This window comes from Sphingomonas sp. PL20 (assembly GCF_017875905.1).
GTDB classification, from domain to species: Bacteria; Pseudomonadota; Alphaproteobacteria; order Sphingomonadales; family Sphingomonadaceae; genus Sphingomonas; species Sphingomonas echinoides.
On sequence record NZ_JAGINH010000002.1, the window covers coordinates 3,682,941 to 3,738,737 of the forward strand.

The 55,797-nt window shown below is 65.4% G+C and carries 57 protein-coding genes (2 of these 57 running past the window's edge); 24 read left to right on the forward strand and 33 right to left on the reverse strand.

Going from position 1 to position 55,797, the window contains the following annotated elements; all coding sequences use genetic code 11:
• Window positions 1-1,521, forward strand: partial view of a RelA/SpoT family protein gene (locus tag H4W01_RS17275; RefSeq protein WP_010405268.1) — the 3' portion only. It extends 570 nt beyond the left edge of the window; only the last 1,521 of its 2,091 coding nucleotides appear in the window; its start codon lies off the left edge, out of view; its stop codon occupies window positions 1,519-1,521.
• Window positions 1,522-1,581: 60 nt separating this feature from the next.
• Entirely contained in the window at window positions 1,582-2,673 is a 1,092-nt protein-coding gene (locus H4W01_RS17280; protein ID WP_050810909.1) for a glycosyltransferase family 2 protein, read from the forward strand.
• Between the two features lie 156 nt (window positions 2,674-2,829).
• Here H4W01_RS17280 and H4W01_RS17285 read toward each other — a convergent pair whose 3' ends face one another.
• Both H4W01_RS17285 and H4W01_RS17290 read right to left on the reverse strand, forming a co-directional pair.
• On the reverse strand, window positions 2,830-3,558 hold the full coding sequence (locus tag H4W01_RS17285) for a class I SAM-dependent methyltransferase (RefSeq protein WP_209612630.1): 729 nt from the start codon (window positions 3,556-3,558) through the stop codon (window positions 2,830-2,832).
• A gap of 17 nt (window positions 3,559-3,575) precedes the next feature.
• Window positions 3,576-4,004: a GtrA family protein gene (locus H4W01_RS17290; protein WP_010405271.1), complete on the reverse strand. Its 429-nt coding sequence runs from the start codon at window positions 4,002-4,004 to the stop codon at window positions 3,576-3,578.
• Window positions 4,005-4,066: 62 nt separating this feature from the next.
• Here H4W01_RS17290 and H4W01_RS17295 point away from each other — a divergent pair, with 62 nt between their 5' ends.
• A complete protein-coding gene (locus tag H4W01_RS17295) occupies window positions 4,067-5,842 on the forward strand; it encodes an AcrB/AcrD/AcrF family protein (protein WP_209612631.1) in 1,776 nt (591 codons plus the stop codon).
• Window positions 5,843-5,891: 49 nt separating this feature from the next.
• On the opposite strand, the gene H4W01_RS17300 is transcribed toward H4W01_RS17295, so the two are convergent.
• The 6 genes from H4W01_RS17300 to H4W01_RS17325 form a co-directional block, all read right to left on the reverse strand.
• Window positions 5,892-6,509, reverse strand: coding sequence for a MarC family protein (locus H4W01_RS17300; RefSeq protein WP_209612632.1), 618 nt, complete (start codon window positions 6,507-6,509; stop codon window positions 5,892-5,894).
• Window positions 6,506-7,195, reverse strand: coding sequence for a hypothetical protein (locus H4W01_RS17305; RefSeq protein WP_209612633.1), 690 nt, complete (start codon window positions 7,193-7,195; stop codon window positions 6,506-6,508). Before H4W01_RS17305 ends, H4W01_RS17300 begins: the two co-directional genes overlap by 4 nt.
• The gene (folD, locus tag H4W01_RS17310; RefSeq protein WP_209612634.1) at window positions 7,192-8,064 is read right to left on the reverse strand and encodes a bifunctional methylenetetrahydrofolate dehydrogenase/methenyltetrahydrofolate cyclohydrolase FolD; all 873 of its coding nucleotides are present in this window, start codon (window positions 8,062-8,064) and stop codon (window positions 7,192-7,194) included. Before folD ends, H4W01_RS17305 begins: the two co-directional genes overlap by 4 nt.
• A 30-nt stretch (window positions 8,065-8,094) precedes the next feature.
• On the reverse strand, window positions 8,095-8,397 hold the full coding sequence (locus tag H4W01_RS17315) for a YggT family protein (protein ID WP_010405278.1): 303 nt from the start codon (window positions 8,395-8,397) through the stop codon (window positions 8,095-8,097).
• A gap of 75 nt (window positions 8,398-8,472) precedes the next feature.
• Complete coding sequence (argB, locus tag H4W01_RS17320) at window positions 8,473-9,372, reverse strand: acetylglutamate kinase (RefSeq protein WP_209612635.1); 900 nt, start codon at window positions 9,370-9,372, stop codon at window positions 8,473-8,475.
• A 127-nt stretch (window positions 9,373-9,499) separates the two neighbouring features.
• A complete protein-coding gene (locus H4W01_RS17325; RefSeq protein ID WP_209612636.1) occupies window positions 9,500-10,150 on the reverse strand; it encodes a queuosine precursor transporter in 651 nt (216 codons plus the stop codon).
• Between the two features lie 149 nt (window positions 10,151-10,299).
• Here H4W01_RS17325 and H4W01_RS17330 point away from each other — a divergent pair, with 149 nt between their 5' ends.
• Entirely contained in the window at window positions 10,300-11,565 is a 1,266-nt protein-coding gene (locus tag H4W01_RS17330; protein ID WP_209612637.1) for a NupC/NupG family nucleoside CNT transporter, read from the forward strand.
• A 255-nt stretch (window positions 11,566-11,820) separates the two neighbouring features.
• Here H4W01_RS17330 and H4W01_RS17335 read toward each other — a convergent pair whose 3' ends face one another.
• From H4W01_RS17335 to H4W01_RS17370, 8 genes are all read right to left on the reverse strand, one after another.
• A complete protein-coding gene (locus H4W01_RS17335; protein ID WP_209612638.1) occupies window positions 11,821-12,564 on the reverse strand; it encodes a sigma-70 family RNA polymerase sigma factor in 744 nt (247 codons plus the stop codon).
• Window positions 12,561-14,612 (reverse strand): flagellar biosynthesis protein FlhA, encoded by a 2,052-nt coding sequence (flhA, locus tag H4W01_RS17340; protein WP_209613428.1) that lies wholly within the window; start codon window positions 14,610-14,612, stop codon window positions 12,561-12,563. Before flhA ends, H4W01_RS17335 begins: the two co-directional genes overlap by 4 nt.
• Before the next feature lie 48 nt (window positions 14,613-14,660).
• Window positions 14,661-15,566 (reverse strand): lytic transglycosylase domain-containing protein, encoded by a 906-nt coding sequence (locus tag H4W01_RS17345; protein WP_209612639.1) that lies wholly within the window; start codon window positions 15,564-15,566, stop codon window positions 14,661-14,663.
• A 99-nt stretch (window positions 15,567-15,665) separates the two neighbouring features.
• The gene (locus H4W01_RS17350) at window positions 15,666-16,022 is read right to left on the reverse strand and encodes a flagellar protein FlgN (RefSeq protein ID WP_010405286.1); all 357 of its coding nucleotides are present in this window, start codon (window positions 16,020-16,022) and stop codon (window positions 15,666-15,668) included.
• Window positions 16,019-16,306: a flagellar biosynthesis anti-sigma factor FlgM gene (locus H4W01_RS17355; protein ID WP_010405287.1), complete on the reverse strand. Its 288-nt coding sequence runs from the start codon at window positions 16,304-16,306 to the stop codon at window positions 16,019-16,021. Before H4W01_RS17355 ends, H4W01_RS17350 begins: the two co-directional genes overlap by 4 nt.
• Window positions 16,307-16,405: 99 nt before the next feature.
• Window positions 16,406-16,945, reverse strand: coding sequence for a flagella basal body P-ring formation protein FlgA (locus H4W01_RS17360; protein ID WP_010405289.1), 540 nt, complete (start codon window positions 16,943-16,945; stop codon window positions 16,406-16,408).
• Window positions 16,946-16,993: 48 nt separating this feature from the next.
• Window positions 16,994-17,545 (reverse strand): flagellar motor protein MotB, encoded by a 552-nt coding sequence (locus tag H4W01_RS17365; protein ID WP_334685325.1) that lies wholly within the window; start codon window positions 17,543-17,545, stop codon window positions 16,994-16,996.
• Window positions 17,542-18,195, reverse strand: a complete 654-nt coding sequence (locus H4W01_RS17370; protein ID WP_209612640.1) for a motility protein A — start codon at window positions 18,193-18,195, stop codon at window positions 17,542-17,544. The genes H4W01_RS17365 and H4W01_RS17370 overlap by 4 nt, the downstream gene beginning before the upstream one ends.
• 235 nt (window positions 18,196-18,430) lie before the next feature.
• On the opposite strand from H4W01_RS17370, the gene flgB reads away from it, so the two are divergent.
• The 15 genes from flgB to H4W01_RS17445 all read left to right on the forward strand — a co-directional run bounded on the left by flgB (window position 18,431) and on the right by H4W01_RS17445 (window position 31,931).
• Entirely contained in the window at window positions 18,431-18,787 is a 357-nt protein-coding gene (gene flgB, locus H4W01_RS17375) for a flagellar basal body rod protein FlgB (protein WP_010405293.1), read from the forward strand.
• 2 nt (window positions 18,788-18,789) lie between these two features.
• Window positions 18,790-19,200: a flagellar basal body rod protein FlgC gene (gene flgC / locus H4W01_RS17380; protein WP_010405294.1), complete on the forward strand. Its 411-nt coding sequence runs from the start codon at window positions 18,790-18,792 to the stop codon at window positions 19,198-19,200.
• 3 nt (window positions 19,201-19,203) lie between these two features.
• Window positions 19,204-19,890 carry a flagellar hook assembly protein FlgD gene (locus tag H4W01_RS17385; RefSeq protein WP_209612641.1) on the forward strand — a complete coding sequence of 229 codons (687 nt, stop codon included), beginning with the start codon at window positions 19,204-19,206 and terminating at the stop codon, window positions 19,888-19,890.
• A 33-nt stretch (window positions 19,891-19,923) separates the two neighbouring features.
• Window positions 19,924-21,171 carry a flagellar hook protein FlgE gene (locus H4W01_RS17390; protein ID WP_010405296.1) on the forward strand — a complete coding sequence of 416 codons (1,248 nt, stop codon included), beginning with the start codon at window positions 19,924-19,926 and terminating at the stop codon, window positions 21,169-21,171.
• Between the two features lie 23 nt (window positions 21,172-21,194).
• Complete coding sequence (gene flgF / locus H4W01_RS17395) at window positions 21,195-21,938, forward strand: flagellar basal-body rod protein FlgF (RefSeq protein WP_010405297.1); 744 nt, start codon at window positions 21,195-21,197, stop codon at window positions 21,936-21,938.
• Window positions 21,939-21,950: 12 nt separating this feature from the next.
• Entirely contained in the window at window positions 21,951-22,739 is a 789-nt protein-coding gene (gene flgG, locus H4W01_RS17400; RefSeq protein ID WP_209612642.1) for a flagellar basal-body rod protein FlgG, read from the forward strand.
• 11 nt (window positions 22,740-22,750) lie between these two features.
• On the forward strand, window positions 22,751-23,434 hold the full coding sequence (locus H4W01_RS17405; RefSeq protein ID WP_209612643.1) for a flagellar basal body L-ring protein FlgH: 684 nt from the start codon (window positions 22,751-22,753) through the stop codon (window positions 23,432-23,434).
• Window positions 23,435-23,583: 149 nt separating this feature from the next.
• Complete coding sequence (locus tag H4W01_RS17410; protein ID WP_154651304.1) at window positions 23,584-24,657, forward strand: flagellar basal body P-ring protein FlgI; 1,074 nt, start codon at window positions 23,584-23,586, stop codon at window positions 24,655-24,657.
• Window positions 24,654-24,998 carry a rod-binding protein gene (locus H4W01_RS17415; RefSeq protein ID WP_126846709.1) on the forward strand — a complete coding sequence of 115 codons (345 nt, stop codon included), beginning with the start codon at window positions 24,654-24,656 and terminating at the stop codon, window positions 24,996-24,998. Before H4W01_RS17410 ends, H4W01_RS17415 begins: the two co-directional genes overlap by 4 nt.
• Complete coding sequence (gene flgK, locus H4W01_RS17420) at window positions 24,995-26,341, forward strand: flagellar hook-associated protein FlgK (RefSeq protein ID WP_209612644.1); 1,347 nt, start codon at window positions 24,995-24,997, stop codon at window positions 26,339-26,341. Before H4W01_RS17415 ends, flgK begins: the two co-directional genes overlap by 4 nt.
• A gap of 8 nt (window positions 26,342-26,349) precedes the next feature.
• Window positions 26,350-27,270, forward strand: a complete 921-nt coding sequence (gene flgL / locus H4W01_RS17425) for a flagellar hook-associated protein FlgL (protein ID WP_209612645.1) — start codon at window positions 26,350-26,352, stop codon at window positions 27,268-27,270.
• 128 nt (window positions 27,271-27,398) lie between these two features.
• Window positions 27,399-28,262, forward strand: coding sequence for a flagellar motor stator protein MotA (motA, locus tag H4W01_RS17430; RefSeq protein WP_010405307.1), 864 nt, complete (start codon window positions 27,399-27,401; stop codon window positions 28,260-28,262).
• Window positions 28,263-28,488: 226 nt separating this feature from the next.
• Window positions 28,489-29,397 (forward strand): flagellar motor protein MotB, encoded by a 909-nt coding sequence (locus H4W01_RS17435; protein WP_209612646.1) that lies wholly within the window; start codon window positions 28,489-28,491, stop codon window positions 29,395-29,397.
• Window positions 29,398-29,438: 41 nt separating this feature from the next.
• A complete protein-coding gene (locus H4W01_RS17440) occupies window positions 29,439-30,788 on the forward strand; it encodes a glycosyltransferase (RefSeq protein WP_209612647.1) in 1,350 nt (449 codons plus the stop codon).
• A 9-nt stretch (window positions 30,789-30,797) separates the two neighbouring features.
• Window positions 30,798-31,931 (forward strand): GNAT family N-acetyltransferase, encoded by a 1,134-nt coding sequence (locus H4W01_RS17445; RefSeq protein WP_209612648.1) that lies wholly within the window; start codon window positions 30,798-30,800, stop codon window positions 31,929-31,931.
• On the opposite strand, the gene H4W01_RS17450 is transcribed toward H4W01_RS17445, so the two are convergent.
• From H4W01_RS17450 to H4W01_RS17475, 6 genes are read right to left on the reverse strand one after another with little or no spacing between them, the layout of a single operon-like run.
• Window positions 31,928-33,544: a hypothetical protein gene (locus H4W01_RS17450; protein ID WP_010405318.1), complete on the reverse strand. Its 1,617-nt coding sequence runs from the start codon at window positions 33,542-33,544 to the stop codon at window positions 31,928-31,930. The two genes, H4W01_RS17445 and H4W01_RS17450, sit on opposite strands and share 4 nt — an antisense overlap.
• A gap of 9 nt (window positions 33,545-33,553) precedes the next feature.
• Complete coding sequence (locus H4W01_RS17455) at window positions 33,554-35,308, reverse strand: hypothetical protein (protein ID WP_209612649.1); 1,755 nt, start codon at window positions 35,306-35,308, stop codon at window positions 33,554-33,556.
• 46 nt (window positions 35,309-35,354) lie between these two features.
• Complete coding sequence (locus tag H4W01_RS17460; RefSeq protein WP_209612650.1) at window positions 35,355-36,572, reverse strand: argininosuccinate synthase; 1,218 nt, start codon at window positions 36,570-36,572, stop codon at window positions 35,355-35,357.
• Between the two features lie 60 nt (window positions 36,573-36,632).
• A complete protein-coding gene (locus H4W01_RS17465) occupies window positions 36,633-37,859 on the reverse strand; it encodes a class I SAM-dependent methyltransferase (RefSeq protein WP_209612651.1) in 1,227 nt (408 codons plus the stop codon).
• Window positions 37,860-37,877: 18 nt separating this feature from the next.
• Window positions 37,878-38,639, reverse strand: coding sequence for a molybdopterin-dependent oxidoreductase (locus tag H4W01_RS17470; RefSeq protein WP_209612652.1), 762 nt, complete (start codon window positions 38,637-38,639; stop codon window positions 37,878-37,880).
• The gene (locus tag H4W01_RS17475) at window positions 38,636-39,394 is read right to left on the reverse strand and encodes a cytochrome b/b6 domain-containing protein (protein WP_209612653.1); all 759 of its coding nucleotides are present in this window, start codon (window positions 39,392-39,394) and stop codon (window positions 38,636-38,638) included. The genes H4W01_RS17470 and H4W01_RS17475 overlap by 4 nt, the downstream gene beginning before the upstream one ends.
• A 96-nt stretch (window positions 39,395-39,490) precedes the next feature.
• On the opposite strand from H4W01_RS17475, the gene H4W01_RS17480 reads away from it, so the two are divergent.
• The gene (locus H4W01_RS17480) at window positions 39,491-40,120 is read left to right on the forward strand and encodes a flavin reductase family protein (RefSeq protein ID WP_209612654.1); all 630 of its coding nucleotides are present in this window, start codon (window positions 39,491-39,493) and stop codon (window positions 40,118-40,120) included.
• A gap of 6 nt (window positions 40,121-40,126) precedes the next feature.
• Here H4W01_RS17480 and H4W01_RS17485 read toward each other — a convergent pair whose 3' ends face one another.
• The 6 genes from H4W01_RS17485 to gluQRS all read right to left on the reverse strand — a co-directional run bounded on the left by H4W01_RS17485 (window position 40,127) and on the right by gluQRS (window position 45,076).
• Window positions 40,127-40,996, reverse strand: a complete 870-nt coding sequence (locus H4W01_RS17485) for a 3-hydroxyacyl-CoA dehydrogenase NAD-binding domain-containing protein (protein ID WP_209612655.1) — start codon at window positions 40,994-40,996, stop codon at window positions 40,127-40,129.
• Window positions 40,997-41,064: 68 nt separating this feature from the next.
• On the reverse strand, window positions 41,065-42,042 hold the full coding sequence (gene egtD, locus H4W01_RS17490) for an L-histidine N(alpha)-methyltransferase (protein WP_209612656.1): 978 nt from the start codon (window positions 42,040-42,042) through the stop codon (window positions 41,065-41,067).
• A 1-nt stretch (window position 42,043) separates the two neighbouring features.
• Entirely contained in the window at window positions 42,044-43,303 is a 1,260-nt protein-coding gene (gene egtB, locus H4W01_RS17495) for an ergothioneine biosynthesis protein EgtB (RefSeq protein WP_209612657.1), read from the reverse strand.
• A gap of 34 nt (window positions 43,304-43,337) precedes the next feature.
• Complete coding sequence (locus tag H4W01_RS17500; RefSeq protein ID WP_209612658.1) at window positions 43,338-43,931, reverse strand: cob(I)yrinic acid a,c-diamide adenosyltransferase; 594 nt, start codon at window positions 43,929-43,931, stop codon at window positions 43,338-43,340.
• 38 nt (window positions 43,932-43,969) lie between these two features.
• Window positions 43,970-44,212: a twin transmembrane helix small protein gene (locus tag H4W01_RS17505; RefSeq protein WP_010405338.1), complete on the reverse strand. Its 243-nt coding sequence runs from the start codon at window positions 44,210-44,212 to the stop codon at window positions 43,970-43,972.
• Window positions 44,213-44,221: 9 nt separating this feature from the next.
• Window positions 44,222-45,076 (reverse strand): tRNA glutamyl-Q(34) synthetase GluQRS, encoded by an 855-nt coding sequence (gluQRS, locus tag H4W01_RS17510; RefSeq protein ID WP_209613430.1) that lies wholly within the window; start codon window positions 45,074-45,076, stop codon window positions 44,222-44,224.
• Between the two features lie 150 nt (window positions 45,077-45,226).
• Between gluQRS and H4W01_RS17515 the strand changes: the two genes are divergently transcribed.
• The 4 genes from H4W01_RS17515 to ppc all read left to right on the forward strand — a co-directional run bounded on the left by H4W01_RS17515 (window position 45,227) and on the right by ppc (window position 50,067).
• Window positions 45,227-45,793, forward strand: a complete 567-nt coding sequence (locus tag H4W01_RS17515; RefSeq protein ID WP_010405344.1) for an HNH endonuclease — start codon at window positions 45,227-45,229, stop codon at window positions 45,791-45,793.
• Between the two features lie 115 nt (window positions 45,794-45,908).
• Window positions 45,909-46,454: a hypothetical protein gene (locus H4W01_RS17520; RefSeq protein WP_209612659.1), complete on the forward strand. Its 546-nt coding sequence runs from the start codon at window positions 45,909-45,911 to the stop codon at window positions 46,452-46,454.
• A gap of 21 nt (window positions 46,455-46,475) precedes the next feature.
• Window positions 46,476-47,312, forward strand: coding sequence for a hypothetical protein (locus H4W01_RS17525; RefSeq protein WP_209612660.1), 837 nt, complete (start codon window positions 46,476-46,478; stop codon window positions 47,310-47,312).
• A gap of 55 nt (window positions 47,313-47,367) precedes the next feature.
• A complete protein-coding gene (gene ppc, locus H4W01_RS17530; protein WP_209612661.1) occupies window positions 47,368-50,067 on the forward strand; it encodes a phosphoenolpyruvate carboxylase in 2,700 nt (899 codons plus the stop codon).
• Between the two features lie 193 nt (window positions 50,068-50,260).
• Here the strand turns inward: ppc and H4W01_RS17535 are convergent, their stop codons facing one another.
• From H4W01_RS17535 to H4W01_RS17555, 5 genes are all read right to left on the reverse strand, one after another.
• Window positions 50,261-51,040 (reverse strand): DUF4349 domain-containing protein, encoded by a 780-nt coding sequence (locus H4W01_RS17535; RefSeq protein ID WP_209612662.1) that lies wholly within the window; start codon window positions 51,038-51,040, stop codon window positions 50,261-50,263.
• Window positions 51,041-51,178: 138 nt separating this feature from the next.
• Window positions 51,179-51,760, reverse strand: a complete 582-nt coding sequence (locus H4W01_RS17540) for a YbhB/YbcL family Raf kinase inhibitor-like protein (RefSeq protein ID WP_209612663.1) — start codon at window positions 51,758-51,760, stop codon at window positions 51,179-51,181.
• A gap of 105 nt (window positions 51,761-51,865) precedes the next feature.
• A complete protein-coding gene (locus H4W01_RS17545) occupies window positions 51,866-52,441 on the reverse strand; it encodes a DedA family protein (RefSeq protein WP_209612664.1) in 576 nt (191 codons plus the stop codon).
• Window positions 52,442-52,568: 127 nt separating this feature from the next.
• Window positions 52,569-54,644, reverse strand: coding sequence for a S9 family peptidase (locus H4W01_RS17550; protein ID WP_209612665.1), 2,076 nt, complete (start codon window positions 54,642-54,644; stop codon window positions 52,569-52,571).
• A gap of 53 nt (window positions 54,645-54,697) precedes the next feature.
• Window positions 54,698-55,797 carry the 3' portion of a methyl-accepting chemotaxis protein gene (locus H4W01_RS17555; RefSeq protein ID WP_209612666.1) on the reverse strand. The gene runs 715 nt beyond the window's last position, so the window shows 1,100 of its 1,815 coding nt (coding positions 716-1,815); the start codon falls outside the window, past its right edge; the stop codon is at window positions 54,698-54,700.

Sequence of the window (55,797 nt, forward strand, 5' to 3'; positions counted from 1 at the left end):
CTCGAACCCGAAGCCTATGAATCGATCACCAAGCGCCTCGCCCAGTTAAAAGAAGGCGGCGGCGACCGCATCGCCAAGATCGGCTCGGGCCTAAAACTACTGCTGTCGCGCGCCGGGATCGAGGCGGAAATTTCAGGTCGCGAAAAGCATCCCTATTCGATCTGGAAAAAGATGGCCGAACGCCATATCAGCTTCGAACAATTGAGCGACATCATGGCGTTCCGCGCGATCGTGCCGAGCGAGGAAGCGTGTTACGCGGCGCTGGGCGTGATCCATCGCCGCTGGCCGATGGTGCCGGGGCGTTTCAAGGATTATATCTCGACCCCCAAGCGCAACGGCTATCGCTCGCTGCACACCAGCGTGATCCACGCCGACAATACCCGCGTCGAGATCCAGATCCGTACACACGGCATGCACGAAGAGGCCGAACTCGGCCTCGCCGCGCACTGGGCCTATAAGCAGGACAAGGTCCGGCCCGACGCACAGGTCAGCTGGATTCGCGATCTGGTCGAAATCCTCGACAATGCCGAGAGCCCTGAGGAGCTGCTCGAACATACCAAGATGGCGATGTACCAGGATCGCATCTTCGCCTTCACCCCAAAGGGCGAATTGCACCAATTGCCCAAAGGCGCGTCGCCGATCGACTTTGCCTACGCCGTCCATACCGATCTCGGCGATCAGGCGGTCGGGGCCAAGATCAACGGCCGCGTCGTGCCGCTGCGCACGACGATCGAAAATGGCGATCAGGTGCAGATCCTGCGGTCCAAGGCGCAGGAGCCGCAAGCCAATTGGCTGAACTTCGCGATCACCGGCAAGGCGCGCGCCGCGATCCGGCGGCATTTGCGCCACAAGGAACGCGTCGAGACGCAAGCGCTTGGCCGCAAGATGTATGACGAGCTCGTCTCGCGCCTGCCCGCCCCGCTCGCCGGCAATGCGCAAGCGATGGCGATGCAGCGGCTGAAGGTCGCGGACGAAGCCGCCTTGCTCGAAGCGATCGCGCGCCGTCGCTTGCCCGATGCGGCGGTGATGGAGGCGCTGATGCCGGGCTCGGCCGGTGCCGATGCGTTGCGCGACTTGCCGCCGCAATCGAGCGCGATCTCGATTCGCGGGCTGACCGCCGGGGTCGCCTTCGATCTCGCCGAGTGCTGCCATCCGGTGCCGGGCGACCGCATCGTCGGCTTGCGCCGCCCCGATGCGGGGATTGAGGTGCACACGATCGATTGCCCGATCCTCGCCGCCGCCGACGATGCCGATTGGGTCGATCTGTCATGGGGCGACAAGACCGAAGGCGCGACCGGGCGCATCTCGGTCGAGGTCAAGAACGAACCCGGCGCGCTCGGCACGATCGCGACGATCATCGGTGCGCAAAAGGCTAATATCGTCAATTTGCGGCTCGACAATCGCGACACCGGTTTTCACACCAACACGATCGATGTGGAAGTGCATGATGTCCACCATCTGATGCACGTCATCGGGGCGCTGCGCGCGGCGGATGCGGTCAACAGCGTGGTGCGGGTCTGATCTTGCCCCGCCGCGCAACTTCTCCATGACGGCGCCGTGACGACACGCTATTCAGCGCACATGTCGCGTCCCATATCCCCCCCAGCGTTATCCGTTGTCATTCCCTGTTATAACGAAGCCGCGTGCCTTGCCGTGCTGCACGCGCGCGTCACCGCCGCCGCGCGCGCTGCGGTCGGGGATGATTACGAAATCCTGTTCATCAACGACGGTTCCCGCGACGATAGCTGGGGCGAGATGCAGCGCCTTGCCGCCGATGACCCACGGCTGGTCGTCATCAACCTGTCGCGCAACCACGGCCACCAGCTTGCACTCACCGCCGGGCTCGATCTGTGCTCGGGCGCGCAGATCCTGATCATCGACGCCGATTTGCAGGACCCGCCCGAATTGCTGAGCGACATGCGCGCCGCGATGGCCGCGCAGGGGGCCGATGTAGTTTATGCCGTGCGCCGCAAGCGCGAGGGCGAGACACTGTTCAAGAAAGCCACCGCCGCCGCTTTCTATCGCTTGCTCGACCGCGTCACCGACACCGCCATCCCGCTCGACACCGGCGATTTCCGCTTGATGAGCAGGCGCGCGCTCGATGCGTTTCTCTCGATGCCCGAACAGGCGCGCTTCATTCGCGGCATGGTCGCCTGGGTCGGCTTCAAGCAGATTCCCTTCCCCTATGACCGGGCCGAGCGCCTGGCCGGGGAAACCAATTATCCGCTGGGCAAGATGATCCGCCTCGCGCTCGATGCGGTCACCGGTTTTTCAACCGCGCCCTTGCGCTTCGCCAGCCATTTGGGGCTTGCGCTGACGGCGGCGTCGCTGCTGCTGTTCCTCTATATCGCGGTCGGCTTTTTCAGCGGCAGCGCAGTTGCCGGCTGGACTTCGACGATGCTGGTCGTCGTGCTGCTCGGCGCGTTCCAGATGTTCGTGCTGGGGATGATCGGCGAATATATCGGGCGGCTCTATGTCGAATCCAAGCGCCGCCCACTCTATCTGGTCGCCGATGTGGTCGGGCCGATCCAGGGCCGCGCGACGCTCGGCTATCGCGCGGAAGCCGAGACCCAACCCGTTCGCCCTGAGCTTGTCGAAGGGCACCTTGCCACTCAGACACCTGATCAAGGTGCGAGCAGTGCTTCGACAGGCTCAGCACGAACGGAAATCTAAGCCTCGCGCGATCTCGGCACGGCTATGGAGCCGAAGCCAGCCCCAAAGCCTCCCCGTTCGCCCTGAGCCTGTCGAAGGGCACCCCTCCACGCAAGCGAACGCTCACAGCGCATCAGGGCTTGAGCACGCTCCGAACGATGGAAAGGATCCGCCGCGCTATTTCGGGGACGCGAGCGTCACGATCGACACGCCCGGCGATAGCGGCACCCGGCCAACCAGGTGACGCTCAAGCCGGAAGATCGCCTCGAACAGCGCGTTGACCGGCCCGGGCGGCGGCGAATCGTCGCTATCGTCCTTGCCGCGAATCCGCCCGGCGACACGCGACGCCACCGCCAGCGGGAACAGCAGCGAATTGAACCAGCGCAAGCCGTTATGCTTCAGCCCCGCTTTGCCGATCGCCGCGGCCAGCGTCGCCTTGGAATAGCGGCGGTGGTGGTGGTTGACGACATCGTGCGCGCTCCACAGCCATTGATGCGCGGGCACCGCGATCAGGATCTTGCCGCCGGGCTTGAGGCACTCGCCCATCGCCTTCAACGCCGCGACATCGTCTTCGATATGCTCGACGACATCGAGCACCGCGATCAGATCATACGCGCCGCGCTCGACCCCGGTCAGCTCAGGCAAAGGGGCCGCGCCAACGGGCTTGCCCAGCCGTTCACTGGCAATCGCGCGCGCGGCGGGATCGATCTCGATCGCCTCGACACTGCCGAAAGCGCTCAGCATCGGCAGATTGTGGCCGGTGCCGCAGCCAATCTCCAGGATCCGCGCATCGGCGGGCAAATGCCCTTCGCGCGCCAGATAGTCGGCCAGGATGTCGCGCCGCGCGCGATACCACCAATGCGTCGAATCATGCGCCGCCATGCGGTCGTAAACGATTCTATCCAAGGTTGACGCATCCCATCTTATTTGAACACCAGATAGCGGTTGAGCACGAAGGTCATCCCCGTCGCCAGCACGATCGCGGGCAGCAGCGGCACCCAGCCGGGATAGCCGAGCTTGGCGGTGCCGATCCAGGTGATGAGCGCGTTCAGCGCCATCCCCGATGCTTGCACCAGCACGAACTGCACTTGCTGCGCCGCCCCCCGCGCGCCCGTGCCATGCCCTTTGAAGCTCCAGCGGCTGTGCAGGAAAAATCCCGCCGTCACCGCCACCGCAAATGCGAACGGCACGGCATAGACCGCATGCTGCCGCTCGAACACATACAGCGTCAGCGGCAGATACACCGCCGAATAGAGCACCGTCGACAGTCCGCCGGCGATGCCGAACCGCAGCATCTGGCCGAACAGCGGGTTCGACCGCCAGCGATCGACGTGTTGGAGGAGTGTCGTCACGTTTGCTTGCCCTTTACGCGAGCCGCAGTAGAGCGCGATCTCGGTCTAGGAAAGCGGTTTGGATGACGGGTGGTTCGCTGATGCGCAGTGTGGAGCGGGATTGGGTCCGCCTGAGCCTGATCGCCTGGCTTTGTATCGCCATCTATTTCGTGCACGATCGCTGGGTTGGTATCCATTATCTGCAGCTTGGCGACACCGACGACAATATGCGGCTGATGCAGGTGCGCGCCTGGCTGGGCGGGCAAGGCTGGTACGACCTGCGCCAATATCGGCTGAACCCGCCCAGCGGCTATGACATTCACTGGACGCGCATCGTCGATCTGCCGATCGCCACGCTGATCGTTCTGCTGCGCCCGTTCGTCGGCGCGCGCGAGGCCGAGATGCTCGCTTGCGGCATTGCCCCGCTGCTGCCGCTCAGCATCGCCATCCTCGGCCTGGGTGCGACCGTCCGGCGACTGGTCAGCCCCTATGCCTGGCCGCTCGCCATCGCCCTGCTGCTATGCTGTTCGGCGACGCTGTTGATGTACATGCCCGAGCGCATCGATCATCACGGCTGGCAGCTCGCTATGCTCAGCCTGACCGTGGCGGGCCTGTCCGACCCCAAGGGCGTACGCGGCGGCGCGATCGTCGGCTTGGCGAGCGCAGTGTCGCTGGCGATCGGGCTCGAAATGCTGCCTTATGCCGCGATTGCCGGCGCGATCCTGGCGCTGCGCTGGATCTGGGACCGTGCCGAGGCCCAGCGCCTGTCAATCTATGCTTTGTGCCTGGGGGCGGGGAGCGGCCTGGGCTATGCGCTGTTCGCTTCTTACGGCAACGCCGTCCCGCGCTGCGACGCGCTGACGCCAGTGTGGCTGAGCGTGATGGTGATGGCGGGCGCGCTGCTGTTCGCGCTGGCCTGGGTCAATCCCGCCAATCGCTGGGTGCGGCTTGCGCTCGCCATCGCGGCGGGCGCGGTGATCGTGATCGGCTTCGCGTTGGTCTTCCCGCAATGCCTCGGCCGCCCCGAACAGGCGTCGCCCGAATTGCAGAAGAACTGGCTCAACATGATCCGCGAGGCGCGGCCGATCTACGTCCACCCGTTCCGCGTCGCCTTCCCGGTCGCGATCATGCCGGTGGTCGGCGTGATCGGCGCGATCGTGGCAACATGGCGCGCGCGCGGCACTGCGCTCGGCGCGGCGTGGGCGACGGTCTTGCTGTTCGTCACCGGGGCCGCCTTGCTGCTGTTGTGGCAAGCGCGCGCGGGACCGGCTGCGCAAATGCTGGCAGTGCCCGGCGCGGTGGCGCTGGCATGGCTGTTAATCCCCTATCTGCAAGCCCAGCGCTCTCCGCTGGTGCGCGTGCTTGGGACGGTGGCGGTGATCCTGCTGGTTGGCTCGGGCCTGTTCGCCGGGCTCGCTTTTCGCTTCCTGCCGATCGACCGACCGACCAAGCGCGTCCAGATCATCGATCGCGCCAGCGGTTCGTGCCCGACAATGACGGCGCTCAGCCCGCTCAACCGTTATCCGGCGCAAACGATCTTCAGCTTCGTCGATCTGGGGCCGCGCATCATCACCATCACCCATCACAATGCGGTGGCGGGGCCGTATCATCGCAACGGCGATGCGATCCTGGATGTGCAGCACGCCTTTTCCGGCACGCCCGAGAATTTCCGCGCCATCGCCAAGCGCCACGGCGCGAGCCTGCTGCTGATTTGCCCGAACATGGCCGAATCGACGATCTACCGCGTGCGCGCACCCGGCGGGTTCTACGACCAGCTCGCGCACCGCAAGACCTTCGACTGGCTCGAACCGCTGCCGCTGCCCGCAAAATCGCCGCTGCGCCTCTGGCAGATCAAATAGCGCAAAGCGCAGCCTTTCCGCCTTCAGAAAAAGCTGACCTGCGGTCGGCTTAGCCGAGGCTGATCTTTACCCCGTCGATCACGAACTGCACCGCGAGTGCTGCCAGCAGCACGCCGAGCAGCCGCGTAATCACCGCTTCGATCTTGGCCCCCAGCACGCGCATGATCGGCCCCGCCGCGAGCAAGGCGACCAGCGTCAGCAGCAGGATCGTCGCCAGCGCACCGAGCACGACGAGCGAGCGTTCGATCCCCTCATTGCGGCCCATCAGCAGCATGACCGAGGCGATCGACCCCGGCCCGGCGATCATCGGCATCGCCATCGGGAAGATCGACACGTCTTCATGCGGCTCGGCGGCGATCTTGGCGGCGCGGTCCTCGCGCCGTTCGGTGCGCTTTTCGAACACCATTTCCAGCGCGATCAGGAACAGCATGATCCCGCCCGCGATGCGAAAGCTCGCCAGGCTGATCCCCAGCCCATGCAGCAACGCTTCGCCGAACAACGCGAACACCAGCAAAATGCCCGCCGCGACCAGCACCGCGCGCAACGCCATCGCGCGCGCATGCACCGGCGTCGCCCCCGCCGTCAGCCCGGCATAGATCGGCGCGCACCCGGGCGGATCGATCACCACGAAAAAGGTGATGAGCGAGGAGATGTAGAGTTCGATCATTTGGGCGCAGCAATCTTGTCGTCGACTACCGCTTTCCAGCGCTTGCCGGTCCATATCGCAGCCCAGAACCGGCGCGATCCGTCCTGTGCTGTCTCCCACATCCAACCAAGGGTACGATCAGATGCACGACCGCCGCCAGCATTGTCCGATGAAGGAATTGGGTCTTGAGTCGGTGTTCCCGCGCAGGACCCAACCTCCGACTGGATGATCCGAGGCTTATCGCGCCCGACCTTCAAATCATCCCCACCATCGACGATCCACTTCCAGCCGCCATCCGGCTGGCGCTGCCACACGGTGGAAAAATAACCGACCGACCCGTCGGGCCGCTTCCACCCGCCGGTGTTGACCGCGAGCGACCCATCGCACGACACATAGCTTGCGGTCGGCCACCAACTGATCGCCTTGGCCGGGTCCGCGCGGTCCTTCAGCCAGCTTTGCGCGTTGACCGGCTGCGGCACGAACATCGTCGCATCGGCGGCGGCCCATTTGCGGAACGCGGTCCATTGCCCGAGCGTCTGCGCATCGGCGGCAAAGGCGCGTTCTGCGTCGAGGGCCGACCCAAGCTCCGTTCGCCCTGAGCCTGTCGAAGGGCTCCTCTCCGCGCGCGCGGCGGCAGGGGCTTCGACAGGCTCAGCCCGAACGGAGTTTGGGGAAGCGGCCGCCGCCAGCAGCAACGCTGCGATCACAAATCACCCTCGCCGACCACGCCTTCACGCCGCTCGGCCGAGAGCAGCGCGTTGCGCAGCAAACACGCGATCGTCATCGGGCCGACGCCGCCCGGCACCGGCGTCACCGCGCCCGCGACGCTCATCGCGCCCGCGAAATCGACATCGCCGACCAGCCCTGCCTCGGTGCGGTTGATGCCGACATCGATCACCGTCGCGCCGGGTTTTAGCCATTCGCCCTTGATCATTTCGGGCCGCCCGACTGCCGCCACGACGATGTCGGCGCGCTTGATCACGCTCGACAGGTCGCGCGTACGCGAATGCGCGACCGTGACGGTGCAGCTTTCCGCGATCAGCAATTGCGCCATCGGCTTGCCGACGATGTTGGAGCGCCCGATCACCACCGCATCGAGCCCGGCGAGATCGCCCAGCACATCCTTCAGCAGCATCACGCAGCCAAAGGGCGTGCACGGCACGAACCCCGGCAACCCCGTCGCCAGACGCCCGGCATTGACCGGATGGAAACCGTCGACATCCTTGTCGGGGTCGATCCGGGTCAGGACGGTGCGTTCGTCAATATGCCCCGGCAGCGGCAATTGCACCAGGATGCCGTCGATCGCGGGATCGGCGTTGAGCGCATCGACCAGATCGAGCAGCGCGTCTTGCGGCACATCCGCGGGCAGGCGATGCTCGACGCTGACCATCCCGGCCTCGCGCGTCGCGCGCCCCTTGTTGCGGACGTACACCGCCGAGGCCGGATCTTCGCCGACCAGCACCACCGCCAACCCCGGCGCGCGCCCGGCCTGGCCCACGAACGCCGCAACCCGCTCGGTAATGCGCGCGCGCAAGCCCGCCGCAAAGGCTTTTCCATCAATCAACGCGGCGGTCATGCCAGGAACTTTCAGTTTGGAACGGGCAGTTTAGAGCGGGGCTCCGAGGAGCAGATGCGCATCGAGATTGACCAGGACGATGCTGATCAGCCGCAGGATCAGAAGCACGGCGAACGGTGCCAGATCGAGCGCACCGAAATCGGGCAGCACGCGGCGCAGCGGGCGGTAGAGCGGGTCGGTGCCGCGATTGAGCCCGGTGTAAATCGCCCGAACGAACTCGTTATAGGTGTTGATCACGTTGAACGACACCAGCAGCGACAGGATGACCTGCACCAGCACGATCAGCGTCACCGCGTCGATCAGGACCTGCAAGAGTTGGATGATCGTATGCAAAAAGCGTCTCCGACGTTGGTGATGCCATTCTAGCGCGATCGCGCCGATGCGACCACCCCTGGCGACGAACGGCGCTTAGCGCCGCACCAGCGTGCCCGCCCCGCGCCGGGTGAAGATTTCCAGCAGCATCGCATGCGGCACACGCCCGTCGAGGATGACGGCGGCGTCCACCCCGCGCTCGACCGCATGGACGCAGGTTTCGAGCTTGGGGATCATGCCGCCCTTGATCGTGCCATCGGCGCGGAGTGCCGCGACGCCCGCCGGATCAAGATCGGTGACCAGTTCGCCCGTCTTGTCGAGCACGCCGACAACATCGGTCAGCATGAACAGGCGCTCCGCACCCAAGGCCGCCGCGATCGCGCCCGCCATCGTATCGGCGTTGATATTATAGGTGTGCCCGTCCGCCCCGATCGCGATCGGCGCGACCACCGGGATGATCCCGGCCTGCGACAGCGTATCGATGATCCGCCGGTCGACCCCGACCGGTTCGCCAACAAAGCCCAGATCGACATGGCGTTCGATCCCCTGCAGCCGGTCCGGCGTGTCGCGCCCGACCTTGGCGGCGGTGACAAAGCCACCATCCTTCCCCGAAATGCCGACCGCGCGGCCGCCCGCCTGGCCGATCCAGCCGACGATTTCCTTGTTGATCGATCCTGCCAGCACCATTTCGGCAATCTGCGCGGTCTCGGCATCGGTCACGCGCAGGCCATCGACGAAGCGCGATTCGACCCCAAGCCGCTTGAGCATCGCGCCGATCTGCGGGCCGCCGCCATGCACCACCACCGGGTTGATGCCGACCGCCTTCATCAGCACCACATCCTCGGCGAAATCGCGCGCGAGTTCGGGGTCGCCCATCGCATGGCCGCCATATTTCACGACAAAGGTCTTGCCAGCGTAACGCTGCATATAGGGCAGCGCCTCGACCAGGATTTCAGCCTTGGCGAGCAATTCGGGGGCGGGGGAATGATCGGTCATGCCAAACCTTCTTCTCCCCTCCCGCGAGGCGGAAGGGGTCGGTGGAGGGTCGCTCGGGGCGCGCGTGGCGCTCCATGCCCTCCCGACGCCAGCGGCGCAACCGCGCGCATGGCGCGGGCAGCGAATCTCAGCGGTCGAGCCGCTTGCCCAAGGCGACGAAGCCGGTGATCAGGAACGGCACCAGCACGATCGACAGCACCACCTTGGTCAGCATCTGCCCCGCCATCAGCTCGACGATCGGGCGTTCGCCATAAAAGGAGATCGAGATGAACAGCACGGTGTCGACGATCTGGCTGACGACGCTCGCCACCATGCCGCGGAACCACACCAGCCGCCCGCGCCCTTCCTGCGCCTTCAACTTGTCGAAGATGAAGACGTTGAGCGTCTGCGACGTGCCATAGGAGATGAACCCCGCCACCATCATGCGCAGCCCCTGCCCGACGACGATCGGAAAGGCGGCGACGGCGGGCGGGTACATGCCGGAATCATTGGGCAGCGCCAGCACCAGCTGGATCAGCAGCGCCGACACGATCAGCGGCACGAACCCGAAGCGCACCAGCGCGGTCGCGGTCCTCTGCCCGTGCAGTTCGGCCACCGCGCTCGACAGCACCACCAGGATCAGAAAGCCGAAAATCCCCGCCTCGACCGCAAGCGGCCCCAGCGCGACCTGTTTGACGCCGAGCACGCCCGCCATGCAGACCATGCCGCCGTACAGGATCGAGAAAACGAAAAGCGAGCGGGGAATGCCGCCAACCGCGGTGGGAGCAGGGGTGTTCATCGCACCAACGCTAGCCGGTTTCGCGCCCACGTCAAAGCAGGTGCCGCGCGACAGGCCGCCGCAAACCCCTATCGCTCGCCAAACCCGCGTGTATGGTGGACCGCCGTGCGCGCCGATTTCGGCGGCTTGGGCGTTTTTGCGGGGGACATGTGGGTACTTTTCCGATCGGCATTGTGGGCATCCTCGTCATTCTGGGGCTGGCCTTCCTGCTGTCGACCAACAAGCGTGCGATCCGGCTGCGCGTCGTCGGGGCGGCGTTCGCGCTGCAAGTGACGATCGCCTTCATCGTGCTGCGCAGCGACATCGGCCGCCGCGCGATCGAGGGCATGTCGCGCGGCGTCTGGGCGCTGCTCGGCTATGCCAAGGCCGGCACCATGACGATTTTCGGCGGTCTCGCCAGCGATCCCACCTTCGGCAGCGCCTTCGTCTTTTCGGCGCTGCCGGTCATCATCTTCTTCGCGGCCTTGGTCTCGATCCTCTATCACCTCGGCATCATGCAGTTCGTCATCCGCTGGGTCGGCGGCGCGATCGAAAAGGTGATCGGCGTGTCCAAGGTCGAGGCGTTGTGCGCGGCTGCCAACATCTTTGTCGGCCAGAGCGAATCGCCGCTGGTGATCCGCCCCTATCTCGCCAGCCTCACCCCGCCGCAATTGTTCGCGGTGATGACGGTCGGCATGTCGGGCGTCGCGGGCACGATCCTGCTCGCTTACGCGACCTTCCTCGGCCAGGGCGCGCTGCCCTATCTGCTCGCCGCCTCGTTCATGTCGGCGCCGGGTGGGCTGCTGATGGCCAAGATCATCATGCCCGACGTGTCGCACACCCCCGTTGGCGAATTGCCGCTGGGCGACGATCCCGAAGAAGCCGTGCTCCACGTTGCCGAACAGGCGCTGGAGGAAGAACGCGCCGCCAACCTGATCATGGCGGCGGCCAACGGCGCGCAGACCGGCGTGCGCATCGCGGTCGCGGTCGGCGCGATGGTGCTGGCGTTCGTCGGGCTGGTCGCGCTCGCCAACGGGATGCTCGGCGGCATTGGCGGCTGGTTCGGCTATCCCGACCTCAGCTTCCAGGGCATTCTGGGCTTCGTCTTCGCGCCGGTCATGTACCTGCTCGACATTCCGTGGAACGAAGCGCGCGTCGCCGGGCAATTGTTCGGGCAGAAGATCGTGCTCAACGAATTCGTCGCCTTTATCGATCTCGGCAAGATGAAGGACCTGTCGCCGCACACCACTGCGGTGGTGACCTTTGCGCTGTGCGGCTTCGCCAATTTCTCCTCGATCGCGATCCAGATGGCCTCGACCGGCAGCCTTGCCCCCAATCAGCGCCCGATGATCGCCAAGCTCGGCCTGCGCGCGCTGGCGGCGGGGAGTCTCGCGAATTTGATGTCGGCGGCTTTGGCGGGGTTGCTGCTGGGCTGAGGGGATCGCGGGGGGCTTGTCTCACGCGAAGGCGCGAAGCCGCGACGAAGAGAGAGGAATTGGTTCGCGCAGAGGCGCGGAGGACGCGGAGAACGCGCGCCCGGTATCAATCGGGAGACCGCATACGGAGCGAATTTGGACGCACAGGGGGCGGCTCCACGCCCCTGCTTCTCTGCGTCCTCCGCGCCTCTGCGCGAACAAACCTTCTTCTCTTCGCGCCTTCGCGCCTTCACGTGAAGAAGGGCTAGGTCGCGCTCAGCGCCGCAGCATCGCCTTTTTCAGCTTGGCGTGCGCCGAGGCCTTGATCTGGCACACCCGCGCCGCACCAACGCCGATCACCTGGCCGATCTCTTCAAGGTTCATTTCCTCGACATAATAAAGCTGCACCACCAGCATCTCGCGCTCGGGCAAGCTGGCGATTGCCGCGATCAGCGTGTCGCGTTCCTCGCCTTCGGACAGTTGCGCGAAGGCGTCGGGCTCGTCGCTCGCGAACCACGGCCCCTCGTCCGAATAGACATCCTCGATCGGCTCGAACCGCACCGGCTGCGCATTGGCATAGTCCAGCCGCAGCTTGTCCGGGGTCACGCCCAGCCGGGCGGCGACCTGCGCTTCCTCGGGCGCGCGGCCGAGTTCGGTGGTGAGCGCGGCGACCGTCTCGGCATAGAGGCGCTTGCGCTGCATCGCGCCGCGCGTGATCGTGGCACTGCGCCGGAGCGCATCGATCATCGATCCGCGCACGCGCGTGACCAGATATTGCTCGAACGTCACTTGCCCGCGTTCCTCAAAGGCGCTGGCCGCCTCCACCAAGGCGACAAGCCCGATCTGCACCAGATCCTCAATCTCGATCGCGGACGACATGCTGCCATGCACGTGCCACGCGATCCGCCGCACCAGCGGCAAGTGCTTCTTGGCCAGCAGCGACAGGTCGGGCGCGCCGGAGCGGCGATAGACCAGCGGCATCGCCTCGGTGAAGGTCGCGAAATCGGGCTGCGCGGTCATGCGGGCAGAGCTCCAGGGGCACCGATCACGGCGACGACTTCGACCGATTTGTCCTCGGGGACTTCGAAGAAGCTCATCACCGGAATGTCGGGCAGACAGGTCTTGACGAGTTTGCGGATCGCCACGCGGATCGCGGGCTGGACGACGAGCGCGAATGGCTTGGCCTCGTCGACAAAGGGTTGCGCGGCGCGTTGCAGCGCATCGACGATGCGGCGGCCGAGATCGGGCTCGATCGTGTGGCGCCGCGACGGATCGGACCGCACCGCCTGGCCGAGCAGGCCTTCGAGCCCGCCCTCCAGCGTCATCACGCGCAACGGCTCGCGCACGCCGCACAATTTGCCGATGATCAGCCCACCGAGATCGGGGCGGATCGCCTCGATGATCTCCTCGGCATCGAGCGTCTTCTGCGCGGCAACCGCGATCGCGGCGGCAATCCGGCGGAATTCCTTGAGCGGGATGTTCTCGGCCAGCAACCCGCGCAGCACTTGCGTCAGCGTCGTCAGCGGCAACGGATTGGGCGACAGCGACGCCACGAGGTTGGCGGCGCGCTCCTTCAGCCCGTCGAGCAGCGCCTGCACTTCGTCGGGGCCGAGCAGCTCGGCGGCATGCACGCCCAATTGATGGTTGAGATGCGTCGCCATGACGGTGCCCGGATCGACCACGAGATAACCCGCGCCGGTCGCCGCATCGGCATCGCCCGGCGCGATCCACACCGCGTCGAGCCCGAAGGTCGGGTCCTTGGCGCGCTTGCCCATCAGGCCACCAACCGCTTGCCCCGTGTCGAGCGCCAGCATTTCCTCGGGCGACACGCTGTCCTCGCCGACGACCACGCCGCCGACGATGATCCGGTAAGCATAAGGCGACAAATTGATGTCGTCGCGCACGCGCACTTGCGGGATGACGAAGCCCATTTCCTTGGAAAGCTGCCGCCGCACCCCGGTGATCCGCCCCATCAGCGGCGCACCGCGACGCTCATCGACCAGCGGCACCAGGCCGTACCCGATGTCGAGATTGACCTGCATCGTGTCGGCGACTTCGTCCCAGCCGATCTTGGAATGGTCGACCGGCTCGGCGGGCGCGGTTTCCACAGGGGCCGGGCGGTTGGCGGCCTGGCGCATCTTCCACGCGGCAAAGCCAGCCAGCGCGGCGGCGGGCAGGATGACGAGATGCGGCATCCCCGGCATCATCCCCAGCAAAGCCAGGATGATCGCGACCGGCGTCCACGTCCGCGCCGAGCCAAACTGGCTGCCAATCTGGCCCGCCAGATCCATGCTGGAGGTCACGCGCGTCACGATCGCCGCCGCCGCGATCGACAGCATCAGCGAGGGTATCTGCGCGACCAGCGCGTCGCCGATCGCCAGCAGCACATAATTGTGCGCCGCCGCCGAGATGGTCATGCCGTGGCTGACTGGCCCCAGGATCAGGCCGCCGATGATGTTGGCCGCCAGGATCAGCAGGCCCGCAACGGCGTCGCCCTTCACGAATTTGGACGAACCGTCCATCGAGCCGTAGAAATCGGCCTCGGTCGCCACTTCGACGCGGCGCAATTTGGCTTCTTCGGGAGTGATGAGGCCGGCATTCAAATCGGCGTCGATCGCCATCTGCTTGCCGGGCAAGGCATCGAGCGTGAAGCGCGCCGACACTTCGGACACGCGCCCCGCGCCCTTGGTCACCACGATCATGTTGATGATCACCAGGATCGCAAAGACGAACAGGCCGACGACATAATCGCCGCCGATCAGGAAGGTGCCGAACGCCTCGATCACATGGCCCGCGGCGCTCTCGCCCTCATGCCCATGCACCAGCACCACGCGCGTCGAGGCGACGTTGAGGCTCAAGCGGAACAACGTCGCGAACAGCAACACCGTTGGGAAGGCCGAGAAATCGAGCGGCTTCTGCGCGTTGAGCGACACCATCAGCACGGCGAGGCTGATCGTGATGTTCATGATGAAGAACACGTCGAGCAGCGCCGACGGGATCGGCACCACCATCAGCACGACCAGCAGCAGAATCGCCACCGGCAAAGCGGCGGGACGCAACAGCGGCAACACGCCACCAGATTTCAGGGCACCCGACTTCAACGCAATCGCCACCACTTACGCTCCCATCTGCGCGAGCATCATGTAGGCCAGCCGGGCATTGGCCGGGGTCGGGCGCAGCAGACTGGCGCTTTCGACACGGGTGCCATTGCCGCTGGCGGATCCACTCAGCCGGTCGAGCGTCGATTGCGCCCACACGGCCGCATCGGCGGTCGAGGTTTCGTCATTGCCGGGAATGACATCCGCCCCCCAGCTCCCGAGCCGCGTTGCCGCGAGCCCCGACGTCGCCGCAACCGGCGCGCTGGCCCCGGCGGCGCTCTGGTCGAGCTTGGCCGAGAAGCGGCTGTAAATGTCGGCGAGCGAGCGCGGCTCGCCATTGGCGGCAAAGAAGACGCTGCGATTGGCATGGGCGGCGGCGGGGAACATCGCCGCGCCGCTCTTGTCGGGGGAGGTCTGCAAAGCGGTCAGAAACGACCGTGCGCCGCCAAGACCCAGGAAGTGCGCCATATAAAGATCGGTGCCGGTCGCCGTCCGCCCGGTCGCGCTTTCCAGCGCGCTCTTGTTGTCGCTGGCATGTTCGGCGGCCATCATCGAGGCGGTGGCGGGATCGTTGCGCAGCGCCAGGATCGCGCGGCGCGTCGCCGGATCAGCAACGGTCGCACGACCGGTCGACGTAACGGTGATCGCATCGGCGGCCCAGCCAAGCCCGTGTTCCGCGCCATGCGCCTTGACCACACGCAGCCAGCTTTGGTCGACGAATTGATACAGGCCGGTCGCGCTCGACGTCCCCGCTTTGGCATCGGCACGCAGGCCGCTTTCCAATTTGGCCTGGCCCAGCAGATAATTGAAATCGATGCCAGTCGACTGGCTGGCATTGGCGATCGCCGTACGAATCGCCCCGCCGCCGAGGCTTTTCACCTCGCTGGCGGCACCGTTCAAAAGGGAGAGTGGATTGAAAGGCATCGGTCCCCGGCTGCGTCGCGGCTATTCGAGCGAATAGTCAGGCGAACATAAGCAAGAGCCGTGCCAGTTATCCTTAATGAGGCGTAACCCGCGTGTGGGTCAGGCGTAGGCCGCGATTCCCATGCCGGGGCGATACACCGTCCCCGGGGCGGAGCCGACCGCCACACCGGCAGACCCGGTCAAGGTTTGCAGGCGGCGGCGAACATTTGCCGCCATCAGGTTGACGTAGATGCGGCAGGTCTCGTTCAGGCGATGCGCCTCATCGGCAAGGGCGCGCAATTCCGGGCTGGCGGGCCCAGTGCCGAATGCCGCAATCGCTTCGATCGCGCCGAGCTTTTCCTGGGTTGCCGCCTCAAGTGCAAGCACGTCATTGGTCTTGAGCGCGGCAATCTCTGCATGGAGCGATTCGATGACGCGGATCAGCGCATCCCGCCGCGAGGAACCGGGAGAGGTCATTTCTTCGGGCTCCAATAGAGTTTCAGGGCGAGCATCCGATCGGCAATGGTTTCGGGGAAGAGCGGATAACTGCCGTCGCGCACGGCCTGGCGCACCTGTTCCACCCGCTTGCTTTCGACCGGGGCCTGCTTCCCAAAGTCAAAAGCGAGCGCGGACAGCTCCAATTGCTTGGCCGCCGCCTCGCTCGGCTGCGCTGCCGCCTTTGCGGTTTGCGCAGATGCTGCCACCGGCACGACCAGACGGTCTTGGGTCGTGACAGCCTTTGCTCCGATCGGTTCCACCATTGCCTGCACCTTTGCGGTTTCCGCTGACATGATGGAAGAACGACCGATCGCGACGGACCTTAAGAAATTATTCTATCCATCGGCAGAGGCGGTGCCGACTCATTCGGTCCAACCGGGCAGTGTGGCGCGGCCATTGGCGATCGCGACCGCCTGGATCGGCGCGCGCGCGCTGTCGATCTTCACCAGAAAGCGCCCTCCGGCGACCGCATCGCCCGCTGCAATCCCTTCCCGGGTGATCGAAAAGCCCGGCGATCCGGCGCTGATCGTCACCGGATCGCCGCGCTTGATAACATAGACCGGCCGAAGCGGGGCCACTTCCGACGGCGTGATAACCAGCGGAGCCGCGCCCTTTGGCGCGACCACTGGGGTGCGGATCGGCACGAACAGCCGCCATTGCGGCCCGGTGCAGGTCACCACCACCGCGTCATGCGTCTCCGATCGCCACGCCATCGACACCATCGGGCAGGCCGCCAGCTTCAGACGGCTGTCGACCGGGGTCCGCGCGCCCCCCTCCTCGCCGATCGCCTTGCCCGCAAAGGCGGCAACCGCGCGATCGAGCGTGGCGGTATCCTGAAAGGCTGGTGCCGCAGCCGCCGGGCTGGCCACCGCGATCAAGACCAAGGGGAGATGACGCAACATCGCATTATCCTCTGCAAAAGCGGCAAAGCGCGGTTGCCGGGCGGCACATCATTGCCGCCCTCCCGCATAGCCGGTGGAAACGGTGACACTGCGCTGCCCCGGGCGGGCGGCAGCGACGATGGTGATACGGTTGGCGGGAACCGCATGCGCCAGCAGCAGCGCGCTTGCCACTGCGCGCGCGCGGTCCGCAGCGAGCACGGCACCACTGCCGGTCACAGGATCAACGTCGCCCGGAGAGCCGTCGACCGCACCGGCAACCCGCAACAGCACCCGATCGTCACGGGTCGCATCGCGGGCCCAGCCGATCAACGCATCGGGAGCGATGGGCAGCGCCGCCGAGCCCAGCGCAAAGCCGCGCATCGCGCCCGCCGACACCGCCATCGGCTCAGGTGTCGGGATTGCCGAAGGAGCCCCCACATCCCGCACGCCAAAACCCGCGCGCAGCCCGCGCGCGAGTGCGGCGCGGTCCAACTGCTGGCTTGCCTGCAACAACACGAAGAATCCGACCAGCAGCAACGCCAGATCGGCAAGCGTCATCAGCCAGATCGGCCGCGTGGGCGCGAGGTCGGGAAGATCATCCTCGAGCGCGAGCGACATCATGCCACCTCCGCCATCACCGCGCGCGGGGCCTCGCGCGCGGCCAAGGCGATCAGCGGCGCATCGAGCCGCAAACGCTCCACCGCCTCATCCCGCGCGTGGCGGCGCAAGCGTGCCGCAATCGGCGCAAAGACCAGATTGGCCAGCACCGCGCCATAGAGCGTGGCGAGCAAAGCAACCGCCATCGCCGCCCCGATCGCACTGGGATCGCGCATTTTAACGAACATGCCGACCAGGCCGATGAGCGTGCCGATCATCCCCATCGCAGGGGCGGTGTCGGCCGCCCCGGCCCACAATTCGGCGGCCGCCACGGCCCGTTCGCTCCGCGCGCGGCGGCGCTGGCGGAGCAGATCCGCCACCTCCTCCGGCGCGCCGCCATCGACGATCAGCGCGACTGCGGCGGCGACATCGGCATCGGCGATGACCGAACGATCCAGCGCCATGACGCCGTGGCGGCGAGCGATCCGGCCGAAGGCGACGATCTGGTCGAGCAGCCCGTCCGCAACAAAATGCCGCCGCCCCAAGGTCCGCAAGCCCGCAACGCCATTCGCCAGATCGCGCGCGGGGGTGCGCAGGATCATCGCGGCAAGCGTGCCGCCGCCAACGATCGCGAAAGCGATGGGATCAAGGAACGGGGCGAGCAAGGCTATCATCCGCCTCGACACTGCAAGGCGCGGGCCAGATTGCCCGGGATTGACGACACGCCGAGCGATACGAACCGTCCACGCCGTCTCCGCCCGCACCGGAGGCAAAACCGGCAACCGCATTGCCGCCAGGCGGCAAGCCCTTGCCGGTCACGCGTGCCGCAGGCCCTTTTCTGCCGCTCCAGCGCATTTGGCACGCCCTTTGCTGATACCCCGTTGCGCAATCCGGCGCAGGAGACGGGCAATGCCCAACGAAGGCCTTTTCGGAGTTCATGGTGCCGCACTCGAAGTGCGCTCGCAGCGCATGGGTGTGCTCGCCTCGAACATCGCGAATGCCTCCACGCCGGGCTTCAAAGCGCAGGACGTGGATTTCCACACCGCGCTTGCGGCGGTGGAAAATGCGACCAACACCGGCGGCGACGTCAGCATCAAGGGCGCGCTGCAATATCGCGTGCCGTCGCAGCCGTCGCTCGATGGCAATACCGTCGAACTGTCGACCGAACAGACCGCCTTTGCCGAAAACGCCGTCGCCTATCAGACGACCTTGTCCTTCCTCAACGGGCGCATCGGGCAAATCACCCGCGCGTTGAAAGGCGAATAAGCATGGCCGATCAGCCGCTCACCATTTTCCAGGTCGCCGGGCGCGCCATGTCGGCGCAGCTGGTGCGGATGAACACCACCGCGTCGAACCTGGCCAATGCCGGGTCCGTCGCGACCAGCGCCGACACCGCCTATCGCACGATCAAGCCGGTGTTCCGCACGCAGTTCGACAAGGCGACCGGGCTCGCCACCGTCAATGTCGAAAGCATCGTCCAGGCCGGCGAAACCCCAAACAAGCGCTACGATCCGTCGCATCCGCTCGCCGACAAAGACGGCAATGTGTGGGAATCGGCGGTCGATGAAACGCGCGAGCTGGTCGACATGATGGAGACCGCGCGCAGCTACCAGAACAATGTCGAGGTCATGCAGACCGCGAAATCGCTGATCCTCGATACCCTCAAGATGGGACGTTAAACCATGGCTTCGACCTTCGATTCCACGCTGAACAGCCTCGGCATAAACTCCACCACCGCCAACACGACCAGTTCGGCGGTGGCCAAAAGCTCGCAGTCGCTCGGCACGTCGGACTTCCTCAAGCTGATGACCGCCCAGCTCCAGAATCAGGACCCCTTCGCGCCGGTCGACAACAATCAGATGGTCGCCCAGCTCGCGCAGATCACCAGCACATCGGGCATCAGCGACATCAACACCACGCTGAAGGCCATTCAGGACAAGCTCGGCTCGACCTCTTCCAGCGACGCGCTTTCCTATGTCGGGAAGACCGTGCTGACCGAAGGCTCGACCGCTTATGGTCGCACCTCGGGCGGCCTGGCCGGCGCGGCGGAGCTCGATGCCGATGCGACCGACGTCACCGTCTCGATCCGGGATGCCAATGGCCAGACACTCAAGACGCTGTCGCTCGGCGCGCAAAAGGCCGGCACCGTATCCTATGACTGGGATGGCAAGACCGCGAGCGGTGCCGACGCCGGCACCGGCCCGTTCACCGTGTCGGTCGCCGCCGCCGCGAACGGCACCAGCGTCACCAGTCGCAACCTCGTCTGGGCCCCCGTCGCGGCGGTATCGATGCCCAGCTCAGGCACCCCTGTCCTCACCGTGCCCGGCGTCGGGCAAGTCCCCATCACTGCCGTCCGCCAGGTCGGCTGATCCCCTCATCCCCATTGTCCAAGGAGCACCGCAATGTCTTTCTACACCTCGCTCAGCGGCCTGCAGGCGGCCCAGACCGAACTCTCGGCCGTTTCGCACAACCTCGCCAACGTTTCGACCAACGGCTTCAAGAAGAGCCGCACCGATTTCGCCGACGTGATCGCATCGAGCATCTCGACGGATCCGACCAAGATCGTCGGCTCGGGCGTGGTGGTGAAGGCCAACAAGCAGCAGTTCACCGAAGGCAACCTCAAGACCACGGGTGCCGCGCTCGATCTCACCGTCGCCGGTGATGGCTTCTTCGCGGTGAAGACCAGCGGCCTCAACACCAGCACCGCTTATACCCGCAACGGCGCCTTCCAGATCGATCCGACCACGCACAACATCGTCGACGCGCAAGGATCGACTTTGCTCGGCTATCCGGTCGATGCCAAGGGCAACGTGACCGCAAGCGGTGCCGATGGCCTGGTGCCGATCAACCTGCCGCAGACCAGCGGAACCCCGGCACCGACCGGCAATGTCGCGCTGAAGGTCAACCTCTACGCGGCCGCGTCGATCCCGACGACCACCTTCGATCCGGCCAACGCGTCCAGCTACAACAGTTCGACGACGTCGACGATCTATGACTCGTCGGGCAAAGCGAGCACGCTGACCAATTACTATGTCCACACCGGCACCGACGCGTGGACCGTCCACAGCTTTGTCGGCGACAAGGAACTCAGCGTTGGCGGCTCGACCGCCGGTACTCCGGTGACGTTCGATGCAAGCGGCAAGATCACCGCGCCGACCACGCCGGTATCCTATGATGCCTTCACGCCGACCACGGGTGGCGTTTCGCAGACGCTGAAGTTCGATCTCGCCGGATCGACCCAGAATTCCACCGCTTTCTCGGTCAATGCGCGCAGCTCCGACGGTTCGTCGGTCGGCGATCTGTCCGGCGTTACCGTCAATTCCGAGGGCATGGTCACCGCGACCTATTCCAATGGCGATACCACCGCGCTCGGCAAGGTCGCGCTCGCCAACTTCTCGAACCCCGCAGGCCTGCGCCAGGATGGCGACAGCTATTGGTCGGCCAGCGGTGTGTCCGGCCAGGCGTCGCTTGGCTCGGCGAAGGAAAACGGGTTCGGCTCGCTGCTTTCGGGCACGCTCGAAGGGTCGAACGTCGATATCACCGAGGAACTGGTCGCCCTGATTGCAGCACAGCGCAATTTCCAGGCGAACTCCAAGGCGCTCGATACCAGCAACCAGATCACGCAGACGATCGTCAACCTGCGCGCCTGACAGGAGCCTAATCGGAGCATAGCATGGACAAGCTGGTCTATACGGCGGCCTCGGGCCTCAAGGCGCATCTCGCGTCGCAGGCGGCGATTGCCAACAATATGGCGAACGCGTCAACGACCGGCTTTCGCGCCGATCGCGTCGTGTTCGACCGGCTGTCGCTGCAAGGCTCCGATTTCGACACCCGCACCCCGGCCTCGGCCGAAGTGGTCGATGCCGATCGCAAGCCCGGCGCGATCCAGCAGACCGGGCGGTCGCTCGACATCGCAATCACCGGCGAAAGCTGGCTCGCGGTGCAAGCGACCGACGGGAGCGAAGCCTATACCCGCCGCGGCGATTTGCAGGTTGCGCCATCGGGCGTGCTGCAGACCGGTGACGGCTTCCCGGTGATCGGGTCGGGGGGCCCGATCACCGTCCCTCCGGCACAGAGCATTTCGATCTCCGAGGATGGCAAGCTGTCGATCGTCCCGCTGGGCGGCGACGCCCGCAACCCGCAAGTGATCGACACGCTGAAGCTCGCCAGCCCGAAGGGGTCGGAAACCGTGAAGGGCACCGACAACCTGCTCCACGTCAAGGGCGGCGGCGTGCTGCCGAGCGACCTGGACGCCAAGGTCGAGACCGGTGCGCTCGAAGGGTCCAACGTCAACATGACGCAAGCGCTGGTCGATATGATCGAGAATCAGCGCAGCTACGAAGTCCAGGCCAATTTGATGAAATCGGCCAAGGACATGGATGAAAGCTCCGCATCTGTGATGCGGCTGCCGTCTTGAAGGGAATAGACCATGGGTAGTGCAGCCATGCAAATCGCGCGGACTGGGATCGATGCCCAGGACATGCGCATGCGCGTCATCTCGAACAACCTCGCGAACGTCAACACGACCGCCTATAAGAAGGATCGCGCGGCGTTCGAGACGCTGGCATACCAGACCGTTACCGCGCCCGGCGCGCCGAGCACCGCCGAATCCAAATATGCCACCGGGCTGAACCTCGGCACCGGCGTACGGGTACAGGGAACCGCGCGGATCGACACGCAAGGGTCGTTCCAGCAGACCAATGGCAGCCTCGACCTCGCGCTCGATGGCGACGGCTATTTCCAGGTGCAGATGCCGGGCGGTACGCTTGGCTACACCCGCGCCGGCAATTTCTCGCGCTCGCCCGAAGGCCTGCTCGTCACCAGCGAGGGCTATCAAGTGCAGCCCGGCATCACCATTCCCGAAAATGCCAGCGGCATCACCATCGGGACTGATGGCACCGTCTCGGCGATCGTGTCGGGCCAGACCGGCTCGACCCAGCTCGGCCAGATCCAGGTGGCCAGCTTCCCCAATGCGGGCGGGCTGCTCAACAAGGGCGACAATTACCTGATCGAAACCTCGGCCAGCGGTGCCGCCAATCTCGGCGTGGCCGGGCAGGATGGGCGCGGCAACATTCGCCAGGGGCAACTCGAAGGCTCCAACGTCAACGTCGTGGAGGAGCTGGTCGACATGATCGAGACGCAGCGCGCCTATGAGGTCAATTCAAAAATGATCTCGGCGACCGACGAAATGCTCAAATATGTTAACCAAAATATCTGATGGTTAATCCGATGAAACCATCCGCCCTCCGAATCGGCCTGATCGTCGCCGTCGTGCTGGCCCCCAGCGCCGCCAACGCGAATCTGTTCGGCAAGAAGAAGCCGCCGGTCGATTTCTCGGCGGCCTTCCCGCCGCCGCCGCCCGCCGCCCCGCCGGCCGCGACCGGGTCGATCTTCCAGGTCTCGCAAGGCTATGCCGCATTGTACGAAGGTACGCGCGCGCGCCGCGTCGGCGATCCGCTGACGATCGTGCTGGTCGAGCGCACCGCCGCCTCCAAATCGGCGAGTTCCAAACTCGATTCGAGCGGCGGCCTCGGCCTTACGCCGCCAACCACCGGTGCCCTGTCGCTGTTCAAGGGCACCGATGCCAGCGCAAGCGGTACGCGCAGCTTCACCGGCCAAGGCGCGACCGACCAGTCGAACACGCTGTCGGGCGAAGTCAGCGTCACCGTCAGCCAGGTTTTCCCCAACGGCACCATGCTGGTCCAGGGCCAGAAGCGCGTCACGCTCAATCGCGGCGACGAGTTCGTGCAGATCAAGGGCCTGATCCGCATCGCCGACATCGACGCCGACAACCGCGTCCCGTCCACGCGCGTCGCCGATGCGCAGATCGCCTATACCGGCAAGGGCGATGTCGCACGTGCCAGCCGCCAGGGCTGGCTCAGCCGGTTCTTCTCGGTGGTGAGTCCCTTCTGATGCTGACAGTCCTGCATCCCAAATCCGTTCGTGCTGAGCCTGTCGAAGCACCGCGTTCCAAAGGCGCGGCGTCGCGTGCGGCACCGGCCCTTCGACAGGCTCAGGGCAAACGGATTTGGAGTGCGCGCGTCATCGCGGCCCTGCTGACTATGCTCGCGGCCTTGACGCTCGCGGCACCCGCCTCCGCCGACCGGATCAAGGATCTCGGCGGCTTCCAGGGCATCCGGTCGAACCAGCTGACGGGGTATGGCATTGTCGTGGGGCTGCCCGGCACCGGCGACGACAATCTCGAATATACCATCCAGTCGATGAAGGCGGTCGCCTCGCGCTTCGGCCTGCAACTCCCCTCGAACGTCAACCCCGGCCTGAAGAATGCCGCCGTCGTGCTGATCACCGCCGATTTGCCGCCCTTCGCCAAGCCGGGCCAGAAGCTCGACATCACCGTCGCCTCGATGGGCAAGGCCAAGTCGCTGCGCGGTGGTGCCTTGATCCTGACGCCACTGCTCGGTGCCGATGGCCAGATCTACGCCATGGCACAGGGCAACCTCGCGGTCGGCGGGCTTGGCGCTGAGGGCAAGGACGGCTCGCAGATCGTTGTCAACATTCCCTCGGCGGGCCGCATTCCCGAGGGGGCAACGGTCGAGCGCGCGGTGCAGACCGGCTTCGAAACGACGCCGGTGCTGACCTACAACCTCACCCGCGCCGATTTCACCACCGCACAGAATGTCGCGGCCGCGATCAATTCGCGGCTTGGTGCGGGAAGCGCACAGGCGGTCGATGCGGTGTCCGTCTCGGTCCGTGCGCCAATCGGTGGTGACGTGCGCGCGACCCTGATGAGCGAGATCGAGAATCTCGACGTCGTTTCGGCCGAACCATCGGCCAAGGTCATCGTCAACGCGCGCACCGGCACCGTCGTGATCAATTCCACCGTGCGTGTCGGCAGCGCCGCCGTCACCCATGGCAAGCTGACCGTCCGCATCGACGAAACCGAAAAGGCAAGCCAGCCCGCCCCGTTCAGCCAGGGCCAGACGACCAAGGAACAGAAATCGGCGGTTGCCGTCGACGAGGAAAAGCATCCGATGTTCCTGATCGAGCCCGGCCCCAAGCTCTCCGACGTGGTCAAGGCGGTCAATGCGATTGGGGCATCGCCCGCCGATCTGGTCGCGATCCTGGAAGCGTTGAAGGAAGCCGGCGCGCTGAAGGCGGAGCTGATCATCCTATGAGCGACATCCCCGCCATCACGCCGGTCGCGGCACCCGCCATTTCGGCGGGCGTCGGCGTCGACACCAGCCGCCTGCAAAGCCGCGCCAACCTGGAAGCGGCCGGCAAGAAGTTCGAAGCCGTCTTCACCAACATGATGGTGAAGGCGATGCATTCGACGCATCTCGCCGAGGACACGCTGTTCGGATCGAAGGGCATGGACACCTTCAAGGACATGCAAAGCACGCAACTCGCGCAGAGCATGGCCGAGCATGCGCCGCTCGGCATCGGCAAGGCGATGACCGATTTCCTCGCGAAATCACAAAAGGGATTGCAGGCAGATCCGCCGGGTGATCAGCCGTGAGTGATCTGCTCGGCATCGGGGCCAGTGGCGTGCGCGCGTATCAGACCGCGCTGACCACCGTCTCCGAGAACATCTCCAACGCGAGTACGCCCGGCTATGCCAAGCGCACGACCGATCTGCGCGAGATCGCCCCGGCCAACAGCCTCACCGCCAACAATGCGACGACGACCGGGCAGGGCGTTTCGGTCGCCGGGGTCACGCGCGCGGCGGATTCGCTGCGCGCGGCCGATGTGCGCAACGCAAGTGCCGACCTCGCGCGGAGCGAAACCGGCATTGCCTGGCTCGACCGGATCGAGACGGCGTTGACCGGCAACCAGTTGGGCGATCGCCTGACCGGGTTCTTCAATGCCGCCAAAGCCGTCGCCGCCGACCCGACCTCGACCACACCGCGCAGCGCGCTGCTCGAACAGGCCAGCGCGGTTGCGAACAGCTTCACCGCGACCGGCAAGGCGCTCAACAATCTCGATGCCGATGTGGACGCCACGGCCGACAATGCCGTTGCCACGCTCAACACGCTCGGTGCCTCGCTCGCCAAGGTGAATGAGGGGCTCGGCCGCGTCACCCCCGGATCGAATGGTGCCGCGCAATTGGCCGATCAGCGCGATGCCATCCTGGATCAGATCAGCGCCATCTCCGATATCACGGTGACGACCGATTCGGTCGGACGCGCAACGGTCAAACTCGGCAATGCCGGGGGCCCTACCTTCGTTGAAGCCAATCAGGCCGCCAGCGTCACCTTCGCGCGCGGTACCGATGGCACGGTGTCCTTTGCCGTCCATACGCAGCAAGCGGTTTCGACCGTCACGCCCAATGGCGGCGCGCTCGCCGGTGTCATCGATGGCGCGGCCCGCATTGCCGACGCCCGCACCAAGCTCAACACCATCGCCACCGCCTTTACCGATGGCGTCAATGCCGTGCAGGCGCAGGGCAACGACCTCGATGGCAAAAGTGGTGCTGCATTGTTCACGGTTGGCACCACGCCGACCGACATTTCGCTGTCGCTCACCGATCCGCGCGGTGTCGCCGCCGCCGGGGCGGGCAAGGGCGTGCGCGACAACAGCAATCTCGCCAATCTCGATACGCTGCGCACGAGCGGCGCGTTCGAAGCCAACACGACCGCATTGATTTCCAGCAACGCATCGACGCTCGCCAATCGCAAGCAAGTCGCCGATGCGCAAAGCGCGATTCGCGACAATGCGGTCGCCGCGCGCGATGCCGTGTCGGGCGTCAATCTCGACAGCGAAGCGGTCGACCTGCTGCGCTTCCAGCAAGCCTATCAGGCATCGAGCCGGGTGATCCAGGTCGCGCGCGACACGCTGCAGTCGATTCTCGATATCCACTAGAGGCCGCCATGCAAATCGGGACCAGCCAATTCTACGCCACCGGCGCATCGCAGCTCGGCAAGCTGTCGGCGCAGGCGGACACGCTCAACACCCAGATCGCGACGGGCAAGAAGATCACCGCGCCCTCACAGGATGTGGTGGCCTATAATCGCCTCAGCGCGATCAAACAGGCCAATGCCGACAACACCGCTTATGCCAGCAATATCAGCCTCGCAAAGTCGCTGCTCCAGCAATCCGATACGACGCTCACCGCCGTCACCTCGCAGCTCCAGCGTGCCGCCGAGCTGACCACCCAGGCGGCCAACGGCACGCTGAACGACGCCAATCGCAAGGCAATCGCGACCGAGTTGCAAAGCATCCGCGACGATCTGGTGAATCTGGCGGGAACGACCGATGCGCGCGGCCAGCCGCTGTTCGCGGCGGCGACGGGCAAGGGCGCGGTCACCCAGGCGGCGGACGGGACCGTCACGTTCGATGGAACCGGCGAAGTCCCCGCGATTCCCGTGGGCGACGGCACCGACGTCCGCGCGACCGACAGCGCGCAGCGCGTGTTTGGCGGGATCTCAGACGGCAAGGGCGGCACGACCGATATTTTCGCGGTCTTGTCGACCTACATTTCGGCGCTCAACGCCGGTGGCACGGCAACCGCCTCCGCCGCATCGGGCACCGCCGCGACCGCGATTCAGTCGGCGCTCAACCAGGTATCGGACGTGCAGGGTTCGGTCGGTGCGCGCGCCGCCCGGCTCGATATCGTCTCGTCGCAAGCGACCGATGCCGCAGGTGCGCGCGAAGTGGACCGCACCGCGCTTGAGGATACCGATATTTCCACCGCAATCGTCGATCTGCAAAAAACGATGACGATCCTGCAGGCAACGCAGGCGAGTTTCACCAAGCTCGGCCAGCTTTCGCTGTTCGACTATCTGAAATAACGGCGCGCGCAGCGCGGTCGAACAAAAATACCCTGCGTGGTTAACCGATTGGCGACGTATCCGCGCTAACCCTCAGAAATACCGCACGCCTTCTGTAGGGCGGGCCAAAAAGGGGTACCCCGCGACTCATGTTTCCCGTCATCGGCATCGTCGTCCTTCTTGTGATGATCTTCGGCGGCTTCGCGATCACCGGCGGCGCGCTCGGCCCGGTGATGGAAGCGATTCCGCACGAAATGCTGATCATCGGCGGTGCCGCAGTCGGCGCGCTGATCATCGGCAATTCGATGAAGGAACTGAAGGCGCTGGGCGGCGGCTTGATGAAGGTGTTCAAGGGCCCAAAATATAAGAAACAGGATTATCTCGACGTCATCTTCCTGGTGTCGAAGCTGATGAAGATGCTGCGCACCGAAGGGCCGATCGCGCTGGAGCCGCATGTCGAGGATCCCAAATCCTCCGCCGTCTTCGCCGAATATCCGCGCCTGCTCGCCGACCACACGCTGGTCAATCTGATCGCCGACACGCTGCGGCTAGTCGTCGTCTCGTCGGGCACGCTCGACGTCCATGCGGTCGAGGACGTGATGGACAATATGATCAAGACGCATCACCACGAAGTCGAAGGCCCGCAGGGCACGATCGCGACGCTGGCCGATGCGCTGCCCGCCCTCGGCATCGTCGCGGCGGTGCTGGGCGTGGTCAAGACGATGGGCTCGATCGACAAACCGCCCGCGATCCTGGGCGCGATGATCGGATCGGCGCTGGTCGGCACCTTCATGGGCGTGCTGCTGGCATACGGTATCGTCGCCCCGCTCGCCAACCGGCTGAAGCAGGTCATCGAGGCCGACGCCGCAATCTATCACGTCGTCAAGCAGATCATCATCGCCTCGCTCCACGGCCACCCGCAGCCGCTCGTCATCGAAGCCGCCCGCTCGGGCATCGCGCACTCGAACCAACCCGGCTTCGCCGAAGTGTTCGACGGTCTGCGGGGGCGGTAAGCGTGGCCCGGTTCACGCGGAGGCGCGGAGACGCGGAGATGAAAGGGGTTTCGCGCAGAGGCGCAGAGGACGCAGAGAGGATGCTCGCCGTCGCGCCAACGGCGCTTAAAAACGCCGGTCAAAAAGGTGGAGCCGCGCTGACGCGCGGGCGCGCGCCTCTGCGTCCTCTGCGCCTCTGCGCGAACCCATTCTTCGGTCTCCGCGTCTCCGCGCCGGGGGCCCGCTAATGGCCACCGCACGCGCGCCGCATGGCACCAATTTGCCGCCCAAGATCATCTACAAGAAGGTCTATATCGAAGGGCATGGCGGTCATCACGGCGGGGCGTGGAAAGTCGCTTATGCCGATTTCGTGACGGCGATGATGGCGTTCTTCCTGCTGATGTGGCTGCTTGGCGCAACCAACGAAAAGCAGCGCAAGGCGCTGGCCGACTATTTCTCGCCGACACTGGTACAGTTGAAGGAAAACAGTGCAGGCTCGATGGGCCTGTTCGGCGGATCTTCGATCACCGACCAGGACAATTACCAGCATAAGGCGTCGCAGACCGGCACGCGCTCGATGACGGTGCCGGCCGACGCCGTCGGCGGCGCACAGGTCGGCACCGGGCAGAAGGGCACGCTCAAGGATCGCGCCGCGCTGTCGGCCGAGGACCGCAAGAATTTCGAGACGATGAAGCGCCAGATGGCGCGCGCAATGGCGGCGACGCCCAATCTCGCCAAGCTGTCCAACCATGTCCGCTTCGTCCAGACGCGCGATGGCTTGCGCATCGATCTGCTCGACGATGCCGATTATTCGATGTTCGACCTGGGCACGACGCAACTTGAACCGCGCGCTTCGGCGCTGATCGGTCTGGTCGCGCAAACGATCAAGGACACCGAAAACCCGATCATGATCCGCGGCCATACCGACAGCCTCGGCTATGGCGACCCGCTGGCGATGAACAACTGGATGCTGTCGAGTGCGCGCGCCGAGGCAACGCGGCGACGGCTGGCCGCAGGCGGCATTGGCGAAACGCGCTTCAATCGCATCGAGGGCGTTGCCGACCGCGAACCGATCATCAAGGGCAACGCTGCCGATCCCCGCAATCGCCGCGTTGCGATTACCTTGCTGTACCGCGCAACCAGCTTCGGTCAGTGACAGTCGGAGCGAACCCGACCCAGAAGAGTGTCACATGGGGCGTGCAAGCCGCGCTCGGCGTGTTTCTTCTCTATGGATTGACTGCGCTGCCCGATTTCGACGCCCGCTGGGGCGTTTCGCTCGCCAGTATCGTGGTGGTCCTGGGCTGGATCGTGCTGGCGGCAGTCGGGTTTCAGCTGTTGCGCGATCCGCCTGCGCGGCTGCCGCTCACCGCATTGGCGACGGCGCTGGTCGTCGTTCGCGTGACCTTTGCCTTATTCGCCGTGGGGCGAACTTCGACGGGCGACCCGAATAGCTACCTCAATTTGGCCAAGGGCCTGCTTGCGGGCGAGGGCCTGGTCATTCACGAGCCGTATTTCGGCGGGGCGTGGTATGCGCTGTTTCCGCCGCTTTATCCCCTCATTTTAGCTGGATGGGGCGCGTTTGCCGGGTTCGCGACCCCCTCGGTGCTCGCGCTCGGCACCCTGATCGATGGCGCTGCGGCAGGGTTGATCGTCCTATTGGGGAACCGGCTCGGCAGCGCGGTCGCGGGGCGACGTGCGGCGTGGCTTTATCTGCTGTGGCCGTCCGTACTGTTTTCGGCACCGCTCGCGCAAAAGGAGGGGCTGTGCGTGCTGCTGATCCTGGCGCTGGCGCTGGCGTGGATCGATCGTCGATCCGGCTGGCGCGGCGCGCTCACGCTGGGGCTTCCGGCCGGGCTGCTCGCTTTGACCCAGCCGGGCGAAGCCCCGCTCGCCGCGCTGTTCGGCCTGGTGCTGGTGCGCCGGATCGGGCTGTGGCCGATGCTTGCGGCGGGGCTGCGCGGCGCGCTCGTCACCGTGGTGGTGTTGCTGCCCTGGTGGATCCGCAACGCAATCGTCTTCCACGCCTTCGTGCCGCTGACCAGCGCCGGCGGTGCCAGCCTGTGGATCGGCAACAACCCGGATGCCACCGGCAATTGGGAGCCGCCGCCCGCCAGCCTGAAGGGCATACCCGAACTCGCTTATGGCAAGCGGATCGGCGCACTCGCACGCATTTGGATCGAAACGCATCCGGTCGCCTTTCTCCGGCTGACCGTCACCAAGCTGCTGCGCGCCTGCGGCATTGCCGAATTCGGGATCAATCGCCTGGTGGCAATGGGCCCGCCCTTCCCGCGTGCGCTGGCGGCGGCGTTGTGGCCGCTGGCGCAAGGGGCGCATCTGGCGATGCTCGCCGTCGCCGCGCTGCGGCTTGGGCGAGTTCCGTTCACGTTGATCCTGCTGATCGCCGCCTGCGGGCTGCAATGCGGGCTGTTCGGCATGTGGTTCGAATTTGGCGAACGCCACCGCGACTTCGCCACGCCCTTCCTGTTGCTGGCTTTGTGTTGGTCGTTCGCCGCGACGCCGGTTGAGAAGCTGCGCGCAAAGCCCTAGCTTAAGCGCGTGAGCAACGCCGTCACCGCCCGTATCGCCGATGGCGTCTGCGCTATCCCGGCGGAGGCATGGGATGCGTGCGCCGGCCCTGACAATCCGTTCGTCAGCCACGCCTTCCTGTCGATCCTCGAACGCTCGGGCAGCGCCCGCGCGCGCACTGGCTGGCAACCCATTCCGATCATCGTCGACGGGGCTGATGGCCAACCCGCCGCGATCGCCCCGGCTTATGCCAAGAGCCACAGCCAGGGCGAATATGTGTTCGACCACGCCTGGGCCGACGCATGGGAGCGCGCTGGCGGGCAATATTACCCGAAGCTGCAAGTCGCGGTGCCGTTCACGCCCGCGCCGGGCCCGCGGCTGTTGCTGCGCGACCCTGCACAAGCCCCCGCGCTGATCGCGGCGATCGAGGCGGTGACCGACCAACATGGCCTGTCCTCGGCGCATGCGACCTTCGTCTGTCCCGATCAACTCCCCGCCTTTGAGGCGGCAGGCTGGCTGATCCGCGAGGGCACGCAGTTCCACTGGCACAATCAGGGCTACGGTGCCTTCGATGATTTCCTGGGCGAGCTCGCCAGCCGCAAGCGCAAGGCGATCCGCAAGGAACGCAGCGGCGCGATCGAAGGGCTGACGATCCGCCATGTGTCCGGCAGCGACATCACCGAAGCCGATTGGGATGCCTTTTGGGTGTTCTATCAGGACACGGGCGCGCGCAAATGGGGCCAGCCCTATCTGACACGCCAATTCTTCTCGTTGCTGGGCGAGGCCATGCCCGACCAAGTTCTGCTGATCTTCGCCGAACGCGACGGGCGACCGATTGCGGGCGCGCTCAACCTGATCGGCACCGATACGCTCTACGGCCGCTATTGGGGCTGTACCGAGGAAGTGCCCTTCCTCCACTTCGAACTCTGTTATTATCAGGCGATCGATGCCGCCATCGCGCGCGGGCTCAAGACGGTCGAGGCGGGGGCGCAAGGCGAACACAAGCTGGCGCGCGGCTATGTGCCCGTGCCGACATGGTCAGCGCATTATATTCCGGACCTGGGCTTCCGCCGCGCCATCGCCGATTTTCTGGTCCGCGAGCGCGAGTCGGTCGAATCCGACCAGGAATTCCTTGGCGCGATGACGCCGTTCAAGCGCGGTTAGAACGGCGTCGGCACCGGGCGAATGCGCGGGCGCAGCGCTTCGTCGCTGATCTTGATCCCCGGCGCACCGTGATCGACGCGGTACAGCACGCTCGTCCCGTCGCGCCAGATCGGCACCAGCCCGGCGTTGAACTTGGGATCATAAGCGGGCGGGCGGATCAGCCAGACATAGTCGAAGGCGTCGCGCGGGAAGCGCGCCATCGCGCGGCTGATCGGCCGCCACCATTCGCGCGGGCATTGCACGCTGGTCACGATCTGCGACGGATCGTGCGAGAAGCGACCGGCCGGCAGATAGCGCGTCGTCAGCAATTGCGCGCCCGCCATCGACCATTGGTCGTTGGTATAGGCCATCTTCCGCTCGAGCGCGATCGCCGACAAATGTTCGAGCCGCGTCATCGTCCACGGGCTGCCGCATTCGGTGCCGATGAAGGTGACCAGCCGCGCGCCGACCGGCAGATGATCGAGCGCCTTCAGCTCGCGATCATAATCATCGGCGAACATCCAGAAGCTGACCGTCCCCGCCGCGATCCGCACCAGGAAAAACGCCAGCCCCGCCGCCGCCAGCGTCGCACTGCCGCGAATCGACAAGCCCTTTTTGGGGCGCACTGCGATGATCGCGATGCCGAGCATGAACGGGGCAAGCCGCATATCGGCATAAGCCGAGCCGAACACGATGCGCGGCAACACGATGAACACGACGAGCAGGAACAGCGCCGACAGCCCGAGGTTGCGCGAATATTCGACATTGGGATCGCGAAAACCGCGAAACAGGATCAAATACAGCACCGCGATCGACGCGATATCGAACGCCATCCAGCGATCGCGCAATGCCATCGTCAGCCAGCCGATTTTGGCGCGCCAGTTGAACCAGTCACCAGTCTCCCCGCCGACATGCTCGCCGCTGCGCCACACCACCATCAGGATGATCGGCAACGCGAGCGGGATGCAGCCGAGCCCGGCGCGAACCCACGCCTTGATCCAGCTCATCGGCCCGCGATCGGTCCGCGCATCATGCTGGCGGACCATTTCCGCCGAACAGGCGAGCACGCCGAGCACGCCCCAGCCAAAGGTGTGACACACCCAGATCAGGCACGACAGCGGCACAAAGATCGCCGCGCGCAACCGGAAATGCCCGGTCCGCGCCAGCCGCAACCACAAGGCAAAGGCGTTGAGCGCCAATGCCATCGACAGCGCGAAGTTCACGAACCCGAACTGGAAGGCGTAACTGTACGCCAGCGGCAGCGCGAACAGCGCGGTCGGCGGAATGCGCCCATGCACCTCGCGCGCGATCCACAGGAAACCGGTAACGGTCAGCGCCGGGATCGTCATGACGATCAGCTTGACCGCCAGTTCCAGCCCGAACAGCTTGGCCAGCGGGATGATCAGGATGTCGATCCCGAGATTGCCGATCAACTGCCAGTTGAAATTATACCAGTCGGACAGCCACGGATACGCATCGCGCGACAATTGCACGCGGTAGCGGCCCATATGGCCCGGCAAATCGACCAAGGGCGGGATTTCCGGGCGCAATAACGGGATGATCGCCACCAGCGCCATCAGCGCGACGAACGTGCGTGTCTGCCACCAGTGCAGCTTTTCGAGATCCCCCTGCATTTGCGGCTCTTACCGCGCAGGTTGCTTCGGAAACAAGCCGCCTTGAACGCGATACAGAAACAGCGCCCGCTCGCGCGTGGGAATGCGCCGCAGCCACAGCGGTGGCGCTCCCCGTTTCAGCGCCTCGGCAAGCGTCCCTGCCGCTGCCCCGCCAAGATCATCGGCGCGCAGCGCGACATAGCGCAAATGCCAGATTTGCGCGACGCGTGCGGCCTGGTCGGGCGGCCCGAGAAAGAAGCGATAGACCGCCAGATTACCGGCATTGTTGCGGTGATACGGCGCGCCGACCACCTGCAAGCGCGTCGCGCCGATCGCATAGGCCCCAAGATCGAGCGGGGCCAGCAACCGCCCCGGTGGCAGCATGGCGAGATCGGCAAGCCCCTTTTCGCCAGTGGCGGCCGCTGCCGCATCGGAGGCATGCGCGCCCGGCGGCGCGGCGCTTGTCCGCGCCGCCACGGCTTGCGCCGCCATCGGATACAGCATGCCGGCCGAGGCCACCCACGCCCCCGCCAAGGATAGCGAACCGCGCGCGCGCGCCGCCGCAATGACCGCCGCCAGCGCGGGGGCCGCCAGAATCGCCCCGGCATAGGCACCGCGCAATTGCAGGCAGGTTACCAGCAAGGCCGCGACCTGCACCAACAGGAGGCTGGCCCAGCGCGGATCGCGGGTGACCGACACCCGCCAGGCGCTCGCCACCACGCCCGCCACCATCACGCCCGCATAGCCAATGGCGATCGGCAACGGCGTCGCAAACAGCGGCTGCGCCTCCCCAACCTTGGCCAGCCACAAGCGGGCCAGCGTGGGATCCACCATGCCATAAGGCGACAGGCATTGCGGCGCGACGAGCACCATGCCGAAGCCGACCACGATGACGATGATCGATCCCAGGATCGCGCGGGTCGCCGGGCGTGCGATATCGCGCGCCGCCAGCGCCATGCCCATCGGCGCAAAGGCCGCGATCACGGCGGCGCGCCACGCGACCATCGTGAAGCCATCGCAGCCGGGATACCCCCAGGAGGACGTCCGGAACACGATCGACGCCGCCAGCAACCCGGCACCAAGCCCGATCCCGAAGCCCATCATCCGGTCGTCGGTCCCGGCACCGGCGCGCAACCATCCGATCGTCATGGCGACACCCGCCGCCGCGATCAGCGGCGTGGTTTCCAGCCCGATGACGACACTGGCGGCGGCGGCCAGGCCAGCGATCAGCCCTGGCTCCATGGCGGGACGCGCCACCAGCGCACGCACGATGATCAACAGCAGAAACACCTGGAGGCCGTGATGGTCGATTCGGCCCGGCACGAAGATCGTCGTGGCGGGAAAGGCGACAGCGGCGACGACGGCGGCGGTCCGCGCGATCGGCGCACCGCCCAGCACCCGCGCGATCCGCGTCGTCAGGCACAGCGCGCCCGCAAACAGCAGCGTCGGCCAGGTGATCACGGCGATCAGCTCGGCCCAATATCGGCCCACAACCGGCGTCAGCGACACGATAAACGCGGCCGGAACAAGATCCGGCAGGCGCGACCAGTGCATTTCCAATCCGGCACCCCAGCCCAGGCGATGTTGGGCAAGATCGGCAAAGCCCTGCCCCGCAATCCAATCGCGGATCTGCTGGAGGCGCATCATATCGTCGGTATCGGTCAATTGCAGAGCCGACAGCGCGGCCCAGTCGCGCCACGCCCAGCCCGCGCACAGCACCACAGCGAGCGCGAACGCGCAAAGCACGTCGCCCAGCCGCGTCCGACGGAATTCGACCAAGTCCATGCCCGCGCTTTAGACGCAGGCCGTTAAAACAGCGTGTAGACCCGCGTTAGCGGTCGCGCCGTCCGAGCAAGCGCAGCCGCAACGCATTGAGCTTGATGAAGCCCGCCGCATCGCGCTGGTCATAGGCGCCCTGATCGTCCTCGAAGGTGACGACCTTCTCGGAATAGAGCGAGAAGGGCGATTTGCGCCCCGTCACGATCACCGAGCCCTTATAGAGTTTCAGCCGCACGGTGCCCGCGACCTTCTCCTGGCTATGGTCGATCGCCGCCTGCAGCATTTCGCGCTCGGGGCTGAACCACAGGCCGTTATAGAGCAGTTCCGCATAACGCGGCATCAGCTCGTCCTTCAAATGCGCGGCACCCCGGTCGAGCGTGATCTGCTCGATCCCGCGATGCGCCAGATGATAGATCGTGCCGCCCGGCGTTTCATACATGCCGCGCGACTTCATGCCGACGAAGCGATTCTCGACCAGGTCGAGCCGCCCGATGCCGTGGCGACGGCCCATTTCGTTGAGCGTTTCGAGCAAGGTCGCCGGCGACATGCCGACGCCATTGACCGCGACGCCGTCGCCGCGTTCGAAATCGATCGTGATCGTCTCGGGCGCGTCGGGCGCGTCCTCGGGGTTGACCGTGCGCGAATAGACGTAATCGGGGACTTCATCCCACGGATCCTCGAGCACTTTGCCCTCGGACGAGGTGTGCAGCATGTTGGCGTCGGTCGAGAACGGGGCCTCGCCGCGCTTGTCCTTGCTCACCGCAATCTGGTGCGCTTCAGCGAATTCGATCAGCTTGGTGCGGCTGGTGAGGTCCCACTCACGCCACGGCGCAATCACCTTGATGTCGGGTGCCAGCGCATAATAGCCAAGCTCGAACCGCACCTGATCGTTGCCCTTGCCGGTCGCGCCGTGGCTGACCGCATCGGCATTCACCATCCGCGCAATCTCGATCTGGCGCTTGGCGATCAGCGGCCGCGCGATCGAAGTGCCGAGCAGATACAGCCCCTCATACAGCGCATTGGCGCGCATCATCGGGAACACGTAATCCTTGACGAACTCCTCGCGCAGATCGTCGATGAAGATGTGCTCGGGCTTGACGCCGGCCAGTTCGGCCTTCTTGCGCGCAGGCTCCAACTCCTCGCCCTGGCCGAGATCGGCGGTGAAGGTGACGACCTCGCATTGGTAGGTCTGCTGCAGCCATTTCAGGATGACGCTGGTGTCGAGGCCGCCCGAATAGGCGAGGACGACGCGGTTGATCTTATCGGTCACGGGCAGGATCCTTCGTAGTCGCGTGCCCCCTATGCGAGGCAGCGCGGCCGTGCAACCGGGTTACAGCCGCAAACGCCGCTCGCCCTCGATCATATAATCACGCGTGATCGGCAGGACGTGGCGGTTCTTGGCGAACTGCACCTGGTAATTGACCATCCCGCCAAAGTGGAAGGCCGCCCCTGCCCCCGCGAGATAGAATTGCCACATGCGGAAAAAACGCTCGTCATACAGCGCCACGATCTGCTCGCGCGCCGCAACCGCGCGATCGTACCAATCATCGAGCGTATAGGCATAATGCAGCCGCAACACCTCTACATCGGTGACCATGAAGCGCAGGCTTTCATTGGCCGAGATGATCTCGGACAAAGCCGGGTTGTAGCCGCCGGGGAAGATATAGTGCGCGGTCCATTTATCGGTCACGCCCGGCCCGCCCGCGCGCCCGATCGTGTGGAGCAGCATCACGCCGTCCTCGGTCAGCAAGTCGCGGCATTTGCGGAAGAAAGTCCTGTAATGCGCCGGGCCGACATGCTCGAACATGCCGACCGACACGATCCGGTCGAACGTGCCTTGCACCTGGCGATAATCGATCAGCTCGAAGGTGACCATGTCCGCCACGCCCGCCGCCGCCGCGCGCTCCCGCGCCACCTTCAACTGTTCTTCCGAAAGCGTCACGCCCAGTACCTTGGCACCCGTCATCTGGTGCAGGTACAGCGCCATGCCACCCCAGCCGCAACCGATGTCGAGCACGGTCATGCCGGGCTTCAGCGCGAGTTTGGCCGCGATATGCGCTTTCTTGTCGTCCTGCGCCTGTTCCAGGCTGTTGGACGGATCGGTAAAATAGGCGCAGCTATATTGGCGGTCGGCGTCGAGGAAGAGATCGTACAGCCGGTCCGACAGATCATAATGGTGCGCAACATTGCGCTTCGATCGGCGCGCCATGTTGATGCGGCCGATGCGATGCGTCACCGCCTGGACCATGCGGCGCAGCGGTGACGGGGCAAGGCCGTTCTGCCCGGCCTCCCACGGATCGTTCATCATCAGCAACCGGACGAGATCGCGAACGTCGCCGCGCTCGACCACCAGCCGCCCGTTCATATAGGCTTCACCCGCGCCCAGCCCCGGATCGCGCACGATCGCAGCAGCAGCACCGGCGTCGGTGAAGCGGATCGCGACATCGGGAAAGCCGGGTTCGGCTGTGCCGAAGTTCAGGGTCTTGCCATCGGCATGGTGGACGGTGAGCGTGCCGCGCTGAACGCGCTTGGCGAGAAACAAATCAAGCAGTGCCATGCGCAGGCCACTAACGCGTTAAATGCCCGCATACCAATCGTAATCGACGCGATCTTCCCAATATCCGCCTTTTCCGAGACCGATTCCGGCGAGCGAGGCGACCGCGTCGACCCGCATCACATATTTGGCATTCTTATAGCCAAGCTGACGTTCGACCCGCAGCCGGATCGGCGCGCCATGCGCGACGCTCAGCATCCGGTCGTTCATCGCCCATGCCAGAATCGTCTGCGGATGGAAGGCGTCGATCAGGTCGAGCGATTCGTAATAGGCATGGCCGGAATACAGATCGGCGCAGGTAAACACGACATAGCGCGCGGTGGTGCGGACGTCCGCTGCCTTCAGGATCGTGCCCAGCATCGGCCCGTGCCATTTGCCGATGGCGCTCCATCCCTCGACACAATCGTGCCGCGTGATCTGGGTGCGCGCCGGCATCGCCATCAACGCTTGGTGCGAGATCGAAAGCGGGCGGTTGACCAGCCCGCCGACCTCCAGCCGCCAGTTCGCGAAATTTTCCGCGGCCATCGCGTTATAGCTGGCAGTATTGGGGTTGCTGGTGCCGTTGACGCGGAAAAGGGGCGACATCTGGTCGGGCCGGTATTCCTTGGCCAGGCTGTTGCGATCGGTCAGCGCGCGCGCCAGCCCGTGGTTGATTTTCTCTCCTGAGAACAGGATCTTGCGAAGCGACGGCGTGTTCGCGACCTGATCGCATCCGCTGAGCAGCGCGCCTGCGCCCAGCGCCCCGGTGGTGAGCAGCGCGCGCCGCGTGATGATCGCGCTCATGCCGCTTCCTCCTGGTCATGGTCGGCGGGAATGGTCCACCAGCCCGTCACCATCGATTTCACCTCGGGCCACGCCCCGGCCAGGATCACCAGCACCAGATGGACGATGATGAACAGCACGAGGCCGCTCGCTGCGATGAAATGCACCGAGCGTGCCGAGGCGCGCCCGCCCAGCAAATCGAGCATCCATGGCCACGCCGCGACCATCGTCGGCGACAGCACCAGCCCCGACAGGATCATCATCGGGATCAGGACGAAAATCACCAGCACGTACGACAGCTTCTGGAAGATATTGAAGGCACCGGGATTTTTGGGATCGTGGAAGCGGAAGGCGAGATGTTCCTTCAGGTCGAACCACAAATGCGCCGGCGCGAGCTCTTTCAGCCGGATCCGCAAGTCCTTCTGAAAATGCCGGTTGATCAGGCTCGACACCATGAACGCGAGCAGCCCGAAGGCGAAGACCAGCGCGAACAACAAATGCCAGCGCCGCGCGATCGCCAGATTATACCCCGCCGGGATGGTGAGAAACGACGGCGCATGCGGTGGGTTGAACCACGGATGATCCGGGTTCGCGCCATATTGGCCCCAGTACAGATGCGGGTGCGCGTTGAGGATCGTCAAACCGCTGCCGATCATGATGAAAATCGTCACGACGTTGAGCCAATGCCACAGGCGCGTCGTCAGCCGATGGCGATAAAGCGCGCTGCCCGGAGCGGCCGGAGCGTTGGTCGAGTCTGGCGGGCTTGTGTCGGTCATACAGAACCCTATTCGAACCAAGGAGCGGCGTGGTTACAGCTACGCGAAATCGATCGCGCACGATATTCGAATCCCGCACGGAAGGTCTGCTTCGAGATGACACAGCACCATTTTTACGAACCGCGCAACGGCCACAAGACCATCCCCGGTCTGGCGCACGATCCGCTCAACGCCATTGTCGCGCCGCGCCCGATCGGCTGGATCAGCACGCTGAGCGCCGAGGGCGTGCGCAACCTTGCGCCCTACAGCTTCTTCAGCCTGTACAATTACCGCCCGCCGATCATCGGCTTCACGTCCACCGGCTGGAAGGACAGCGTCGCCAACGTCACCGCGACGGGCGACTTTGTGTGGAACCTCGCCACGCGCGATCTGGCCGAGGCGATGAATGCAAGCGCGGCGACGGTTGCGGCCGACGTGGATGAATTCGACCTCACCGGGCTCGAAACCGCGCCCTCCCGCATCGTCGCGCCCCCGCGCGTTGCCGCCAGCCCGGTGAGCTTCGAATGCCGCCTGACGCAGACGCTGCGGCTGGAGGGTGCCGACGGCGCGACGCTCGACACCTGGCTGGTGCTGGGCGAGGTCGTCGGCATCCACATCGCGCCGCACCTGATCACCGACGGAGCCTATCGCACCGCCGCCGCGCGCCCGATTTTGCGCGGGGGCGGGGCGGCCGATTATTTCGAGATCGCCGAGGCCGCACGCTTCGCGATGCGGCGGCCCGAGTAAGCGGGTTTACCGAGTCGGCACCGGCTCCGCACCGGTATAATCGTAAAATCCGCGCTTGGTCTTACGACCGAACCAGCCGGCCTCGACATATTTCACCAGGAGCGGGGCCGGGCGGAACTTCGGGTCCCCCGTCCCCTCGAACAGCACGCGGGTGATTTCGAGGCACGTATCGAGCCCGATGAAATCGGCGAGCGTCAGCGGCCCCATCGGGTGGTTGAGCCCAAGCTGGCACGCCAGATCGATGTCACGGATCGTCGCCACGCCCTCGCCCAGCGCGAAGCAGGCTTCGTTGAGCATCGGCATCAGGATGCGGTTGACGATGAAGCCCGGCGCATCATTGGCATGGACGATCTGCTTGCCGAGCCGCTGCCCGAACGCCTCGACCGCCTGCACCGTCTCGTCCGAGGTGGCGAGCCCGCGGATCAGCTCGATCAGGCCCATCACCGGCACGGGGTTGAAGAAATGCACGCCGACGAAACGGCCCGCATCGGGGGCAGCCTGGGCGAGGCGCGTGATCGGGATCGAGGAGGTGTTGGAGGCGAGGATCGCCGTGTCCGACAGCACCTTGCCGACCTCCGCGAAAATCGCGCGCTTGATTTCCTCGCGCTCGGTCGCCGCTTCGATGACGAGGAAGGCCGGGCCCATCTCGGCGACGCTTGCCACCGGCTCGATCAGCGCAAGTGCGGCATCACGGGCGTCAGCGGTGATCTTCTCCTTGGTCACCAGCCGGTCGAGCGCCTTGGCGATGCCCGCTTTGCCCGCCTCGGCGCGTTCGCGCGACACGTCGCTCAGCAAGACATGGAACCCCGCCTGCGCCGAAACCTGCGCGATGCCCGCGCCCATCTGCCCCGCGCCGATGACACCTACCGTCTGCATATCCCGTCCTTCAATCGTTGCTGCGAACGCTTTAGGGATCAGGCGATGCGACGGCAATCATGGGCGGCTTAGGGCGCGTGCCGCGCGGGCTGCGCTTCCGCCAGGATCACCGCGAACAGGCCGTCGGGATCGGTCCATTCCCCCACCGGCGTCCATCCACCCGCGCGCAGCAGGATGCGCGCATCGCGCGGGCCATATTTGTGGCTGTTCTCGGTGTGGATCGTCTCGCCCGCCGCCATTTCGAACGGGTGCCGCTCGATCGTGAAGGCCACGTCGCGCGTCGCTTCCAGATGCATTTCGATACGCGCGCGATCATCGTTCCAGATCGCACGATGCCGGAAGGCGTCGAGCGGGATCGTGCCGCCCAGTTCGCGATTGATCCGTTCAAGCAAATTGCGGTTGAACGCCGCGGTCACGCCCTGCGCATCGTCATAGGCCGCTTCCAGCACAGGCACATCCTTGATCCGGTCCATGCCGATCACCAGCATCGCGCCCTCGCCCAGCGACGCCTTCATCGCGCGCAGCAGATCGACGCTGGAATGCGGGATCATGTTCCCGATGGTCGAGCCGGGGAAGAAGCCGAGCTTGGGCGTGTCCGCCACTTGTGCGGGCAGCGCGATCGGGTGGAGGAAATCGGCCTCGACCGGGAGCACCGGCAGTCCGGGAAAGGCCGACGACAGCCCGGCCGAGGATTCCCGCAGGAAATCGCCCGAAATGTCGATCGGCACGTAAGCAGACGGCTCGACCGCGCGCAGCAGGATCGGCGTCTTGGTCGACGAGCCCGAACCGAATTCGACCACCGCGCGCCCTGCCCCGGCGAGGCGCGCAATGTCGGCACAACAGGCGCGCAGGATCTGGGTCTCGGTGCGCGTCGGATAATATTCGGGCAAATCAGTGATCGCCTCGAACAATTCCGATCCGCGCCGGTCATAGAACCAGCGTGCCGGAATCGCGCGCGGGCGGCTGGCAAAGCCGCGCAGCACGTCGTGGCGAAAGGCCGGGTCGGCCAGCGTGACCTGGCCGTCCTCGATTTCGGGCTTCAACATCTCAAAGATCCTTCGCCAGCCGAACGCCGGTGAATTGCCAGCGCTGGTGCGGATAGAAAAAATTGCGGTAGCTCGCCCGCACATGCCCGCGCGGGGTAGCGCACGATCCGCCGCGCAGCACGCACTGCCCGCTCATGAACTTGCCATTATATTCGCCGACCGCACCCTCGACCGCGCGAAAACCGGGATAGGGGCGGAACGCGCTGCCGGTCCATTCCCACACATCGCCAAAGAAAGCGGGGCCGCCGGTTGCCGGACGCGGCTCGACCGGGCCCGCCGCATCCATCTGGTTGCCGCCCGCCGCATCATACGGTGCCGCCGCCGCTTCCCATTCGGCCTCGGTCGGCAGCCGCGCGCCCGCCCAGCTGGCATAGGCATCGGCTTCGTAGAAACTGACATGCGTGACCGGTGCCGCCGGATCGACCGCGCGCCGCCCGTCGAGCCCGAAGCGCGTCCAGCCGCCATCCGCCCGCTCCCAATAAAGCGGCGCTGTGATCCGCTCACGCTGCACCCACGCCCAGCCGTCCGACAGCCAGTGGCGCGGCTCGGCATAGCCGCCATCGGCGATGAACGCGGCCCATTCGCCATTGGTGACGGTGCGGTCGGCCAGCGCATGCGGCGTGAGCAAGGCCGGGTGGCGCGGCCCCTCGGCATCGAAGGCGAAACCGTCGCCATCATGGCCGATCTCGACGATCCCGCTGGTGCCTTCGATCCAGCCGAGCCGCCCCGGCATTTCCACCGGCACCTTGCGCGGCGGCGACCACAAGGCCGGTTCGACCGGATTCTGCGCCATCAGATGGAGGATGTCGGTCACCAGCAATTCCTGATGCTGCTGCTCATGCTGGCAGCCGAGCGTCACCAGATCCTGCGCGGCCGCTGGCAGATCGGGCAATGCCGCCGCCACCGCCGCATCGACATGCGCGCGATAGGCGAGGATTTCATCGAGCGACGGGCGCGTCACCAGCCCGCGCCGCGCCCGCGCATGACGCTTGCCCTCGGCTTCATAATAGCTGTTGAACAGGAACGGGAAGCGATCGTCGTAGAGCGTATAACCGCCCACGAAATCGCGCAGCACGAAGGTTTCGAGGAACCAGCTGGTATGCGCGAGGTGCCATTTGGCAGGCGACGCATCCTCCATCGACTGCGCGGTCGCATCGGCGTCCGACAAGGGCGCGACCAATGCCACCGACAGCGCGCGGACCGCGCGAAACTGCGCGATCAGCGGGCTTCGCGCCGCATCGGGGACTGCTCGCATTCGCATCGTCTCGTCCCCTCTTCCCCAATTTACGCCCGAGCTAACGCGTTGCACCCGGTCGCCACAAAACGTCGCCACCCGCATTTTGGTTCACCACACGCGCGGCAACGAACAGATAATCCGACAAGCGGTTGAGATAGGCGAGCGCCAGCGGATTGAAAGGCTCGGTCCGAGCCGCCGCCACCGCCATCCGCTCAGCACGGCGGACGGTGGCGCGCGCAACATGCAGTGCCGCCGCACCCGGCGTTCCGCCGGGCAAGATAAAGCTGGTCAGCGGGGCCAGATCCCCATTCATCCGGTCGATCTCGCTTTCGAGCCGATCGACCTGCGCCGCGACGATCCGCAACGTCATCGCGGACGGCGCGAAATCGTCCCCGTCGCTCGCGGCTTTGGGCGTGGCGAGATCGGCTCCAAGGTCGAACAGGTCGTTCTGAATGCGCTCCAGCGCTACCGCCAGCGCCGCCAGGCCATCCGCCGCAATCGCCGCAATCGCGACCCCGATCGCGCTATTGGCTTCATCGACATCGCCCATCGCCGCCAGGCGCGCGGCATCCTTGGCGATGCGCGAGCCGTCGACCAGCCCGGTGGTGCCGTCATCGCCCGTACGCGTATAGATGCGGTTGAGCTTGACCATCGCTTATCCCAACCCGCAAACCGCGAACAAAGCCGGGATTAGCCCCGGCCCGCCAGCCACATCAGCAGCACGACCAGGAAGATGGCGACCGCCTGCAACATCACGCGATATTGCATCATTTTGTTGGAGCGCACCGAGGCGGCGATCCGCGCCTCGCCGGGCGTGGCCCCATCGCGCAAATCCTGACTCGCGCCGAGCAGGAAGATCACCAGTCCGCGGACCAGCACGACCACCACCGCGATCATCGCGGCGACCAGCAGGATTGTCAGGAAAGTGCTCATGACCCTAATCTAGTCGCTTTGCCGGGTAATGCCAATGCCCGCGCCCCCGGCGCGCAACCGGTCTGCCAGCGCCCGCCCATCTTCGCCGCGTAACCGCACGCTTTCGAGCGTCGGCGCGTCGTTGCGTTTGGCCAGCCGCTGCCCGTCCGGGCCGACCAGCAGCGCATGATGGTGATAGAGTGGCGTCGGCAGCCCCAGCAGCGCCTGTAGCAACCGATGCACGTCGGTCGCCGCGAACAGATCGGCCCCGCGCACGACATGGGTCACGCCTTGCGCCGCATCATCGACCGTTACCGCCAGATGGTAACTGGCAAGCGCATCCTTGCGCGCCAGCACGACATCGCCCTGCGCCAGCGGGTTAGCGTGGACAGGCCCCGCGAGGGCATCGGTCCACATCAGGTCGGTGTCGGCAGTCGCAACCGCGCGCGCCATGTCGAGCCGCCAGGCGTGCGGGACGCCCGCCGTGATGCGCGCGGCGCGCTCCGCCTCCGGCAGCGCGCGGCAGGTGCCGGGATAGACGGGTTCCGGCCCATGCGGTGCCGACTGGCTCGCCGCGATTTCCGCGCGCGTGCAGAAGCAGGGATAGAGCAGCCCCATCGCGCGCAACCGCGCCAAGGCCGCAGCATAAGCCTCCTCCCGCGTCGACTGGAACAGCACCGGCCCATCCCACTCCAGCCCCAGCCAGGCGAGGTCCGCCAGGATCGCCTCGACATGTTCCGGCCTGCTGCGCGTGCCGTCAATATCCTCGATCCGCAGCAGGAAACGCCCGCCGCCGGCGCGCGCCAGATCGTGCGCCAGCACCGCCGAATAGGCGTGCCCCAGATGCAGCCGCCCTGTCGGACTCGGCGCAAAGCGCGTAACCATGTCGCGCACGATCACCCCAACACCGCTCTTGACCGCGAGTCGCGCGCTGTGCTGAAATCGTTAACGACAGGGTGCGGTGTCATCACAGCGTCATCCTAATGGGCTTGAAGCCCGGCAGGAAGCGCCACTCAGTGGTAAAAGGGGGTCCAGATGTACCATCCCGATCTGATCCGCCATCCGGATGGCTGTCCCGCACTTGTGCTCAACGCGGACTATACGCCGCTGAGCTATTATCCGCTGTCCTTGTGGCCGTGGCAGACCGCGATCAAGGCGGTGTTCCTCGACCGTGTCGATATCGTCGCAGAATATGAACGCGAAGTGCGCAGCCCGACGCAGCGCATCAAGCTGCCCTCGGTGATCGCGCTCAAATCCTATGTGCGCCCGTCCGCCTTCCCCGCCTTCACGCGCTTCAACCTGTTCCTGCGCGACAAATTCCTGTGCCAATATTGCGGATCGCCGCACGACCTGACCTTCGACCATATCGTGCCGCGCGCCCAGGGCGGGCGCACGACCTGGGAGAATGTCGCCACCGCCTGCTCGCCGTGCAACCTCAAGAAGGGTGGCCGCACGCCCAAGCAAGCGGGCATGCCGCTGCACATCGACGCGATCCGCCCGACCAGCTGGCAATTGCAGGAACATGGCCGCCGTTATCCACCCAATTTCCTGCACGATACCTGGCATGACTGGCTGTATTGGGATGTTGAACTGGAAGCCTGAGACTACGGTCGTTCCAATGTTCCTGCCTTGCCGCGTTCAAAATTAAGATAAAAGCGGCGACCTTTCGCGACTGTTGTTTTTGTGGTAAGCCTTCTGCACTTGCAGGGGGGCTGCGATGGCAGGGGTTGTACCTACGCTCGATCCACGATCGGCACGCATCTTGGCGGTGTTCACTGTCAGCGTCGTGACCGCCGCCACCGCGTTGCTTGTGTGGCTAACCATCGGCTTCGCTCGTGGCACCTTGGACGGCTATACCTGGCCTGCGCGTGGCTTGCTGCTACTGATGGATTATCGGCCAACTGAATTGCTGAGCAAGGGCTTGCTGTTTCTGCTGGCGCTGGGCGCGGGCGTCGTGGCTCGTTCCCGCGGACGCGACGCCTTATATTATGCGGTGGTGGCCATCGGCCTGGTCGGCATCGTGCTGTGCATCATCCTTTTGGTGCTGCTCCACGACCGGGACGTGGCGCACGCCATTTTTGATCACAGCACGATCCCCACCATTATAACCAGCAAGGCGTATTTCGACGGCCTGCCGCGCGTGTTCGTGCCGTTGGGTCTGTGGTTGATCGGTACAGTTTCGACGCAACTCGGATTGTCCGACGCCAAGGAACAGGAGCAGCCAGCTCCGACGCCGACACCAACCCCGGCACCTACCTCATGACATCAACCTGCGGAGACTGAGATGCGCGCGCTGACATGCCTTCGCTGGATCGCCGCCTGGATTGCTGCGCTCGCACCGCTGGCCGCCAGCGCACAAACCTCCCAAACGATTCCCCTCATTGTTCATTGGAGCGCGCCACAGCCGCATCGGGTGTCGCTAACCGATGATGGCGGCGTTTCGGAGCTCACGCATGACGCAAGCTCGACCACTTTCACCGGGACGCTCGCCGTTCCCAACGGCCTGGTCGAACAACGCACGCTATTGTTAAACCTCGACAACGATACCTTCGCATTGATCCTCAACGTTCGAAAGAGCCTGAGCCGCGTGGAATTTACCGTCACCACCGATCGCCCCCCATCCTGTGCCGATCTGCTCGTACGCCAAGTCGAGGCCTATACCGACAATATCACCGACGCCTTGAAGATGATGTTGAGGGCAACGGCGATGCTCAAAATTCCACCGGACGACCAGTGCGTCGCCGATCGACTGCCGCGCACGATCAAGGCGCGCTTTGATCGCAACGCGAACCTTGTCCAATATTCGAACGGCTTGTTCGCGATCGACCCAGAGGCGAAAACCGCCCTGTTGCGCAGCGGCATCCGCAGCGCACCCGCCCTCGCAATGGCGGCCGAGCACAATGCGAGCAGCGCGCTGGCCAAGGGGTTGTATAGTGACTTGCTGGCGACCGGTGCCGACGATTCGCGCGCCGCTTCAGCGCTTGCCGCCGATATGAGCAGCGCGGTCGCGCAGAACGAAACGCTCGCTGCAGGCTTCAAGGACCAGGGCATCTCCGCCAAGCGGCTGGAAAAGGACAGTGACTTTTTCGAAGCCAAGGCAAGGGTGGCCCGTCCCGATTGAGCGATGATCCATATGCACCGTTGACCCCCGCGCTGCCGCAATGCAGCATGGGTTAATGGCAACCCTCCCCGGCATCGCAAACAATCCTGACATCCGCTTCCTGGGCAAATTGCTCGGCGATGTCATTCGCGCTTATGGCGGCGATACGCTGTATCAGCGGACCGAATATATCCGCGCCGCCTCGGTCGACCGGCATCGCGGCGGGACCGATGTCGATCTCGGGCTCGATCGGCTCAGCCTCGACGAAACGCTCGATTTCGTGCGCGGCTTCATGCTGTTCTCGATGCTCGCCAATCTCGCCGAGGATCGCCAGGGCGTCACCGCCGAACGCGGGGCCGATCTTGCCGCAGCGCTCGAACGGCTGGCGGGCGAGGGCATCGACAAGGCGCAGGTGATGCATCTGCTCGATCACGCGCTGATCGCCCCGGTGCTGACCGCGCACCCGACCGAAGTGCGCCGCAAGTCGATGATCGACCACCGCAACCGCATCGCCGCGCTGATGCTGCTGCGCGACGGCGGTGCCGCCGAAACCCCCGATGGCGACAATGTCGAAGAAGCGATCCTGCGCCAGATCGCCTTGCTGTGGCAGACGCGCGTGCTGCGCCGCGAGCGGCTCTACGTGACCGACGAAGTCGAAACCGCGCTCAGCTATTTGCGCGAGGTGTTCCTGCCCGCTTTGCCCGCGCTCTATCAGCGTTGGGACCGGGCGCTTGGCGAACGCGTGCCGAGCTTCGTGCGCCCGGGCAGCTGGATCGGCGGCGATCGCGACGGCAACCCCTTCGTCACCGCCGACAGCCTGACCACCGCGCTCGCCAAGGCGAGTGAGGCAGTGCTGGTCTATTATCTCGACGCGGTCCACGCGCTGGGTGCCGAACTGTCGATCTCGACCGATCTCACCGCCGCAGACGCTGGCGTGCAGGCGCTGGCCGAGGCGAGCGGCGACGCCGCCGAAAGCCGCAGCGACGAGCCCTATCGCCGCGCGCTGTCGGGCATTTACGCGCGCCTCGCCGCGACGCATCTCGCGCTCACCGGCAAACCCGCGCCGCGCGCCGCGACGCTGAAAGGCGAGCGCTATCCCGATCCGCAGGCGTTCCGCGCCGATCTGGTGGTGATCGCGCGCGCACTGCGCCAGGAAGAACAACGCGGCGGCGGGGCCTTGTCCTCGGGCGGCGCGCTCGGGCGGCTGGTGCGCGCGGTCGAGACCTTCGGCTTCCATCTGGCGACGCTGGATCTGCGCCAGAACAGCGCGGTGCACGAACGCGTCGTCGCCGAACTGCTCAAGGTCGCCGGCGTCGAGGCCGATTATCTCAGCCTCGGCGAATCGCAGCGCGTCTCGCTGCTGCGTCACGAACTGTCCAACGCGCGCCCGCTCGCCAGCCCGTTCGCCGCCTATTCGGAGGAGACGCAGTCCGAACTCGCCATCCTGCGCGCCGCCGCACAGGCGCACGCCACTTATGGCCCGGCCTGCATCACCCAGCATATCGTCTCGATGGCGCAATCGGTATCGGACCTGCTCGAACTCAACATCCTGTTGAAGGAAGTCGGCCTGTACCGCCCCGGCGGTGCCTCGGGCGAACCGTCGAGCGCCGCGATCATGGCGGTGCCGCTGTTCGAGACGATCGGCGATCTCGAGGCCGCCCCCGCGATCATGACCGAATGGTTCGCGCTGCCCGAGGTGCGCGGCATCACCGCCGCACGCAGCTTCCAGGAAGTGATGATCGGCTATTCGGACAGCAACAAGGACGGGGGTTACCTCACCTCGACCTGGAGCCTGTCCAAGGCCTCGACCGCGCTGAAAAGCGTGTTCGCCGACGCCGGCGTCGGCATGCAATTGTTCCACGGTCGCGGCGGCGCGGTCGGGCGTGGCGGCGGATCGTCCTTCGCCGCAATCCGCGCGCAGCCGCCCGGCACCGTGCAGGGCCGCATCCGCATCACCGAACAGGGCGAAGTGATCGCGGGCAAATATGGCACGCGGGAAAGCGCGATGACCAATTTGGAGGCGATGGCTTCGGCCACCTTGCTCGCCAGCCTGGAGCCCGACGCGCTCTCCGCGGCGGACACCGCGCGCTTCTCGGCGGCGATGGACACGCTCTCCGCTTCCGCTTTCGCGGCCTATCGCGACCTGGTGTACGGCACCAACGGCAACGATGCGGGCTTCCGCACCTTCTTCCGCCAGATGACCCCGCTTGCCGAAATCTCCGGCCTCAAGATCGGCAGCCGCCCGGCGAGCCGCACCAAATCCGACCGGATCGAGGATCTGCGCGCCATCCCCTGGGTGTTCAGCTGGGCGCAGGCGCGCGTCATGCTGCCGGGCTGGTATGGCGTCGGCCAGGCGCTGTCGGCCTTTCCCGACAAGGGCCTGCTCGCCGAAATGGCGCAAGGCTGGCCGTTCTTCGCCGCCAGCCTCGCCAATATGGAACAGGTGATCGCCAAGTCCGACATGGGCATCGCCGCGCGCTATGCCGGGCTGGTCGAGGATCGCGCGCTCGCCGATGCGATCTTCCCGCGCATCGAAAGCGGCTGGCAGCAGACGCATGACGGGCTGCTGCAGGTCACCGGCCAGTCGCGCCTGCTGGAGGCGCACCCCGCGCTCGACGCCTCGATCCGCCTGCGCCTGCCCTATATCGAGCCGCTCAACCTGCTCCAGATCGAACTGATCAAGCGCCGCCGCGCAGGCGACGAGGATGCGCGGATCGGCGAGGGCATCCTGCTTTCGATCAACGCGATCGCGACCGCGCTCAGGAACAGCGGGTAGCGATGGGGTGGGGTGAAACGGGCCCCGGATGGATCCCCGGCTCAGCTTGCCGGCACGGCTGTTGCAATGCTGCGATCTCGCCAGGGCAAGCGGCGGCTAAGCTTCGACAAGAAGATGCTTGAACGCCAGACAAAGCAGCCGCTTTCCTGGCCTCGCAGGAGAGACGGCGAAAGTGCCTCCTCCCGCGACACCACTATTCCTCCATTTTGCCCCGTCGCCTCCACCAGCGGACGAGCACAAGGATTCCGACGATCGGGATAAACCAAGGCAGCAGCGCCGCGACAAGGCTTAGGAGTGCGGCAAGGCTCATGCCTGCAACCGCACCGAAGCTGGAGAAACTATCGGCGATCGGCGTGGTAAAGCCACCTAGACCTGCACTTCCGCTATAGCTGATCTGGACGGTCGACAGGGCAACGCGGCTACGCGCCGCCGTCAGTTCGGCCCGCGCCGTGTCGATGTCCTGCTGCACATCCGCGAGCGCTTTTTCGGCTGCAACGAGATCGGAAATGCTTCCCTGGTGGGTCTTAACAATGCCAAGTAGACGGTCCGCGAGCGCTTGCCGCCCTCGCAAGCGGGCGTCGACATCGATGATCTGCTTTGTAAGATTTTCCCCCTGGATGGTCCGATTGGAGACCGCGCCCCCTTCGCGTTCAACCGCTTTGACCAAAGCGTCCCCAAAGGGTTTGGCGGTGCCAGCATCCACGGCAAATTCCATGTTGGCCCCGGCGCTGCGCTGGTCGCCCGACTGCTCCATGGACACGACATGGCATCGCTGGCCCAGTTGCTCACAGAGCGCCATATGTTGAGCCTGGACAGTGGCAATCCGGTTGCCGGGAAGCTTGAATCCAAAAGAGTAGGTGTAGGCGATCTGCTCGGTCGTTCGTGCCGTCTGCGCGTTGGATTTCGCAGCTTCATCGCTCTCAACCGATGCCGGCCCGGCCGCCTTGCTGCACCCCATCAGCATCAGCGCCATGATGATTGTCAGATGTGCCCGAGCCATGTGCTTTCCCCGCAAAGCCAATCTGTTGGAGGCACAATACTGCTCCTGCGGCAACATACTAGCGCCATGGTGCGGGAAGGCCCCTCCTCTAACAACAGGAGGGGCTTGCCCCTACCCCACAACCTCGCCCCGCGCGTACAACCCGGTCAGCATCCCGGCACCGATCACATGGCCCGCCATCGCGTTGAGCACCGCGCCACGCCCCGGCGCCTCGCCCAGGTCAGCGGCCGGGCAATCGAGCGCGAACAGCTGGAAGACATAGCGATGCTCGCCATGCCCCTTGGGCGGATCGGGCGCGAGCCAGCTTTGCGACAGGAAGGAATTCTTGCCGGTTTCGCCGGTCGCGGCATCGGCGACGATCGCGCCTTCGGCGAGCGCGCGCATACCCGCGGGCAAGCCCCACAGAATCGCGTGCACCAGCGGCGCAGGCGTCGGCGAATCGGCATCCTCGACGATCAGCGCGAGGCTCTGCGTGGCGGGCGGGACATCCTCCCACGCCAGCGGCGGCGAGACGCCCGCACCGTCGGCGGTGAAGCGCACCGGCATTTCGGTCCAGTCCGCAAAGGCCGGGCTGCTCAGCACGATCGGCACGAAACCGCTGCCCAGCGCCGGATGAACGATCGTCAGATGCTCCGCCCCGGCCCGCACGCCGCTGAGCGAAGCGCCAAGCCATTCCGGAAGATGTTCAAGCATTGCTGCGACCTTTTCTTGGAGTTTACGCCTTGAAGCCCCGGAGCGGGCAACAGGTTCCCGGCGACCCTGATAAAAGCCGCCTTGCGCCGAAATGCGTAGAAACCCTCATGCGTCGCGGCTTTTGCGCGTGCGCCACCAATGCCACCCGCCGACCAGTGTCGCGAGCGCGACGCCGCTGAGCGCCACGATCAGGATCGCATGGCGATCGGGCACATAGCGCTCGATCAGCTTTTCAAAACCGTGCCCGAACAGATAGCCGATGCCCGTGAACACCACCCCCCACACCATCGCCGAGACGAGGTTGACCAGCACGAACAGCCGCGCGGAAACCTTGGTCGTGCCGATCGCCACCGGGCTGATCGTGCGGAAACCATACAGGAAGCGGAAGGCGAAGATGAAGCCGATCGGATAGCGCTCCAGCAGCCCCAGCGCGCGGGCGAACAGCGCGCGCTGCCGCACGCGCCGCACCCATGGCCGATCGCGGAAATAGCGACCAAGCGCGAAGAAGATCTGGTCGGCGAGGAACGACCCCGCCGCCGCCGCCGCCATCGCGCCGGGCAGCGGAAACAGCCCCTTATGCGCGAGCAACCCGCCCGCGATCACCACCGTCTCGCCCTCGATGCCAGCACCCGCGAACAAGGCGAGCAGGCCGTAGCGCGCGATCAGCGCTTCGATGCTCAACCGCGCGCCCTTCCATCGTCACCCCGGGCTCGTCCCGGGGTCCACCGGGATGCGCATCCCGCGGCGAAGGGATGTCCGGCACGGTGGACCCCGGGACAAGCCCGGGGTGACGACAGGCTATAGCGCCTCACCCCGCGATGCCGAGTTGCCACAGCACGAAGGCATGTTCCTCCGCCCCCTCGCGCAAGCTCTCGAAGCGGCCCGATTTGCCGCCATGCCCCGCGCCCATATTGGTCTTGAGCAGCAGCACGTTATCGTCGGTCTTGGTGGCGCGCAGCTTGGCCGCCCATTTGGCCGGCTCCCAATAGGTCACGCGCGGATCGTTGAGGCCGCCCGAAATGAACATCGGCGGATAGGCCTGCGCCGTCACCTGGTCGTACGGCGAATAGCTGCGGATCAGCTCGAACGCCGCCTTGTCCTCGACCGGATTGCCCCATTCGGGCCATTCGCCGGGCGTCAGCGGCAAATCGGCATCGAGCATCGTATTGAGCACATCGACGAACGGCACATCGGCAATCACCGCGCCCCACAGTTCGGGATCGGAATTGACCACCGCCCCCATCAACTCGCCCCCGGCCGAGCGCCCGGCGATCGCGATCCGCCCCGCCGACGTCCAGCCATCCGCGATCAGCCCCTTCGCGACATCGACGAAATCGTTGAAGGTGTTGGTGCGCTTGTCCAGTTTGCCGTCGAGATACCATTGCTGGCCCAGATCATCGCCGCCCCGGATATGCGCAATGGCATAGGCAAAGCCGCGATCGAGCAGCGACAGCCGCCCGGTCGAAAAGCCCGGCGGAATGGCATAGCCGTATGCGCCATAGGCATAGAGGAACAGCGGTCGCGACCCGTCGCGCGGGAAATCGGCCGGATAGACGATCGACACCGGCACCTCGGTGCCGTCGCGCGCGGTGATCTTCAGCCGCTCGGTACGATATTTCGCCGCCTGATAGCCGCTCGGGATTTCCTGCACCTTCAGCGTGGTCAGCTCGCCCGTCGCCACGTCATAATCATATTCGGTGCCCGGCGTGACCATCGATTCATAGCCGACGCGCAGCACCTGCATCGCATATTCGGGATTGTTGCCCAGCCCCGCATCATAGCTCGCCTCGGGGAAGCGGATGCGCTGCGGCGCGATGCCGTCCTCATAGCGGTGGATCTCGATCTGATCCAAACCGTCCTCGCGCCCGTCGACGATGAAGAAGTCGCGGAAGCAATCCACCCCGGTCATGTAGAAATGCCGCGACGGCGCGATCTTCTCGACCCATTCGCCCGGCGCCGAAATATGCGCGGTGCACAGCCGGAAATTGGGGTCGGTGTCGTTGGTGTGGATGAACAAAGTGTCGCCATGCATGTCGACATCATATTCGCGCCCCACCTTGCGCGGCGATACGCAGAGCGGCGTCGCCAGCGGGTCGGTCGCGGGCAGCAGATAGATTTCGCTCGTCACATGGTCGCCGCTCGACAGCACGATCCACTTGCGGTCGCTGGTCTCGCTGACGCCGACGCGGAACCCCTCATCGGCTTCCTTGAACAGTTCGATATCTTGCGTGATCGGCGTGCCCAGCCAGTGCAGCCGCGCATTGTCGGTGCGCCATTGGTCGTTGGCGAGACCGTAGAGAAAGCCCCTGTCATCGGCGGTCCACACGATTTCGGACAGCATCCCCGGAATGACATCGGGCAGATGCTCCCCCGTGATCAGATCCTTGACGCGCACCTCGAAGCGTTCCGAGCCATTGTCGTCGATCGCATAAGCCAGCAGCCGCCCATTATTGCTGACCGAAAAGGCCCCCAGCCGAAAATACTCTTTGCCCTCGGCCAAAGCCGGTTCGTCGAGGATCAGCACGTCCTGGCTCTTGTCCTCGCCCGCCGCGACCGGGCGGCGCCACCATTTGCGATACTGCCCGCCGGTTTCGAACGCAGTCCAATAGACCCAGTCGCCATCCTTTTGCGGCACCGAGCTATCGTCTTCCTTGATGCGGCCCTTCATCTCCTCATACAGCCGGTCGATCAGCGGCTGGTGCGGTTCCATCACGCTTTCGAAATAGGCGTTCTCGGCGGCGAGATAGGCAAGCACATCCGCGTCATCGACCTCGGGATAGTTCGGGTCCTTCAGCCAGGCATAAGGATCCTCAATCGTGTGCCCGTGGACGGTGAAGCTGTGCGGGCGCGTTGCGGCGACGGGGGGCGAGAGCGGTTCGGTCATCCCCCCACCCTACAAGCTTGGCGCGCGCCAAGTCGAGCGTGGCGTGGCCTGACTTACTGGAGCGTCCGCGATGGTGCCAGGCGAACCCCACGCCCGGTTGGCGCGCGGCGGGGCGCCGGACGGCTATTCTGCTCGAGCGCGCTCGGCGCATCCTCTGTCCGATCCTCATACCGGAACGCGGCTGCGCGCGCCGCCAACGTCGTGATATCGCGCGCCAGCGTCGCCGCTGTTTCGGAGGTTTCGCCGACCATCGCGGCATTTTGCTGCACGATCTGGTCGAGCTGCGCCACCGCGCTGGTGATTTCGCCGATCGCATCGGCCTGAGCGACGTTATCGTTCGTCATCGTTTGCGTCAGCACCACCGCCTCGGAGCAGCTTGTCGTGATGGTTTCAAGCGCGCCATCAACCAGGCCAACGGCTTCCACTGCAACCGCAACCTCCTGTTGCGTGGCACTGAGTTGAGTGCGGGCGCGTTTGGCCTCCTCCTCCGCGCGCATCGCCAAGGTCGAGACCAAGTCTGCGACAACCGCAAAGCCGCGCCCAGCATCGCCCGCGCGCCCGGCCTCGACCGCCGCGTTCATCGCCAGCACGCGCGTCTGGAAGGCGATCTTGTCGAGCCCGCCGATCACATCATCAATGCCGGCCGCGCTGCTGGAGACGCGCTCCATCGCCGCAATCGCACCATCGGTGCGCGCGCGCACTTCGCCTGCCGCGACGAGCGTTTTTTGCGACCCCTCCGATGACTTGCGGGCGGATTGCACCGTGCTGCGCAGGCGATCCTCCATGCGCCCAAGCGCGGCGGACGTCTGCTCGAGCGCGGCGGCACTGCTGTCGGTCCGCCGGGCCAGGTCCTCCATGCTGCGGGCCATCGCCTCCGAGGAGGTGTTGATCTGCGCGGTCGTCTCGACCACCGCCTTGACCATCGTGCGCAGCGTTTCGACTGCGCCATTGAGATCGCGATTGACCTCCGCATAACCCGGCGGAAACGCCAATGCGTCCCCGCTGCGCAGGTCGCCCGCTGCCATCGTCCGCAGCACCTGGCCGAGCGCCTCCGCAACCTCTTTTTGCTCAGACGCGGCCTGCGCCTCCTGCGCCGCGCGGTCGGCGGCGGCGCGACGGAAGGTCTCCACCGCGCGCGCCATCTGGCCGAGCT

What these genes read in the sequence shown, in the direction of transcription:
- H4W01_RS17280 (WP_050810909.1), top strand. Translation starts at nt 1,582, where the DNA reads ATGTCGCGTCCCATATCCCCCCCAGCGTTATCCGTTGTCATTCCCTGT.
- H4W01_RS17295 (WP_209612631.1), top strand. Translation starts at nt 4,067, where the DNA reads ATGACGGGTGGTTCGCTGATGCGCAGTGTGGAGCGGGATTGGGTCCGC.
- H4W01_RS17300 (WP_209612632.1), bottom strand. Translation starts at nt 6,509, where the DNA reads ATGATCGAACTCTACATCTCCTCGCTCATCACCTTTTTCGTGGTGATC.
- folD (WP_209612634.1), bottom strand. Translation starts at nt 8,064, where the DNA reads ATGACCGCCGCGTTGATTGATGGAAAAGCCTTTGCGGCGGGCTTGCGC.
- argB (WP_209612635.1), bottom strand. Translation starts at nt 9,372, where the DNA reads ATGACCGATCATTCCCCCGCCCCCGAATTGCTCGCCAAGGCTGAAATC.
- H4W01_RS17325 (WP_209612636.1), bottom strand. Translation starts at nt 10,150, where the DNA reads ATGAACACCCCTGCTCCCACCGCGGTTGGCGGCATTCCCCGCTCGCTT.
- H4W01_RS17335 (WP_209612638.1), bottom strand. Translation starts at nt 12,564, where the DNA reads ATGACCGCGCAGCCCGATTTCGCGACCTTCACCGAGGCGATGCCGCTG.
- H4W01_RS17345 (WP_209612639.1), bottom strand. Translation starts at nt 15,566, where the DNA reads ATGCCTTTCAATCCACTCTCCCTTTTGAACGGTGCCGCCAGCGAGGTG.
- H4W01_RS17350 (WP_010405286.1), bottom strand. Translation starts at nt 16,022, where the DNA reads ATGACCTCTCCCGGTTCCTCGCGGCGGGATGCGCTGATCCGCGTCATC.
- H4W01_RS17355 (WP_010405287.1), bottom strand. Translation starts at nt 16,306, where the DNA reads ATGGTGGAACCGATCGGAGCAAAGGCTGTCACGACCCAAGACCGTCTG.
- H4W01_RS17360 (WP_010405289.1), bottom strand. Translation starts at nt 16,945, where the DNA reads ATGTTGCGTCATCTCCCCTTGGTCTTGATCGCGGTGGCCAGCCCGGCG.
- H4W01_RS17365 (WP_334685325.1), bottom strand. Translation starts at nt 17,545, where the DNA reads ATGATGTCGCTCGCGCTCGAGGATGATCTTCCCGACCTCGCGCCCACG.
- H4W01_RS17370 (WP_209612640.1), bottom strand. Translation starts at nt 18,195, where the DNA reads ATGATAGCCTTGCTCGCCCCGTTCCTTGATCCCATCGCTTTCGCGATC.
- flgB (WP_010405293.1), top strand. Translation starts at nt 18,431, where the DNA reads ATGCCCAACGAAGGCCTTTTCGGAGTTCATGGTGCCGCACTCGAAGTG.
- flgC (WP_010405294.1), top strand. Translation starts at nt 18,790, where the DNA reads ATGGCCGATCAGCCGCTCACCATTTTCCAGGTCGCCGGGCGCGCCATG.
- H4W01_RS17385 (WP_209612641.1), top strand. Translation starts at nt 19,204, where the DNA reads ATGGCTTCGACCTTCGATTCCACGCTGAACAGCCTCGGCATAAACTCC.
- H4W01_RS17390 (WP_010405296.1), top strand. Translation starts at nt 19,924, where the DNA reads ATGTCTTTCTACACCTCGCTCAGCGGCCTGCAGGCGGCCCAGACCGAA.
- flgF (WP_010405297.1), top strand. Translation starts at nt 21,195, where the DNA reads ATGGACAAGCTGGTCTATACGGCGGCCTCGGGCCTCAAGGCGCATCTC.
- flgG (WP_209612642.1), top strand. Translation starts at nt 21,951, where the DNA reads ATGGGTAGTGCAGCCATGCAAATCGCGCGGACTGGGATCGATGCCCAG.
- H4W01_RS17405 (WP_209612643.1), top strand. Translation starts at nt 22,751, where the DNA reads ATGAAACCATCCGCCCTCCGAATCGGCCTGATCGTCGCCGTCGTGCTG.
- H4W01_RS17410 (WP_154651304.1), top strand. Translation starts at nt 23,584, where the DNA reads ATGCTCGCGGCCTTGACGCTCGCGGCACCCGCCTCCGCCGACCGGATC.
- H4W01_RS17415 (WP_126846709.1), top strand. Translation starts at nt 24,654, where the DNA reads ATGAGCGACATCCCCGCCATCACGCCGGTCGCGGCACCCGCCATTTCG.
- flgL (WP_209612645.1), top strand. Translation starts at nt 26,350, where the DNA reads ATGCAAATCGGGACCAGCCAATTCTACGCCACCGGCGCATCGCAGCTC.
- motA (WP_010405307.1), top strand. Translation starts at nt 27,399, where the DNA reads ATGTTTCCCGTCATCGGCATCGTCGTCCTTCTTGTGATGATCTTCGGC.
- H4W01_RS17435 (WP_209612646.1), top strand. Translation starts at nt 28,489, where the DNA reads ATGGCCACCGCACGCGCGCCGCATGGCACCAATTTGCCGCCCAAGATC.
- H4W01_RS17450 (WP_010405318.1), bottom strand. Translation starts at nt 33,544, where the DNA reads ATGCAGGGGGATCTCGAAAAGCTGCACTGGTGGCAGACACGCACGTTC.
- H4W01_RS17455 (WP_209612649.1), bottom strand. Translation starts at nt 35,308, where the DNA reads ATGGACTTGGTCGAATTCCGTCGGACGCGGCTGGGCGACGTGCTTTGC.
- H4W01_RS17465 (WP_209612651.1), bottom strand. Translation starts at nt 37,859, where the DNA reads ATGGCACTGCTTGATTTGTTTCTCGCCAAGCGCGTTCAGCGCGGCACG.
- H4W01_RS17470 (WP_209612652.1), bottom strand. Translation starts at nt 38,639, where the DNA reads ATGAGCGCGATCATCACGCGGCGCGCGCTGCTCACCACCGGGGCGCTG.
- H4W01_RS17475 (WP_209612653.1), bottom strand. Translation starts at nt 39,394, where the DNA reads ATGACCGACACAAGCCCGCCAGACTCGACCAACGCTCCGGCCGCTCCG.
- H4W01_RS17480 (WP_209612654.1), top strand. Translation starts at nt 39,491, where the DNA reads ATGACACAGCACCATTTTTACGAACCGCGCAACGGCCACAAGACCATC.
- H4W01_RS17485 (WP_209612655.1), bottom strand. Translation starts at nt 40,996, where the DNA reads ATGCAGACGGTAGGTGTCATCGGCGCGGGGCAGATGGGCGCGGGCATC.
- egtD (WP_209612656.1), bottom strand. Translation starts at nt 42,042, where the DNA reads ATGTTGAAGCCCGAAATCGAGGACGGCCAGGTCACGCTGGCCGACCCG.
- egtB (WP_209612657.1), bottom strand. Translation starts at nt 43,303, where the DNA reads ATGCGAATGCGAGCAGTCCCCGATGCGGCGCGAAGCCCGCTGATCGCG.
- H4W01_RS17500 (WP_209612658.1), bottom strand. Translation starts at nt 43,931, where the DNA reads ATGGTCAAGCTCAACCGCATCTATACGCGTACGGGCGATGACGGCACC.
- H4W01_RS17505 (WP_010405338.1), bottom strand. Translation starts at nt 44,212, where the DNA reads ATGAGCACTTTCCTGACAATCCTGCTGGTCGCCGCGATGATCGCGGTG.
- gluQRS (WP_209613430.1), bottom strand. Translation starts at nt 45,076, where the DNA reads ATGGTTACGCGCTTTGCGCCGAGTCCGACAGGGCGGCTGCATCTGGGG.
- H4W01_RS17515 (WP_010405344.1), top strand. Translation starts at nt 45,227, where the DNA reads ATGTACCATCCCGATCTGATCCGCCATCCGGATGGCTGTCCCGCACTT.
- H4W01_RS17520 (WP_209612659.1), top strand. Translation starts at nt 45,909, where the DNA reads ATGGCAGGGGTTGTACCTACGCTCGATCCACGATCGGCACGCATCTTG.
- H4W01_RS17525 (WP_209612660.1), top strand. Translation starts at nt 46,476, where the DNA reads ATGCGCGCGCTGACATGCCTTCGCTGGATCGCCGCCTGGATTGCTGCG.
- ppc (WP_209612661.1), top strand. Translation starts at nt 47,368, where the DNA reads ATGGCAACCCTCCCCGGCATCGCAAACAATCCTGACATCCGCTTCCTG.
- H4W01_RS17535 (WP_209612662.1), bottom strand. Translation starts at nt 51,040, where the DNA reads ATGGCGCTGATGCTGATGGGGTGCAGCAAGGCGGCCGGGCCGGCATCG.
- H4W01_RS17540 (WP_209612663.1), bottom strand. Translation starts at nt 51,760, where the DNA reads ATGCTTGAACATCTTCCGGAATGGCTTGGCGCTTCGCTCAGCGGCGTG.
- H4W01_RS17550 (WP_209612665.1), bottom strand. Translation starts at nt 54,644, where the DNA reads ATGACCGAACCGCTCTCGCCCCCCGTCGCCGCAACGCGCCCGCACAGC.